The sequence below is a fragment of the Luteolibacter sp. LG18 genome, from assembly GCF_036322585.1.
Taxonomy (GTDB): domain Bacteria; phylum Verrucomicrobiota; class Verrucomicrobiia; order Verrucomicrobiales; family Akkermansiaceae; genus Luteolibacter.
Map to the genome: position 1 here is coordinate 461,191 of NZ_AP024600.1, position 56,695 is coordinate 517,885.

At 64.6% G+C, this 56,695-nt stretch carries 53 protein-coding genes and 2 tRNA genes (1 of these 55 cut by a window edge); 25 read left to right on the top strand and 30 right to left on the bottom strand.

Features of this window, described 5'->3' with window-relative positions; genetic code table 11:
- Positions 1-8: 8 nt before the first annotated feature.
- From rplL to llg_RS01875, 10 genes are all read right to left on the bottom strand, one after another.
- Positions 9-380: a 50S ribosomal protein L7/L12 gene (gene rplL, locus llg_RS01830; RefSeq protein ID WP_345789189.1), complete on the bottom strand. Its 372-nt coding sequence runs from the start codon at positions 378-380 to the stop codon at positions 9-11.
- A 129-nt stretch (positions 381-509) separates the two neighbouring features.
- Complete coding sequence (rplJ, locus tag llg_RS01835; RefSeq protein WP_338287817.1) at positions 510-1,031, bottom strand: 50S ribosomal protein L10; 522 nt, start codon at positions 1,029-1,031, stop codon at positions 510-512.
- A gap of 14 nt (positions 1,032-1,045) precedes the next feature.
- Positions 1,046-1,753 (bottom strand): 50S ribosomal protein L1, encoded by a 708-nt coding sequence (gene rplA / locus llg_RS01840; RefSeq protein WP_338287818.1) that lies wholly within the window; start codon positions 1,751-1,753, stop codon positions 1,046-1,048.
- Positions 1,754-1,842: 89 nt separating this feature from the next.
- Complete coding sequence (gene rplK / locus llg_RS01845) at positions 1,843-2,271, bottom strand: 50S ribosomal protein L11 (protein WP_338287819.1); 429 nt, start codon at positions 2,269-2,271, stop codon at positions 1,843-1,845.
- A gap of 74 nt (positions 2,272-2,345) precedes the next feature.
- Positions 2,346-2,915 carry a transcription termination/antitermination protein NusG gene (gene nusG / locus llg_RS01850; RefSeq protein ID WP_338287820.1) on the bottom strand — a complete coding sequence of 190 codons (570 nt, stop codon included), beginning with the start codon at positions 2,913-2,915 and terminating at the stop codon, positions 2,346-2,348.
- A gap of 52 nt (positions 2,916-2,967) precedes the next feature.
- A complete protein-coding gene (locus tag llg_RS01855; RefSeq protein WP_338287821.1) occupies positions 2,968-3,195 on the bottom strand; it encodes a preprotein translocase subunit SecE in 228 nt (75 codons plus the stop codon).
- A gap of 28 nt (positions 3,196-3,223) precedes the next feature.
- Positions 3,224-3,298: transfer RNA gene (locus llg_RS01860), tRNA-Trp, on the bottom strand.
- 102 nt (positions 3,299-3,400) lie between these two features.
- On the bottom strand, positions 3,401-4,585 hold the full coding sequence (gene tuf / locus llg_RS01865; protein ID WP_338287822.1) for an elongation factor Tu: 1,185 nt from the start codon (positions 4,583-4,585) through the stop codon (positions 3,401-3,403).
- Positions 4,586-4,638: 53 nt separating this feature from the next.
- Positions 4,639-4,713 (bottom strand) — tRNA-Thr (locus llg_RS01870).
- Positions 4,714-4,899: 186 nt separating this feature from the next.
- Complete coding sequence (locus llg_RS01875) at positions 4,900-5,736, bottom strand: TIGR00282 family metallophosphoesterase (RefSeq protein WP_338287823.1); 837 nt, start codon at positions 5,734-5,736, stop codon at positions 4,900-4,902.
- 82 nt (positions 5,737-5,818) lie between these two features.
- On the opposite strand from llg_RS01875, the gene llg_RS01880 reads away from it, so the two are divergent.
- The 3 genes from llg_RS01880 (at position 5,819) to llg_RS01890 (ending at position 8,688) form a co-directional block, all read left to right on the top strand.
- Positions 5,819-7,147, top strand: a complete 1,329-nt coding sequence (locus llg_RS01880; RefSeq protein ID WP_338287824.1) for an N-acetylmuramoyl-L-alanine amidase — start codon at positions 5,819-5,821, stop codon at positions 7,145-7,147.
- A gap of 13 nt (positions 7,148-7,160) precedes the next feature.
- Complete coding sequence (locus llg_RS01885; protein WP_338287825.1) at positions 7,161-7,991, top strand: sugar nucleotide-binding protein; 831 nt, start codon at positions 7,161-7,163, stop codon at positions 7,989-7,991.
- 67 nt (positions 7,992-8,058) lie between these two features.
- Positions 8,059-8,688 (top strand): YiiX/YebB-like N1pC/P60 family cysteine hydrolase, encoded by a 630-nt coding sequence (locus llg_RS01890; protein WP_338287826.1) that lies wholly within the window; start codon positions 8,059-8,061, stop codon positions 8,686-8,688.
- A gap of 24 nt (positions 8,689-8,712) precedes the next feature.
- On the opposite strand, the gene llg_RS01895 is transcribed toward llg_RS01890, so the two are convergent.
- From llg_RS01895 to llg_RS01910, 4 genes are all read right to left on the bottom strand, one after another.
- Positions 8,713-9,498, bottom strand: a complete 786-nt coding sequence (locus llg_RS01895; RefSeq protein WP_338287827.1) for an NlpC/P60 family protein — start codon at positions 9,496-9,498, stop codon at positions 8,713-8,715.
- 80 nt (positions 9,499-9,578) lie between these two features.
- Positions 9,579-10,094 carry a hypothetical protein gene (locus tag llg_RS01900; protein WP_338287828.1) on the bottom strand — a complete coding sequence of 172 codons (516 nt, stop codon included), beginning with the start codon at positions 10,092-10,094 and terminating at the stop codon, positions 9,579-9,581.
- Positions 10,095-10,177: 83 nt separating this feature from the next.
- The gene (locus tag llg_RS01905) at positions 10,178-11,605 is read right to left on the bottom strand and encodes a GTPase/DUF3482 domain-containing protein (protein WP_338287829.1); all 1,428 of its coding nucleotides are present in this window, start codon (positions 11,603-11,605) and stop codon (positions 10,178-10,180) included.
- Positions 11,602-12,975, bottom strand: coding sequence for a DUF2868 domain-containing protein (locus llg_RS01910; protein WP_338287830.1), 1,374 nt, complete (start codon positions 12,973-12,975; stop codon positions 11,602-11,604). The genes llg_RS01905 and llg_RS01910 overlap by 4 nt, the downstream gene beginning before the upstream one ends.
- Before the next feature lie 129 nt (positions 12,976-13,104).
- On the opposite strand from llg_RS01910, the gene metH reads away from it, so the two are divergent.
- The 3 genes from metH to llg_RS01925 all read left to right on the top strand — a co-directional run bounded on the left by metH (position 13,105) and on the right by llg_RS01925 (position 20,959).
- A complete protein-coding gene (metH, locus tag llg_RS01915; RefSeq protein WP_338287831.1) occupies positions 13,105-17,031 on the top strand; it encodes a methionine synthase in 3,927 nt (1,308 codons plus the stop codon).
- 210 nt (positions 17,032-17,241) lie between these two features.
- Positions 17,242-18,201 (top strand): hypothetical protein, encoded by a 960-nt coding sequence (locus llg_RS01920; RefSeq protein WP_338287832.1) that lies wholly within the window; start codon positions 17,242-17,244, stop codon positions 18,199-18,201.
- Between the two features lie 238 nt (positions 18,202-18,439).
- Entirely contained in the window at positions 18,440-20,959 is a 2,520-nt protein-coding gene (locus tag llg_RS01925) for a family 20 glycosylhydrolase (protein WP_338287833.1), read from the top strand.
- A gap of 292 nt (positions 20,960-21,251) precedes the next feature.
- Here the strand turns inward: llg_RS01925 and gpmI are convergent, their stop codons facing one another.
- The gene (gene gpmI, locus llg_RS01930; RefSeq protein ID WP_338287834.1) at positions 21,252-22,790 is read right to left on the bottom strand and encodes a 2,3-bisphosphoglycerate-independent phosphoglycerate mutase; all 1,539 of its coding nucleotides are present in this window, start codon (positions 22,788-22,790) and stop codon (positions 21,252-21,254) included.
- 178 nt (positions 22,791-22,968) lie between these two features.
- Between gpmI and llg_RS01935 the strand changes: the two genes are divergently transcribed.
- Together llg_RS01935 and llg_RS01940 are read left to right on the top strand one after the other, a co-directional pair.
- Positions 22,969-24,411: an enolase C-terminal domain-like protein gene (locus llg_RS01935; RefSeq protein WP_338287835.1), complete on the top strand. Its 1,443-nt coding sequence runs from the start codon at positions 22,969-22,971 to the stop codon at positions 24,409-24,411.
- Positions 24,412-24,466: 55 nt separating this feature from the next.
- On the top strand, positions 24,467-24,760 hold the full coding sequence (locus llg_RS01940; protein WP_338287836.1) for a hypothetical protein: 294 nt from the start codon (positions 24,467-24,469) through the stop codon (positions 24,758-24,760).
- Positions 24,761-25,043: 283 nt separating this feature from the next.
- Here the strand turns inward: llg_RS01940 and llg_RS01945 are convergent, their stop codons facing one another.
- From llg_RS01945 to llg_RS01965, 5 genes are all read right to left on the bottom strand, one after another.
- Positions 25,044-25,997, bottom strand: a complete 954-nt coding sequence (locus llg_RS01945; RefSeq protein WP_338287837.1) for an acetyl-CoA carboxylase carboxyltransferase subunit alpha — start codon at positions 25,995-25,997, stop codon at positions 25,044-25,046.
- 14 nt (positions 25,998-26,011) lie between these two features.
- A complete protein-coding gene (locus llg_RS01950; protein ID WP_338287838.1) occupies positions 26,012-26,944 on the bottom strand; it encodes a LysM peptidoglycan-binding domain-containing protein in 933 nt (310 codons plus the stop codon).
- A gap of 17 nt (positions 26,945-26,961) precedes the next feature.
- On the bottom strand, positions 26,962-27,498 hold the full coding sequence (locus llg_RS01955; protein WP_338287839.1) for a hypothetical protein: 537 nt from the start codon (positions 27,496-27,498) through the stop codon (positions 26,962-26,964).
- A gap of 98 nt (positions 27,499-27,596) precedes the next feature.
- The gene (locus tag llg_RS01960) at positions 27,597-27,839 is read right to left on the bottom strand and encodes an acyl carrier protein (protein WP_338287841.1); all 243 of its coding nucleotides are present in this window, start codon (positions 27,837-27,839) and stop codon (positions 27,597-27,599) included.
- Positions 27,840-27,931: 92 nt separating this feature from the next.
- Positions 27,932-28,771 (bottom strand): hypothetical protein, encoded by an 840-nt coding sequence (locus llg_RS01965; protein ID WP_338287842.1) that lies wholly within the window; start codon positions 28,769-28,771, stop codon positions 27,932-27,934.
- 105 nt (positions 28,772-28,876) lie between these two features.
- Here llg_RS01965 and thiH point away from each other — a divergent pair, with 105 nt between their 5' ends.
- The 6 genes from thiH (at position 28,877) to llg_RS01995 (ending at position 35,836) form a co-directional block, all read left to right on the top strand.
- Entirely contained in the window at positions 28,877-30,034 is a 1,158-nt protein-coding gene (gene thiH, locus llg_RS01970) for a 2-iminoacetate synthase ThiH (RefSeq protein WP_338287843.1), read from the top strand.
- Between the two features lie 9 nt (positions 30,035-30,043).
- Complete coding sequence (gene dprA / locus llg_RS01975) at positions 30,044-31,144, top strand: DNA-processing protein DprA (RefSeq protein ID WP_338287844.1); 1,101 nt, start codon at positions 30,044-30,046, stop codon at positions 31,142-31,144.
- Between the two features lie 95 nt (positions 31,145-31,239).
- The gene (locus llg_RS01980; protein WP_338287845.1) at positions 31,240-31,842 is read left to right on the top strand and encodes a transposase; all 603 of its coding nucleotides are present in this window, start codon (positions 31,240-31,242) and stop codon (positions 31,840-31,842) included.
- A 65-nt stretch (positions 31,843-31,907) separates the two neighbouring features.
- Positions 31,908-32,429 (top strand): hypothetical protein, encoded by a 522-nt coding sequence (locus llg_RS01985; protein ID WP_338287846.1) that lies wholly within the window; start codon positions 31,908-31,910, stop codon positions 32,427-32,429.
- Positions 32,430-32,536: 107 nt separating this feature from the next.
- The gene (topB, locus tag llg_RS01990; RefSeq protein WP_338287847.1) at positions 32,537-35,062 is read left to right on the top strand and encodes a DNA topoisomerase III; all 2,526 of its coding nucleotides are present in this window, start codon (positions 32,537-32,539) and stop codon (positions 35,060-35,062) included.
- Positions 35,063-35,119: 57 nt separating this feature from the next.
- A complete protein-coding gene (locus llg_RS01995; protein WP_338287848.1) occupies positions 35,120-35,836 on the top strand; it encodes a M50 family metallopeptidase in 717 nt (238 codons plus the stop codon).
- A 2-nt stretch (positions 35,837-35,838) separates the two neighbouring features.
- Here llg_RS01995 and llg_RS02000 read toward each other — a convergent pair whose 3' ends face one another.
- Entirely contained in the window at positions 35,839-36,582 is a 744-nt protein-coding gene (locus llg_RS02000; protein ID WP_338287850.1) for a sulfite exporter TauE/SafE family protein, read from the bottom strand.
- Positions 36,583-36,840: 258 nt separating this feature from the next.
- On the opposite strand from llg_RS02000, the gene llg_RS02005 reads away from it, so the two are divergent.
- Positions 36,841-38,124, top strand: coding sequence for an argininosuccinate synthase (locus llg_RS02005; RefSeq protein WP_338287851.1), 1,284 nt, complete (start codon positions 36,841-36,843; stop codon positions 38,122-38,124).
- A 209-nt stretch (positions 38,125-38,333) separates the two neighbouring features.
- Here llg_RS02005 and pheS read toward each other — a convergent pair whose 3' ends face one another.
- From pheS to gatC, 7 genes are all read right to left on the bottom strand, one after another.
- The gene (pheS, locus tag llg_RS02010) at positions 38,334-39,350 is read right to left on the bottom strand and encodes a phenylalanine--tRNA ligase subunit alpha (RefSeq protein ID WP_338287852.1); all 1,017 of its coding nucleotides are present in this window, start codon (positions 39,348-39,350) and stop codon (positions 38,334-38,336) included.
- Positions 39,351-39,418: 68 nt separating this feature from the next.
- Complete coding sequence (locus tag llg_RS02015; RefSeq protein WP_338287853.1) at positions 39,419-40,441, bottom strand: nitric oxide synthase oxygenase; 1,023 nt, start codon at positions 40,439-40,441, stop codon at positions 39,419-39,421.
- A 1-nt stretch (position 40,442) separates the two neighbouring features.
- A complete protein-coding gene (locus llg_RS02020; RefSeq protein WP_338287854.1) occupies positions 40,443-40,946 on the bottom strand; it encodes a YcxB family protein in 504 nt (167 codons plus the stop codon).
- Between the two features lie 120 nt (positions 40,947-41,066).
- Positions 41,067-41,447: a 50S ribosomal protein L20 gene (rplT, locus tag llg_RS02025; RefSeq protein WP_211629858.1), complete on the bottom strand. Its 381-nt coding sequence runs from the start codon at positions 41,445-41,447 to the stop codon at positions 41,067-41,069.
- 138 nt (positions 41,448-41,585) lie between these two features.
- Positions 41,586-41,795: a 50S ribosomal protein L35 gene (gene rpmI / locus llg_RS02030; protein WP_211629859.1), complete on the bottom strand. Its 210-nt coding sequence runs from the start codon at positions 41,793-41,795 to the stop codon at positions 41,586-41,588.
- Positions 41,796-41,986: 191 nt separating this feature from the next.
- Entirely contained in the window at positions 41,987-43,390 is a 1,404-nt protein-coding gene (gatA, locus tag llg_RS02035; RefSeq protein ID WP_338287855.1) for an Asp-tRNA(Asn)/Glu-tRNA(Gln) amidotransferase subunit GatA, read from the bottom strand.
- A gap of 6 nt (positions 43,391-43,396) precedes the next feature.
- Complete coding sequence (gene gatC, locus llg_RS02040) at positions 43,397-43,699, bottom strand: Asp-tRNA(Asn)/Glu-tRNA(Gln) amidotransferase subunit GatC (RefSeq protein ID WP_338287856.1); 303 nt, start codon at positions 43,697-43,699, stop codon at positions 43,397-43,399.
- Between the two features lie 99 nt (positions 43,700-43,798).
- Between gatC and llg_RS02045 the strand changes: the two genes are divergently transcribed.
- From llg_RS02045 to llg_RS02070, 6 genes are all read left to right on the top strand, one after another.
- Entirely contained in the window at positions 43,799-44,908 is a 1,110-nt protein-coding gene (locus llg_RS02045; protein WP_338287857.1) for a redoxin domain-containing protein, read from the top strand.
- A gap of 125 nt (positions 44,909-45,033) precedes the next feature.
- A complete protein-coding gene (locus llg_RS02050; protein ID WP_338287859.1) occupies positions 45,034-46,578 on the top strand; it encodes a glycosyltransferase family 39 protein in 1,545 nt (514 codons plus the stop codon).
- Positions 46,575-47,258 carry a glycosyltransferase family 2 protein gene (locus tag llg_RS02055; protein WP_338287860.1) on the top strand — a complete coding sequence of 228 codons (684 nt, stop codon included), beginning with the start codon at positions 46,575-46,577 and terminating at the stop codon, positions 47,256-47,258. The genes llg_RS02050 and llg_RS02055 overlap by 4 nt, the downstream gene beginning before the upstream one ends.
- Before the next feature lie 5 nt (positions 47,259-47,263).
- Complete coding sequence (locus llg_RS02060) at positions 47,264-47,572, top strand: lipid-A-disaccharide synthase N-terminal domain-containing protein (RefSeq protein WP_338287861.1); 309 nt, start codon at positions 47,264-47,266, stop codon at positions 47,570-47,572.
- Positions 47,569-49,257 (top strand): glycosyltransferase family 39 protein, encoded by a 1,689-nt coding sequence (locus llg_RS02065; RefSeq protein ID WP_338287862.1) that lies wholly within the window; start codon positions 47,569-47,571, stop codon positions 49,255-49,257. The genes llg_RS02060 and llg_RS02065 overlap by 4 nt, the downstream gene beginning before the upstream one ends.
- 5 nt (positions 49,258-49,262) lie before the next feature.
- Positions 49,263-50,639: a phosphatase PAP2 family protein gene (locus tag llg_RS02070; RefSeq protein WP_338287863.1), complete on the top strand. Its 1,377-nt coding sequence runs from the start codon at positions 49,263-49,265 to the stop codon at positions 50,637-50,639.
- Between the two features lie 20 nt (positions 50,640-50,659).
- Here the strand turns inward: llg_RS02070 and llg_RS02075 are convergent, their stop codons facing one another.
- A complete protein-coding gene (locus llg_RS02075) occupies positions 50,660-51,661 on the bottom strand; it encodes an NAD-dependent epimerase/dehydratase family protein (RefSeq protein WP_338287864.1) in 1,002 nt (333 codons plus the stop codon).
- 103 nt (positions 51,662-51,764) lie between these two features.
- Between llg_RS02075 and llg_RS02080 the strand changes: the two genes are divergently transcribed.
- The 3 genes from llg_RS02080 (at position 51,765) to llg_RS02090 (ending at position 54,303) form a co-directional block, all read left to right on the top strand.
- Entirely contained in the window at positions 51,765-52,163 is a 399-nt protein-coding gene (locus tag llg_RS02080; protein ID WP_338287865.1) for a serine/threonine protein phosphatase, read from the top strand.
- A 44-nt stretch (positions 52,164-52,207) separates the two neighbouring features.
- The gene (locus llg_RS02085; protein WP_338287866.1) at positions 52,208-53,014 is read left to right on the top strand and encodes a protein-disulfide reductase DsbD domain-containing protein; all 807 of its coding nucleotides are present in this window, start codon (positions 52,208-52,210) and stop codon (positions 53,012-53,014) included.
- A gap of 98 nt (positions 53,015-53,112) precedes the next feature.
- Positions 53,113-54,303 (top strand): XylR family transcriptional regulator, encoded by a 1,191-nt coding sequence (locus tag llg_RS02090; RefSeq protein ID WP_338287867.1) that lies wholly within the window; start codon positions 53,113-53,115, stop codon positions 54,301-54,303.
- 69 nt (positions 54,304-54,372) lie between these two features.
- On the opposite strand, the gene llg_RS02095 is transcribed toward llg_RS02090, so the two are convergent.
- Complete coding sequence (locus llg_RS02095; protein ID WP_338287868.1) at positions 54,373-55,389, bottom strand: glutamine synthetase beta-grasp domain-containing protein; 1,017 nt, start codon at positions 55,387-55,389, stop codon at positions 54,373-54,375.
- 312 nt (positions 55,390-55,701) lie between these two features.
- Here llg_RS02095 and llg_RS02100 point away from each other — a divergent pair, with 312 nt between their 5' ends.
- A protein-coding gene (locus llg_RS02100) for an HSP90 family protein (RefSeq protein ID WP_338287870.1) crosses the window boundary here: on the top strand, positions 55,702-56,695 show its 5' portion. Its footprint extends 815 nt past the window's final position; only the first 994 of its 1,809 coding nucleotides appear in the window; its start codon is at positions 55,702-55,704; its stop codon lies off the right edge, out of view.

Consider the following 56,695-nt stretch of genomic DNA (forward strand, 5'->3'; position numbering starts at 1 on the left):
ATGTGAACTTACTTGAGTTCGATCTTGGCGCCAGCTTCTTCGAGCTTCTTCTTGGCGGCTTCGGCGGCGTCCTTGGCGACACCTTCGAGCACCTTGGCAGGAGCGCTTTCGACGAGCTTCTTGGCGTCGGCCAGGCCGAGGCCCGGGGACACTTCGCGCACGGCCTTGATGACCGCGATCTTGTTCGCACCACCATCGGTGATGACGACGTCGAATTCGGTCTTCTCTTCGGCAGCTTCGACCGGGCCGGCAGCAGCGGCGACGGCGACAGGAGCGGCGGCGGAAACGCCCCACGCTTCTTCAAGCTTCTTCACCAGGTCGGCGGCTTCCAGGACGGTCAGCTTGCCGAGTTCTTCAACGATTTGTTCGATATTAGCCATTGTGTTTCTCCTTTGCGGTATCGTCGCGCCCGGGGCTCCGGGCATTTCAGAAGGGGCCCCCTTCCGACGAGGAACCATTGTGGGTTCAGGCGGTGGCACGGAGATGCCACCGCCGTCTGTTCAGATTGTTTATTCGGCGGCCGCTTCGGCCGGAGCTTCTTCCGTGGATTCGTCGGAATCCGGGTTGAACTTCGCCTTGATGACGCGGGCGATGCTGGCAGCCGGCTCGAGGATGGTTCCAAGGAGCTGGGACAGGATGGCCTCGCGGGACGGGATGTCGGCGATGTCCTTGAGCTTGTCGGCGGAAAGCACGGCACCGTCGAGGATGCCCACCTTCATTTCCGGCTTCTTGAACTCCTTCTCGAAGTTCTTGATCGCCTTGGCCGCCGCGAAGACTTCGCTGTCACCGGTGACGAACGCGGTCTGGCCGACGAGGCCTTCGGCGATGTCCGGCAGGCCGGCTTCGGCGAGCGCCTTCTTCATGTAGCTGTTCTTCGCCACGAGGCACTTCGCGCCGCCGTCCGAGAGACGGTTGCGGAGCTCGGTGAACTGCTGCACGGTCATGCCGGTGTAATCGATCACGATCACATACGGCGACGCGTTGACCCGGTCGAGCAGTCCGTCGATGATGATTTTCTTATCGGGATTCATGGTCGTTCCGTGGTTTAGGCGGAGGCCTTGGTGTAGGTGGCCGATTCAAGCGGCAGACCCGGCAGCATGGTGGCGGCGAGGGTGGCGCTCTGGATGTAGTTGCCCTTCGCGGAGGCGGGCTTGGCACGGACCACGCTGTCGACGAACGCCTGGGTGTTCTCGATGAGCTGTTCCGGGGAGAAAGAGGACTTGCCGACGGGGCCGGAAACGTTGCCGTTCTTGTCGAGCTTGAAGTCGACGCGACCGGCCTTCACTTCCTTGACGGCCTTCGCGACGTCGTCCGTCACGGTGCCGGTCTTCGGGTTCGGCATGAGGCCGCGGGGACCGAGGACACGGGCGATCTTGCGGACTTCGGTCATCGCGTCCGGCGTGGCGATCGCGGCATCGAAGTCGGTGAAGCCACCCTGGACCTTGGCGATGAGGTCTTCGTAACCCACGAACTCGGCGCCGGCAGCCTTGGCGGCTTCGGCGGCGGCACCCTGGGCGAAGACGGCGACGCGCACGTTCTTACCCGTGCCGTGCGGCAGCGAGACGGAACCGCGGACCATCTGGTCGCTCTTGCGGGGATCCACTCCGAGGTGGAAGGAAATGGTGACGGTGGGGTCGAACTTCGGAGCCGGGAATTTCTTCACGGTGCCGACGGCGTCGGGCAACGAGTAGGACTTGCCGGCTTCGACGAGCGCGACAGCCGAGACGTAGCGTTTGCTGCGGTGTTTGGCCATTGTGGTGTGTGGTTTGCAGTTCGTTCGGATTCCGCTTGTCGGAACCCTCCTGCGGGTGCCGGACGGCTTTCACCGCCCGGCTGAGAGCTTTAGTAGCCTTCGATCTCGAGGCCCATCTGGCGGGCGGTGCCGGCCAGGATGCGGGCGGCGGCTTCCGGGTCCTTGGTGTTGAGGTCCGGCATCTTGATCTTCACGACCTCCATGAGCTTTTCCTTGGAGATCTTGCCGACCTTCTTCTTGTTCGGTTCACCGGAGCCGGAGGCCAGACCGGCCGCCTTCTTGAGAAGGTTGCCTGCCGGGGGCTTCTTGGTGATATAAGAGAAGGTCTTGTCCTTATACACCGAGATCACGACCGGGAGGATGTCACCGGACTGGCTCTGGGTGCTGGCGTTGAAATCCTTGCAGAACGCCATGATGTTGACACCGGCCTGACCGAGGGCGGGACCGACGGGCGGGGACGGATTGGCGGCTCCGGCGGGAATCTGGAGCTTGATGAGTTTGACGACTTCCTTGGCCATGGTGATGAGGAGTTACAGTGCGTTCTTGAGAGGGGTGGAACCGGATGTAAAACCGGTCCGGCACCGGGAGGGCTTCAGGCGCGCTCGACCTGCCAGTATTCGAGTTCAACCGGCGTGCTGCGGCCGAAGATGGTGACCGACACGCGGAGCTTGCCGCGCTCGGGATCGATTTCTTCCACGATGCCGGTCTGGCTCTGGAAGGGACCGTCGGCGACCTTCACGGTGTCACCGACTTCGAAGCTGATGGCGGGGCGGACGTTCTCTTCGCGCTCCTTGATCTGGGCGAGCATGCCTTCCACCTCGCGCGGACGCATCGGGATCGGGCGGTCCTTGGTGCCGGCGAATCCGATCACGCCTTCCATCTCCTTGATGAAGTACCAGGCCTTCTCGACGAGCTGGTTGTCTTCGGTGATGAGGTTCATGTTCACCAGGATGTAACCCGGGAAGAACTTGCGCTTGGTTTCGGTCTTCTTGCCGCGGCGGATCTCGGAGACCATTTCGGTCGGCACGAGGGCGTCGAAAACACAATCACCCAGCTCCTCGGCTTCGGCTTGGCGGAGGATGCGCTCGCGGACCTTGGATTCCTGACCGGAGAGGACGTGGACCACGTACCACTGGTCTTTGGCGGGCGGGATGGCTGGCATTGGAAAGGTGAGAAATGAAAATGGGAAAACTGAAGGGCCCGGCGGGGGCTCTTCAGCGTCCGAAGTTGGTGAGGAAAGTGACGATCTGGACGTGGAGGAAGTCCCAGAACTGAACGAATCCAGCGACAAGGACCATCGCGATCAAAACCACCACGGTGGAATCGATGAGCTCCTTGTATTTTTTAAGGCCCTTGATCTTCGGGTCGGACTCCCACGGCCAGCTTGCCTTGTGGAGTTCGCCTCTGACTTCGCCGATGAAGCTGCCGAGTTTCGAAAGCATGAAGTCGTTTCTTGGGGATTGGGGAAAATGGCACGGCAGGTAGGACTCGAACCTACAACACCCGGTTTTGGAGACCGGTGCTCTACCATTGAACTACTGCCGTGTTGAGGCGACTGCGGGGCAGTCCGGTTTTTAGCCGGAATGCCCCGGAATCCAGCGTTCCAATCCGCGCATGGCGCGCGGAATGGAAGCTCTTCGCGAATGATTAGTCAAGGATATCACCCACGCGGCCGGCGCCGACGGTGCGGCCACCTTCGCGAATGGCGAAGCGCATGGTCTGCTCCATGGCGATCGGGGTGATGAGCTCGACTTCAAGATTGACGTTGTCGCCCGGCATCACCATTTCAACGCCTTCCGGAAGCTTGATGCTGCCGGTCACGTCGGTGGTGCGGAAGTAGAACTGCGGGCGGTAGTTCGAGAAGAACGGGGTGTGACGACCGCCTTCTTCCTTGGACAGGACGTAGATTTCGCCCTTGAACTTGCGGTGCGGCTTCACGGTGCCCGGCTTGGCGATGACCTGGCCACGCTCAAGCTGGTCCTTCTTCAGACCGCGGAGGAGGAGACCGACGTTGTCACCGGCACGACCTTCGTCGAGCAGCTTGCGGAACATTTCGATGTCGGTGACGGTGGTCTTCTGCGTGTCGCGGATACCAACGATTTCGACTTCTTCCATCTTCTTGATGATGCCACGCTCGACACGGCCGGTGCAGACCGTTCCACGACCTTCGATCGAGAACACGTCTTCGATCGGCATGAGGAAGGGCTTGTCGATCGGACGCTCCGGCTCCGGGATGTAGGAGTCGACGGCTTCCATCAGCTTGAGGATGGCTTCCTTATACTTGGCGTCGCCTTCGAGAGCGGCCTTGGCGGAACCCTTCACGACCGGGATGTCATCGCCCGGGAATTCGTAGGTGGAGAGGAGGTCGCGAACTTCCATCTCGACGAGCTCAAGGAGCTCTTCGTCGTCGACGAGGTCAACCTTGTTCATGAACACCACGAGAGCCGGCACGCCGACCTGGCGGGCGAGAAGGATGTGCTCGCGGGTCTGCGGCATCGGGCCGTCAGCGGCGGAAACCACCAGGATACCACCGTCCATCTGGGCGGCGCCGGTGATCATGTTCTTCACATAGTCGGCGTGACCCGGGCAGTCGACGTGCGCGTAGTGGCGGATGTCCGTTTCGTACTCGACGTGAGCGGTGTTGATCGTGATGCCGCGCTCGCGCTCTTCCGGAGCGGCGTCGATGTCGGCATAGTTCTTGGCCTGCGCGAAGCCCTTTTCAGCGAGGGTGTTCGTGATCGCGGCGGTGAGGGTGGTCTTACCGTGGTCAACGTGGCCGATGGTGCCGATATTGACGTGCGGCTTGTTACGCTGGAAGGATTCTTTAGCCATGGTGGTTGGTTGGTTCGCGTGAGAGTTGCTGGATCAAAGCGGCAAAACGCCGCTGGAGCTCGTGGGGGGAATTGAACCCCCGACCTCATCCTTACCAAGGATGCGCTCTACCCCTGAGCTACACGAGCAACTGGCGTTGTCCGCCTCTCCCGCTAGAGGACAAAAATTCCGCGGTCCGCCTCGGTATTGATCCCGAAACTGGCCGCGGAACCGGTGTCGGCCCTGGCGGGGAAAGCGGGCGGAAGTTGAACAAAGCCGCCCACTCTGTCAAAAAAAATATACATGGAAAGAAAATTTCCGCGGACCCTCTGATTTCAAAGGGTTTGGGGAGCCGCCGGAACCGCTGCCGGGGCTTCAACCTCGATCAATTCGGAAACACGGCGCACCGAAATGCATTTTCCGGTCTCCGTTTCCACGTCCACAATCGCCCCGCAAAGCCGCACCGGACCCTTCGCCACCGGAAATCGGGTCGGCAATCCGGTGCGGAAACGCCACACCACGGATTCCACCGAGCGTCCCAGCACCGATTCGTCCGGCCCGCACATGCCCGCATCGGTCAGGAAACCGGTGCCACCGGGGAAAATCCGCTCGTCCGCCGTCTGGACGTGCGTGTGGGTGCCCACCACGAACGACGCCTTGCCATCCAGCAGACGCCCCATTGCGATCTTCTCGCTCGTGGTTTCCGCGTGGATCTCGCAGACGATGACATTCACGCCCTCCGCCCGCAGTCGCTCCACCTCGACCTCCGCGGCCAGGAACGGGTTCTCCAGCGGCGGCTGGATGAAGGAACGCCCCTGCACCAGCAGCACGCCCACCTTGCCCTTCGCGGTTTCCAGCACCACCGAACCGCCACCGGGCGTGCCCTCGGGGTAGTTCAGCGGACGCAGCAGGCGCGGTTCGGTCGGGAAATAGTCCACGATTTCCGGCTGATCCCAGACATGGTCGCCGGTCGTCACCACCGCGGCGCCGGCGCGGAGCAGGTCGATGGTGATGCGCGGGGTGATGCCGCGGCCACCGGCGGCGTTTTCACCGTTGACGATGATGAAATCGACACCTTCTTCCTCGCGGAAACGGGCCAGTTGCCCGATGACAGCCTTGCGGCCCGGTTCGCCGACGACATCGCCCAGAAACAAGATACGGAGAGAGGACATGATGCGGAAAATCGTAAATGGCCCTGTGGCCAACCCGCTGAACTAACCACGCCCGACCCGCCACCGACAACCGAATTCCCCCATGTCGCTCTGCTCCAAAGCCCTGGCACTCTTCCTCGCCGGCCTCCTCGGCCTCGGCGGCTGGCTCGCCTTCCGCCAGCCGGACCTCCGGCTCGCCCTGGCCTCCGTGGAAACGGGCGACACCGCCCCGGAACCACCGCAGCCACCCGCCCGCAAGCCCACCGGCCCGCTCGGCAGCGCCCCGGACTGGACCACCCTCGATGCCTATCAGGAGACCATCACCCGCGGCGATTTCGAGCACCTGCTGACCGACATCTTCACCACCGGCGATGGCTGGCGGAACTACATCACCCTTGCCGACCACGAGGCGACCATCGCCGCCGATGGCCCGAATGGCGGTCTCCAGTTCCACCTCCGTTTCGCCCCCGCCGGCACCTCGCCCACCGTGCCCCGCCACTGGCGCACCGCCCGCGAACTCCCACCCGCCCCGCCCGAGCGACCGCTGGAGGGCCTCCGCATCGCCATCGATCCCGGCCACATCGGCGGCGCATGGGCGAAGATGGAGGAGCGCTGGTTCGCCATCGGCAGCGCCCCGCCGGTCTGCGAGGGCGACCTCACCCTCGCCGTCGCCCGCTTGCTGAAGCCACAGCTCGAATCGCTCGGCGCCACCGTCACCCTGGTCCGGAACAACACCGAGCCGCTCACCACCCTACGCCCGGAAACCCTGCTCGCCGAGGCCGCCGCCACCGCCCCGGCCGGCGCCGATCTCCACAAGACCGCCGAGCGCTTGTTCTACCGCACCGCCGAAATCCGCGCCCGCGCCGACCTCGTCAACCACACCCTCAAGCCCGATCTGGTCCTCTGCTTGCACTTCAATGCCGAGGCCTGGGGCAATGCCCTCAGCCCTTCCCTCGCCGATCATTCCCACTGCCACCTGCTGCTCAATGGTGGCTACGTCGACGAGGAAATCGCCCTCGCCGACCAGCGTTACGAGATGCTCCGCAAGCTACTCCAGCGCACCCACGCCGAGGAAGCCGCCATCGGAGCGGATGTCGCCGCGTCCTTCTACTCCGCCACCGGCCTGCCGCCCTACACCTACAATCCCCTCGCGAAGAACGCCCGCATGGTCGATGGCAACCCCTACCTGTGGGCCCGCAACCTGCTCGCCAACCGCCTCTACGATTGCCCCGTGATCTTCATGGAGCCCTACGTGATGAACTCCCGCCACGACTACGCCCGCATCCAGGCCGGCGATTATGAAGGCACCCGCGAGATCGACGGCAAACAGGAACCCTCCATCCTCCGCGAATACGCCGGAGCCGTCGCCGAAGGATTGAAGCGACACTACAGCAAGATCCGCCAAGGCCCGCCCTTGATCCCCGAACACTAAACGCCGCTCCTTTTTGAAACTCCTCCTCTGCGGCCACGGCTACCTTGGCCAGGCCATCTCCCGCGAGTTCCTCGCCGCCGGTTGGGACGTCGCCGCCACCTCGCTCTCCGGAGGCGAAGGCACCTTGTCCTGCGATCTCTCCAACGCGGTCTCCGTCGCCGCCTTGGCCGACATTCAACCGGACTTCGTCGTCCACTGCGCCGCCTCCGGCCGCGGCGGCCCCGAGGCCTACCGCGCCGTCTATCTCGATGGCTGCCGCCACCTCATCGCCACCTTCCCCGGCATCCCGCTGCTCTTCACCTCCAGCACTTCCGTCTACTCCCAGATCGATGGCTCGGAAGTCACCGAAGACAGCCCCGCCGAACCCGACCGCGAAACCGGCCGCATCCTCCGCAAAACCGAAGACCTCGTCCTTTCGTCCGGCGGCCTCATCACCCGCCTCGCCGGCATCTACGGCCCCTCCCGTAGCGTGATCCTGAAAAAGTTCCTCACCGGTGAAGCCGTCATCGAGGAAGACGGTCGACGCTACCTCAACCAGATCCACCGCGACGACGCCGCCCGCGCCATCCTCCACCTTCTTTCCTCTTCCTCTCAACTCTCCACCCTCAACTCTCAACTCCTCTTCAACCTCTCCGATTCCACCCCCCTCACCCAGCTCGAAGCCTACACCGCGCTGGCCCGCACCTTCGACAAGCCCCTCCCCCCCTCCGGCCCCCGCGACCTCAACCGCAAGCGCGGCTGGACCCACAAGCGCGTCTCGAACGCCAAACTCCGCGCCACCGGCTGGGAACCGCTCTACCCGTCCTTCCTCGACGCCGTCCGGTCCGTCGCCCCCACGCTTTAGCGCGCTCCGTTCGAGAGCTTCTCGAACCCCTTTGACATCCTCTCCTGTGCCCACCAGATTGGAGAGCATGAGAAAACTCCTCGCCCTGCTGTGCCTCTGTCTCGGCCTTCAGACCGCAGGCGCGGACACACCGAAAAAGACCCAGGCTACCTACGAGCCCCAGGAAGGCGACATCGTCTTCCAATCCCTTCCCAACGCCTGGGGCATGGATCTCGTGGACGCCATCGAGGGCTCCACCGGCTCCCCCTACTCGCATTGCGCGATGGTCTTCCAGAAGGACGGCGAATGGCGGGTGATCGAAGCCATCGGCCCGGTGCAGGAAATTCCGCTCGCCCAATGGATCGCCCGCGGACGCGGTAAAAAGGTCTGGGCCTACCGTCTCGCCGACGACCAGAAGCAGCACATCCCCGCCACCCTGAAAGCGATGCGTCAGGACCTCGGCAAGCCCTACGATCCGCATTACCGTTTCGATGACCAGGCGATCTATTGCTCCGAACTGATCTGGCGCGGCTGGAAGGCAGCCACCGGCAAGGGCCTCGGTACGACCGTGAAACTCGGCGATCTCCACTGGCAACCCTACCGCAAGGTGATCGAACGCATCGAAGGCACCACCACCATTCCCGTGGACCGGGAAATGATCACGCCCCGCGATCTCGCCGCGGCCAAAGAGCTGAAGCAGGTCTACCCCTCACCGTGAGCATCGTAGCTGAAAGCTCCGCTTTCAGAATGTAGGGGAAAGCTCCAGCTTTCCCTCTTCGGGGGAGCATATCGCCCGGCCTGCCCCGCCACCGCCAACGGAGCCGGTGGACACCATTCGAAAGCGGCGACACACCACCGGCGCATCGAACCACGGATTGGATGCCTTCACCGGATCTTCGATCACCACCTTCCCCGCTCCGGGATCCGCCGAGATCCACGAGCCACCGCCGAAGTAAACCATCACGTGCCGCCCATCCCGGGTGATCGCCAGATCTCCCGGCATCAAGCCCGCAGCTTTCACCGTCCGCACGGTGCCGCTGATCCCAAGCGGCCGCGTCAACCCGCGATAGCCCTCTCCCAGCGCTTTCGCGCTCGCGTCATGCCACCACTGGTCGGCCCATTCACGGAAGGCCGCGCCATTGCCGTGACGCCATCCCTGCCGGAGCAACGCGTCCCGCATCGCCCGCCGCGGCAACCCGGAGCAATCAATGCCGCTCCGCCCCTCTCCGCCCCACAGATAGCGGACTCCCTCGTAACGCTTCATCGCGGCGATGTAGTCCTCCCGCAGTTCCGCCCTGCCCACCGGACGTGATGGCAAGAAAAAGGGAATGGTGACCAACGCCGGAAGAACCCACGTCAGCCACCCCCATTTCGAACGCCGAGCAAACCACAGCAACGCGCCCCATACTCCCAAACACGCGAGAGGTAAACCGAAGCGGAGCGCGCCGTCATGATACGGCCACACCATCAGGGCGACCAGTGCGGCTAACAAACCGATGAAAAGCAGGCGGCGGAGCCTCGGAAGCATCTCCGCTTCTGCAATACCCCGGACGGCACCGCCACCTCCATCCACGGCTTCACCGCGATTTCACCCGACCTTCACGAACCTCAACGGGATCGCGAATCGCGATGCTTCTCCACCCACGCTTTCTCCACCCGGTCGCAAACCGGACAAACCTGTATCAGATGTTCCGCAAGGAGAGGCTGGCAAACCGGATGGCCCGTGCCCGCATTGGGAAATCGCACCTCCGCGACCCGCTCGTAGTTCAACGGCAGCGAGGCATGATCCACTCCCTCCCGCATCGCCATCGACTGCAGCAGCCGATGGTGGACGCGGCAAAGAGCTGCATCATAGATCAAGCTCCGCCCGGCTGAAACCCGGAGCAACTCCGAGTAGGGATACAAATCGGTCGGCCCACTGGATGTCTCCGAAAGCCGGAAGTGATAGGACTTACGGGAATCCAATTTCAAGCACTTCCAGTCTTCCCGCCGAATGCTCACCGGTACCGCCCGCTCCATGCGGTAGCCTTCAATGAACAGAAGCTTGTTGTCCTCGGATGACTCGATCTTCGGTTTACCGGAGACCTCGATCTGCACCGTCCTTTTCTCCGGCGGAACAGGCAACTTGGAAGGCGCGCACGAAGACAGCCACGATAGGCAAACCGCGCACAAAACAACCGGGAATCGAATCATCACGGACGATAGCCCTAGCAGACGTCGAGCAGGTTGACAACGACCCCATACACCTCCGGCTCCAACCCGCGATCCGGAGCCCCCTTCAGACACGACGTGAACCATTTCTGAAGCACCGCCCGCTTCTCGGACGCCATCGCCCTCACCCGGCTCTCACCAGCACCGGCCTCCACCATCTCCACATCCCTCCGGCCATGCGCCCGACCGACAATGCCGTGGTAACGCAGCAGCATCGAATCCAGCAGCACCCACGGGAAATTCGGACTCGCGGGCGGACCGACCACCAGATTCCGGCCATCGCCTCCGGCCAGCTTGATACCGCCGAATTTCACCTTCAGCTCCGGCAAGCTGCCGCCTTTGAAAAACGCCGCGAGCCCCCCACCCAGCGCACCGATCACCGTGCCCGCGCCGAGACTGTGAATGCCCACCCCGAGATCAAACGCCGCGCCGGCGGCACCGCCCGCGATGGCTCCGGCCGCCGCGAGCTGGGCACGCCCGAGCCCCCATTTCCGCCAAGTTTCCTCGGTCGCCAGATCGAGTCCCGTGTGCCGCGCGGGATCCGCATCGATCCGCAGCAGATGGTGGCGATAGAGCTTGAGCAGTCGCCCCACGCACTCGTTCTCGATCCCCGCGAGCTTCTTGAAATAACGGTCCGTCATCTCCGCGCGCTTGCGCTCCCGCCGCGCGGGCAACCCTTCGTCCTTCTCGTCGAGCGGTTCGTGGACACGCAGCAGCAGGGCCGCCTCGAGGAAATCCACGATCGCCTCCGCCGCTAGCTCGCGGCGCTCCTGCCACTCGTTCTCCATCTTCCCGAGCACCCGCCGGATCGCGTCACCGTGGCGCTCATCGATCTGGAGCAGGGATTCGAGCAATCGACGACGTTCCTCGTAGCGGGCCGAATGGGCGTCGAAGGTGCGGACCAGGTTGAACGTCGCGCCGAGCTGCTCGCGCCACGCGCTTTCCTGTCCGGCGGGAATTTCGCCCTGTGGATTGAGCAGCGCGAGACGCGGTCGCCCCGTCCAGCGCAGGATCTCCATTTCCGCGAGAAAGGCATCCCGCAGCGGATTGCACGGATCGACGACATAAAGCACGCCCGCCCCGGCCATCACCGGCTCCAGCAGGCGCACCTCGTCGGGAAACCGCGCACCGCACTCCGCGACGAAACGCTGCACGTGCACCGGGCCCGGCGTTCCATCACCCGCCAGCCGCTGGATCTCGCGCATCGCCTCCACCGGCTGCTGGAAGCCCGGCGTATCGAGGAAACGCACCAGCTCCTCATCGTGGTACACCACCGGCAGCACCTGCACGCGGGTCGTTTCCCCCGGCGTGGCGCTCACCCGGAGCACCTCGTTGTCATCCACCTCCAGCAGAGTCGCGAGGGTCGCGGTCTTGCCGGCATTGACCCGGCCAACCACCGCGAACGATGGCACCTCTTGGCTCACGCCGCACCTCCTTCCGCGAACACGAGTTCCACTTCCGAGCCCTTCAGTCCATCGACGAAACCCTCCCACGTCCGCCGCTCGTCCGCCTCCGGAGCCCGGATCGCTCCCTCGGGAGCCGCATTGCCGACGAACAAAATCACCCGCCGCCCTTCCTTCACCACGCCCACCCGCGTCAGCAGCGCCTCGATCTGCCGCGGCGACAGCGCCCAGCCCTCCACCAGCAGCACGATCGCCGCCTCGGCGCGCGCCAGCGCCTCACGGGCCGCCGCCTCGCTGTCGGCATCGAGCACCCCGGTGCGCTCCCATGCCACCGGATTGACCCGCAGCTTCTGGAGCAGCAGCGGCCGCAGCCGCTCCTTCGAAAATCCCGCACCGCCCACATCGATCACCAGCGCGCCATCGGTCGGCCGGTTGCGGATCTCCTCGCGCTGGTCCGTGGCAAACCATTCCCGCCACGCCGCGCGATGATGCTTCGATTGGAACGCCACCGCCTTCAGCGCCCGCCCTTCCTGCCAACGGCACACCGCCCGCAGGATCCAGCGCGGCCCCATGCCCCACACCACCAGCGACCACAGCAGAAACCGCCACCACTCCGGCGGCCCCGGAGCCAGCTTGCCCACCTCGCCGGGTTCCCAACGGGTCGCGTCGAGGGTCATCGACCCCGGCACCGCGATCGGATCGAGCACCTGCCACGGCGCGGAAAGGATGTGGGTCACCTGCCACAGCACCGCCCGCATCGTGGACTCGGTGGTGGTCTCCCAGAAAAAGCCGATGTTCCGGAACAGGATCAGCCCGGCGAGCGCCGCCAGCGCCCCGAGATTGAACGCCACCCCCGCCGTCTGCACCGCGCGGGCCAGCCGCCACAGCAGCGCCTTCCGCGCCGCACCCTCCTCCATCAGCCGGTACCACCACTCCGCCTCCCGCTCCCCGGAAAACCGCCGCGCCAGGGCCCCGACCCACCCTTGGATCTGCGAAAACGCCTCTCCCGCCCGCCGATGGAAAATCCACGCCAGCAGCGCGCCGAGCAGCACCAACCACTGCGTTCCCAGCACCAGCGCCAGGAACAGCCCGACATTGATGCCGCCGCGGTCGCGTTCCCACAGCCCCAGGACCGTGGAACCGCCAACCAGCGCCATTACCACCGCCAAGCCAAAGGTCACGCCACGCAGCGCCCCGAAAAATTTCCGCCCCGGCCCGCGCGATCCGGCCTCGCGGCGGCTTTCGAGCCACCGTCGCCACACCACCCGCCGGTCCGGTCCGTCCGCCAGCAGCGCACGCTTTTCCTCCTCCCCCGGGCCTGCGGACGAGGAGCCCATGGCCTGCTCGAAATCGATCAGGTCCACCAGATTCCACCGCCCGTTGCGCTCCATCGGCACTAACAGACCGCATTTTCGGAAAAGTGACAATGCCCGGCCATCGCGCCCTTCACGCATCAACGAATCCGGATATGACGATTTGACTCTTGCGAGCCGGGTCAACCCTCCTACATTGCCCCGCCCATGGCCATCATCGATCCCACCGCCGAACTCCGCCGCGCGATGCAGAACCGCATCCTCGTCCTCGATGGCGCGATGGGCACGACGATCCGCGGCTACGGCCTGAACGAGGAGCAGGCCCGCGGCGACCGCTTCGCGAAGAACGACAAGGACCTGCTGAACAACGGCGACATCCTCTCGATCACCCGCCCGGACGTCATCGCGGACATCCACAAGCGCTTCTACGAGGCGGGCTCGGACATCTGCGAAACCAACACCTTCTCGGCCACCGGCATCGCGCAGAGCGAGTTCTTCGTGGAGGACCCGCGCGAGCACGGCGGCCGCAAGGACCCCGAGTTCTTCCAGAAGATCCTCGAAAACTCGTTCCTCAACGACCTGGCGTGGGAAATGAACGTCGAGTCCGTGAAGCTGTGCCGCAAGTGGGCGGACAACATCGGCTCGGACACCGGCCGCAAGCGCTACGTCGCCGGAGCCATCGGGCCGCTCACCGTTTCGCTGAACATTTCCCCCGATGCCGATGACGCTGGTTTCCGCGTGGTCACCTTCGACCAGGTGAAGGCCGCCTACACCCACCAGATCCGCGCCCTGATCGAAGGCGGCGCGGACATCCTGATGGTGGAAACCATCTTCGACTCGCTCAATGCCAAGGCCGCACTGGTCGCGGCTCAGGAGATCTTCGAAAAGGACGGCATCCACCTGCCGCTGATCGTCTCCGCCGCCGTCGGCCGCGGTGGCGAAACGATGATCTCCGGCCAAACCGGCGAAGCCCTCTGGAACGCGGTGGCCAATGTGAAGCCGCTGGCCGTGGGCCTGAACTGCTCGCTCGGCCCGGACCTGATGCGCCCGTTCCTGGAGGAACTCTCCGCGAAATCGAGCGCCGCCATTTCCTGCTACCCGAACGCCGGCCTGCCGAACCCGCTGGCCGCGACCGGCTTCGACCTGGAACCCGGCGACATGGGCCGCTGGCTCGATGAGTTCGCCGGAGCGGGCCTGCTCAACATGGCCGGCGGCTGCTGCGGCAACACGCCGGAACACGTCGCCGCCATCGCCAAGGCCGTCGAACGCCACGCCCCGCGCGAGTTGGCCGAGCCGAAGCCCGCCCTGCGCCTCTCCGGCTCCCAGCCGTTCACCGCGGACGAGAGCACCGGTTTCCTGATGATCGGCGAACGCACCAACGTCGCCGGTTCGCCGCGCTTCGCCAAGCTGGTCCGCGAGGGCAACCTTGAGGAAGCCGTCGCCGTGGCCCGCCAGCAGGTGGAGAGCGGCGCGAACATCATCGACATCTGCTTCGACGACGGCCTGATCGACGGCAAGGCGATGATGGAGCGTTTCCTCAACCTCGTCGCCGCCGAGCCCGACATCGCCAAGGTGCCGATCATGGTGGACTCCTCGAAGTGGGAAATCCTCGAGCAGGGCCTCAAGGGCCTGCAGGGCAAGGGCATCGTCAACTCGATCTCGCTGAAGGAAGGCGAGGAGGTCTTCAAGCATCACGCCCGCACGATCCTGAAATACGGCGCGGCGGCGGTGGTGATGGCCTTCGACGAGCAGGGCCAGGCCGCCACCTACGAGGAAAAGATCCGCATCTGCGAGCGCGCCTACCGCATCCTCGTCGATGAGGTCGGCTTCGCGGGCGACGACATCATTTTCGACCCGAACATCCTCACCGTCGGCACCGGCATCGAGGAGCACAACAACTACGCCGTCGACTTCATCAACGCCACCCGCTGGATCAAGGAGAACCTCCCCGGCGCGCGCGTATCCGGCGGCGTCTCGAACATCTCGTTCTCCTTCCGCGGCAACAACCCGGTGCGCGAGGCGATGCACGCCGCCTTCCTCTACCACGCCGGCAAGGCGGGGATGGACATGGGCATCGTCAACGCCGGCATGCTGGAGGTCTACGACGAGGTCCCGAAGGAGATGCTCGAGCACGTCGAGGACGTGCTGCTCAACCGCCGCCCGGACGCCACCGAGCGGATGCTGGAGTTCGCCGAGCAGTTCAAGGGCAAGGGCGGAGCTAAGAAGATCGAGGAGGATCTGTCGTGGCGCGAGACCACCGTCGAGAAACGCCTGGAGCACGCGCTGCTCAAGGGCATCGACAAGTTCGTGGACGAGGACACCGCCGAGGCGCTGGAGAAATACGGCAAGCCGCTGAGCGTGATCGAAGGCCCGCTGATGGACGGCATGAGCGTGGTCGGCGACCTCTTCGGCGCGGGCAAGATGTTCCTGCCGCAGGTGGTGAAGTCCGCCCGCGTGATGAAGAAGTCGGTGGCCTATTTGAACCCCTTCATGGAGGCAGAGAAGGTCGAGATGCTGGCCGATGACATCGCCCGCATCAAAGCCGAGCACCCGGATCTCTCCGACGAGGAAGTTCTGTACCGCGCCGAGCGTGCGCGTTCCGCCGGACGTTTCCTGATCGCCACGGTGAAGGGCGACGTCCATGACATCGGCAAGAACATCGTCGGCGTGGTGCTCGCCTGCAACGGCTACGAGGTCACCGACATGGGCGTGATGGTCCCGTGCGACAAGATCCTCGACAAAGCCGTCGAGATCGGCGCGGACGTGATCGGCCTCTCCGGCCTGATCACCCCCTCGCTCGATGAGATGATCCACGTCGCGAAGGAAATGGAGAAGCGCGGCTTCGGCGAGCGCGGCATCCCGCTGCTCATCGGCGGTGCCACCACCAGCCCGGCCCACACCGCCATCAAGATCGCCCACCACTACAGCGCGCCCGTCGTCCACGTGCTCGATGCCTCGCGCTCGGTGCCGGTGACCACCGCCCTGCTATCCGAGGACCAGCGCGCGCCCTTCGTCGCCGAGAACACGGCGAAGCATGAGAAGCTGCGCAAGCAATACGCCGATGGCCCGAAGAAGGCCGTCATTTCACTGGCCCAGGCCCGTGCCAATGCCCGCCAGACCGATTGGGCCACCGTCGACATCGCCACGCCGTCGTTCACCGGCACCCGCCGTTTCGAGACCCGCGCCGATGCCCCCTTCATCTGCCAGCAGCCCGGCGACTACGAGGCGGGCTTTGCGACCGACGAGACCATCCCGCTCTCGCTGCGCGAGCTGGTGAACTACATCGACTGGACGCCGTTCTTCCACTCATGGGAACTGCGCGGCGTGTGGAAATACGACGAGAAGCGCTTCCAGTCCTCGAATCCCGAGGTGGTGGAGCAGGCCCACAAGCTCCACGCCGATGCCCTGGAACTGCTGGAGCGCATCATCACCGAGCAGCGTTTCACCGCCCGCGGCGAGTTCGGCTTCTTCCCGGCGAACGCGGAGGGCGATGACATCATCGTCTGGAACGACGCCACCCGCACCACCGAGCGCACGCGTTTCCACTCCCTGCGCCAGCAGATCAAGAAGGACACCGGCAAACCGAACGAAGCCCTCGGCGACTATGTCGCCCCCGTTGGCTTGCGCGAGGACTTCACCGGCGCGTTCGTCGTCGGCATCCACGGTGCGGAGGAATTCGCCGCCAGCTTCGATGCCGCCCACGATCCCTACCAGTCGATCATGACCAAGGCGATCGCCGACCGTTTCGCGGAAGCCTTCGCCGAACTCCTCCACCACCGCGCCCGCGTGGCGTGGGGCTATGAGAAACCGGGCGACTTCACCAACGAGCAGCTCATCAAGGAGAACTACCGCGGCATCCGCCCGGCCCCGGGCTACCCCGCCCAGCCGGACCACACCGAAAAGCCGCCGCTGTTCGAACTCCTCAATGCCGAGGAGATCACCGGCGTCAGCCTCACCGAAAGCTGCGCCATGCACCCCGGCGCGGCGGTCTGCGGCCTCTACTTCTCGCACCCGGAAAGCCACTACTTCATGATCTCCGAGTTGCAGCAGGACCAGATCCACGACTACGCCGCCCGCAAGGGCATGAGCGTGGAGGAGGTAGAGAAATGGCTCTCGCCGTGGATGGGTTACTAAGTCGCACAAAAGCTCCCGAAACCCCGGCCCAGCACGATCCGGAACGTAGCCGCGCTCGGGAGAGCGTGGGCGGGGCGGACGCACCCAGGCCCGTGCATCTCCAGTCCTTCCGCACGGAAACCACCGGAGGGTGACGCCCTGCTAGCCGGGGCGGGCAAACTCCCGGAATCCCTTGAATGGAATTCCCTCCCGGTGCGTCCAAGCCCTCCCGTGAAAACCCTCCTTTGCTCCCTGGCCCTCGTTCTCCTCCAGAACCGTGCCTCCGCCAGCCATGCCGCGGCCATCCTCTGGACCTCCATGAAGGCGGATTTTCCACAGGGCTCCCTGAACCTGGAGTTCACCCAAGCCAAGCCGGGATGGCACCTCAAGTCCCTCGAAGCGAAATCCCCGACTGGCGAGGTGACCCGGCTGGACCAGACCACGCTGGAAACGATCGGTACGATCACGAACCATCAGCTCTATGAATTCGGATCCGCGGAAGACCCCGGACTGGTCCTGATGCTGGACTTCCGGGCCAAGCACGGCACCGGCGACCAGTCCGTGCTGCTTTGGTACTACTGGCATGGTAAATCCCCGGGAACGGAACTTTATCACTGCGACACCTCCGGCGACGATCCCCGGTGGGTAAAAGCGAAATCCACTGGAGAACTGGAGCTGAACCCGGTGCCCACCGGTGATCCCAGCACGTTTTTCACCATCCCCGCCCGCTGCAGCCATGTGGTGTTGCGCGCGGAGCCGGAGAAGATCGCGCTCGAGGCCCGGACGGAAGGGGAGGCTCTGGCCTCGCTGACGGGCTCCAGCGGAGACCGCCATTTCACCGTGCCCGCGGCCGCCCTCAAGGGCATTCGCCGACCGGACCTGCTTTCGTTCGAGGCACTCATCCACCGTGATTCGCCGAACGATGTGGAACCGCGAATCGCGCCCGCGTTTGCACTCGTCTTCAACCATGGAACCGGGGTGACCTACCCCGCCTCCACGGACAAGGATTCCAGCAGCTCGGAGTCGGAACCCTTGACCGTTTTACCACGGTGCTCCTTCCAGGGCCTCTTCACCCCGGACATGCTGGAACGCTCGCGCACGGAGCCACTCGCCACCCGGGACAATTGCTTGGAATACTACATGGGGCCGGATGGCCGGGAGATCCTCCGTGGAGCCCATAACCAGTGGTGACAGAGGACGGCAAATCCATGACCGTGGAGGAAGTCGAGAAATGGCTCTCGCCGTGGATGGGCTATTGAACAAGCCCCTATTGCCCATGGGACGTATAGGTCCTATACCTCCCATGGGCCCTATAAGACCTATGGTCGCGGCCTCCAAAAAACCGGTCCGCTCAACCAACCAGCACACGAGCCGAAATATTTGAAAGAACAGGGACGTTCAAAGAGAGTTTCCTTCTGTCTTTGCTCTTATGTTGCGTTCCATTTCTCCAATCGTGCTGTGCGGCGTCGCCGCGGTCGCCCACGCCCAGGTCCCTCTTCCGGCCGACGTGCAGGCCGCCAGCGGCAAATTCACGCTGAAGGCGGACGACGCCATCCAGACCAACTCGCCCGCCGCGGCCAAGGAGGCCGAAAAATTCGCCGCCGGGCTGCGGACCTCCACCGGCCTGCCCCTCACCGTCGGCACCGCCCAGGCCCGCATCCGCGTCGGCATCGATGAATCGGTGCGGGCCACCGGCGGCGACGAAGGCTACCGCCTCAATGTCACCCCGGAGCAGGTCCAGCTCACCGCCGCCACCGCCGAAGGCATCTTCCACGGCCTCCAGACGCTGCGCCAGCTCCTCCCGCCCGCCGCGTTCTCCACGCAAAAGGTCAGCGGCACCGAGTGGTCCATCGGCGCGGTGAAAATCGACGACCGCCCGCGCTTCGGCTGGCGCGGCTTCATGCTCGACGAATCCCGCCACTTCTTCGGCATGGACTACGTGAAGCACCTCCTCGACGCGATGGCGGCGCGGAAAATGAACGTCTTCCACTGGCACCTCTCCGACGACGATGGCTGGCGCATCGAGATCAAGTCGTGGCCGAAGCTCACCGAGGTCGGTGCCTGGCGCGGCACCGAGTGCGCGCTGCCGAACACCCGCGAGGGCGAAACCCACAAGCGCTACGGCGGCTTCTACACCCAGGAGCAGATCAAGGAGATCGTCGCCTACGCCGCGGAGCGCCACATCGACATCATGCCGGAGCTGGACATGCCCGGCCACTGCCTCGCCGTGACCACCGCCTACCCGGAAACCCTTCCGGGCACCGGCGACGACAGCGTGTCCGTGCAGGGCGTGAAGGCCAACGTGCTCTCCCCCGCCCGCGAGGGGAACTACAAGATGGTGGACGACATCATCCGCGAGGTCGCCACGCTGTTCCCCTTCCAGTTCATCCACGTCGGCGGCGACGAGGTGAACCACAACGCGTGGTCGAAGGACCCCGCGATCAAGGCGCTGATGGAAAAAGAGAACCTCAAGGGCCTCGGCGCGGTGCAGAATTACTTCACCCGCCGTCTGGAAACCATCATCAGCAAGCACCAGCGCCGCATGGTCGGCTGGAACGAAATCCTCGGCGGCGGCAACCTGCGGCCGGACACCACCGTGATGGCCTGGACCGGCACCGGCCCGGGATTCGAGGCAGCCAAGAAGGGCCACCCCGTCATCATGGCCCCGGGACCGTACTGCTACTTCGACATGGGCTACGGCGGCCCCGATGAACCGAAGACCCACTGGTGGGCCGGCAACATCGAAACCTCGAAGACCTACTCCTTCGACCCCACCTCGGGCGGCAACCTCACCCCCGACCAGCAGGCGCTGGTGCAAGGCGCTCACGGCGCGCTGTGGACCGAGTTCGTGACCGATGGCACGGGCGCCGACTACCGCATCTTCCCGCGCCTCAACGCCCTGGCGGAGGTCGCCTGGACCCCTCAGGAAAAGCGGAACTGGGACGATTTCACCCGTCGCTTCGGAGACGACCTGGAGCGCCTCCACTACCAGGGCATCGCCTTCCGCGTGCCGCCGCCAACCGCCCTCTGGAAGCAGGGCAAGGCCAAGCTGGTGCCGCCCTTCCCCGGCGCGGACATGCGTTTCACCACCGATGGCAGCAAGCCGACCGCCGATTCGCCGCGCTACGAATCCGTGATCTCCATCGCGGACCCGAACAAACTGCGCTACATCACCGTCTTCCGCGGCCGCACCAGCCCGGCCAAGAATGGGGCCGAGCGCGAGGGTTTCGCGAAGTGGTCGCCGGAAAACATCACCGCGGATTGGAAGCCCGTCGATTTCGACGCCTCCGCCGCTGTGACCGCGGATGGCATCCACCGCGCCCTCTTCCAGTTCAACAGCGGCGGCAAGAAGCTCGTGATCCGCAAGGTCGAGCTGCTGCGCGATGGCAAGGTGATCGCCACCGACGCCCACGACGGCGAAAGCGGCGGCAAGGCCGTGAACAACAGCTACCGCCTCCCGGTCACCGGCCACCGCAGCGGCGCGAAATACACGCTGCGCGCCGAGATCAAGGGCGACGGCGGCAATGACTCCCGCGGCGGCATCTCGCTCGACCGCGCCGAGGGCCTTGAGCCGGAAATGACGGTCGCCGCCAGCGCGGACGGTTACCAGGAACACACCGCCGCCTCGCTGGTGACTTGGAACCCAGGCTCCTACTTCTGGTCGAACCGCCCGCTGAAGGACGGCGACACCGTGACCTTCACCTTCGCCAAACCGCAGGTGCTGCGCCATGTCGAGCTGCCCACCGGCGAAGCCTCCGGCACCAAGGACCAGATCCAGAACGCGGTCCTGGAAGTCTCCAACGACGGCAAAACCTTCAAGAAGGTGGCCGACTACGGCTACGGCAGCGCCAAGGCCGATCTCGACGGCAAGCCGGTCCTCGCCATCCGCCTCCGCGCCACCGGCACCCACGCCGGCTGGTGCATGGTTCGCCTGCCGCAGTTGCGCTAACCCCATCCTCAGTCCCGCAGGGACGACGTAACTTAGCCGGTGGCGCAAGCCACCGGTAGACGAACCGTGGGAAACAAGTCCCGGTAGGGACGACGCTGCCTGCGCTCGCCACCGTAATCCACCGGTTCGGATGTTTGGGAACCGCGGCCCTCTTCAACTCCGGAATCGGCTCGCCGCACCGAACTCCATCAATCTCCGTTGCGTCGTCCCTACCGGGGCTGAAGAAGACATCCTCATCACGCAAAACGGCCGCATCCCCTCGGGGACGCGGCCGTTCGCATTCAAATGTGAATCACTTCTTCACCAGCAGACTGGAGCCGGTCATTTCCGCCGGCTTCGCCACCCCCAGCATCTCCAGCAGCGTCGGAGCCATGTCGGCGAGGATGCCGTCCTTCACCTGATACTGGTCCGCGTCCTCCGCCACGTAGATCGCGTGGACGAGGTTGGTGGTGTGGGCGGTGTGCGGGGAGCCATCCGGATTCCGCATGTACTCGCAGTTGCCGTGGTCCGCGGTGAGCAGCAGCTTGCCACCCAGCGACAAGGTCTTCTCGACGATCGCCTGCACGCTGGCGTCGATCACCTCGCAGGCCTTGATCGCGGCTTCCACCACGCCGGTGTGACCGACCATGTCCGGGTTCGCGAAATTGAGGATCACCAGATCGTAGTCCGGCAGCTTCTCCAGCACGATGCGGGTAACCTCCGGCGCGCTCATCTGCGGCTTGAAGTCATAGGTCGGCACATCCTTCGGGGACGGCACGATCGCGCGCTCCTCGCCCTCGAACGGCAGCTCCGCGCCACCGTTGAAGAAGTAGGTCACGTGCGGATACTTCTCGGTTTCCGCGATGCGGAGCTGGTTCTTGCCCGCCTTGGAAACCGTCTCGCCGAGCACCATCGCCATCGACTGGGAACCGAAGATCACCGGCACGCCGTAGGTCTCGTCATACTCGGTGAGCGTGACGAAATGCACCTTCGGCACGTGGCCGCGGTCGAAGCCGGCGAAGTCCGGGCGCAGGAACGCCTCGGAAAGCTGGCGGGCGCGGTCGGCGCGGAAATTGAAAAACAGGATCACGTCGCCATCGCGGATGATGTCCTCGTTCGGCTTCGTGAACACCATGCCGGGCAGGAACTCGTCGGTCTTGTCCTGGCGGTACCAATCGGCCACCGCCTCGCTGGCCAGCACGTGGCGCTCCTCGCCCGTGCCGCGCACGATCGCGTCCCAGGCCAGCTTGGTGCGCTCCCAGCGCTTGTCGCGGTCCATCGCGAAATAGCGGCCGGTCACCGTCACGATGCGGGCGCCCACCGGGCTCACTTCATCTTCCAGCTTCGAAAGGTAGGCTTCACCACCGGTCGGCGAGGTGTCGCGGCCATCGGTGATGGCGTGGATCGCGATGTCCTTCACGCCCGCCGCACCGGCGAGTTTCACCATCGCGATGAGTTGCTCGAGGTGGCTGTGCACACCGCCGTCCGACACCAGACCGATGAAATGCAGGCGGCTGCCCTTGGCCTTCTCCAGCGCCTCGGCGAACACCGGGTTGGAACCCAGCGTGTTCTCCTCGATCGCCTTGTTGATGCGGGTGAGGTCCTGATAGACGATCCGGCCCGCGCCGAGGTTGAGGTGACCCACCTCGGAGTTCCCCATCTGGCCGGCCGGCAGGCCGACATCCAGACCAGAGGCGCTCACGAGGCCCTTCGGATACTGCTCCAGCATCACGTCGTGGAACGGGGTGTTCGCGAGCAACGTCGCGTTGCCGTCGCGCTTCGCCGTTTCTTTCCCTCCGGGGTTCACACCCCAGCCGTCACGAATGATGAGAACCACCGGTTTCTTGGCCATGATGCCGGGCGTTTAGCGTCCCCGGCCCCGGGCGTCCAGCGCGGGAAAGCCCGGAGAGCAAGATTCGCTGCATCCTGCACTCGATCCACAATGTTTGATTTTGTGGCAATTTTTGGATATTCACCCGTTTGGATCGCGTATTTCCAGATGCCCATTGGAACCACCCTCTGACTTCCTCATGTCTCCCTCTTGGTCCCGCCGCCATTTCCTGAAGTCCGCCGCCTTGCTGCCACTCGCCAGCCAGGCGTCGGCCGCTCCCGCCATCGTGACCGGAAAACCCTCCACCGGCCTCCGGATCGAAGAGGTGAAAATGGCCTTCGAGGATTTCAACTACCGGGTGCCCTACAAATTCGGCGGCACCGCGGTGGACCGCGTCACCCTGCTCAACGTCACCGCGCGAGTCTCCAATGCCGCGGGTAAATCCGTCACCGGCTTCGGCTCGATGCCGATGGGCAATGTCTGGTCGTTCCCCTCCAGCACGATGTCCTACGACACCACGCTCAATGCGATGCGGACGCTGGCCAAGCGGATCGAGAAAATCACCGGAGGCTTCCAGGACACCGCCCACCCGATCGAGATCAATTTCCTCCTCGAACCCGAATACCTGAAGGCCGCCGCCGAGGTCTCCCGCGAACTCGCGCTGCCCACCCCGATTCCGAAGCTCTGCACCCAAGTCACCGCCAGCGCCTTCGATGCCGCCCTGCACGATGCCTTCGGCAAACTCCTCGGCCTGAATTGCTACCAGACCTATTCCACCGAGCTGATCGGTCACGATCTCTCGCGCTACCTGAACGCGGACTTCAAAGGCGAATCGCTCGCCAGCTACGTCACCCCCACCCCGCGGGACTGGGTGTGGCTGTTCCACTCCGTCGGCGGCCTCGACGCCGTCACTCCCGGCGAACTCAAGGACCGGCTCCATGACGGCCTCCCGGAAACCCTCGGCGAATGGATCCAGCGCGACGGACTCCAGCGCATCAAGATCAAGCTCCAGGGCGAGAACCTGGAATGGGACATCGCCCGCACCGTGGCGATCGACCGGGTGGCCCGCGAAACCCGCCCGGACGTGGAATGGAAATACTGCTGCGACTTCAACGAGCACTGCCCGAACGTCGACTACCTGTTGGAATACCTCCGCAAGGTGAAGGAGCAGGCCCCGCAGGGATTCGAGAGCATCCTCTACCTGGAGCAACCCACCAAGCGCGACCTGAAGGCCGACCGCCAGAACCTCATGCACGAGGCCGCCAAGCTGCGTCCCGTGGTAATCGATGAATCCCTCACCGATCTGGACAATCTCCTGCTCGCCCGCGAAATGGGCTACACCGGTGCCTGCCTGAAAGCCTGCAAGGGCCAGTCCCACGCCCTGCTGATGGCCGCCGCGGGCAAGAAATACGACATGTTCCTGTGCGTGCAGGATCTCACCTGCCCCGGCGCCTCCCTCATCCAGTCCGCCGGAATCGCCTCCCACGTCCCGGGGCTCTCCACCATCGAGAGCAACGCCCGCGAATACGTCCCCTCCGCCAATGCCGCGTGGACCGCGAAATTCCCCGGCCTCTTCGACACCCGCGACGGCAAGCTCGCCACCAAACAACTCACCGGCCCGGGCCTCGGCGCGGTGCCATGAATCGGATGCCGCCGAGTTTCATTCCCAAGCGTCCGCCGCCGTGCAGACTGCCTCCATGAACGACGACCTCCTGCCGGAACTCCTCGCCGCCGTGGAACAGCAGCTCACTTCGCCCCAGACGAAATACGTCGCGAAAACCCTCGACCGCCTGCTGAAACTCGGCGTGCCCGACTCCGAGGCCAAGGAGCAGATCGCCCTCTGTCTCGGCCAGGAAATGGACGCCGCCTACCGCAAACGGCGCGGCTTCGATGAGAAGTCCTATAAAGGACTGCTGGATGAGTTGCCGGTGGCGGCAGATGAAGAAGAGGAAAACGAAGAGTCGGTCGACGATTCTCCTTCAGTCGAATAAAAGGCCCGTTGCTCCGATCTCTCTTCAGCCACGGAGTGGCGGCAGATCGTAGCCGTGGGTTTCAACCCACGGGAAATGGCTCTCTTGCTATCGGAGTCGCGGAGCGACGATTGATGACGCGGAAGAACCATCCGCCGGATATCACGTGTCCGCCTTTCAATCGTCGCTCCGCGACTCCATTCATCATCGGCATTTCGCCCGTGGGTTGAAACCCACGGCTACGATCTGCCGCCACTCCGTGGCTAAGGGACAACGTCGAGGCTCGACGATAGTTGGCTGGAGCTCACTTCCCCTGCCAGTCGCCGAAGGCGCGGAACTTCGCGTAGCGACGGTCGAGAAGCACGTCCACCGGCAGCTTCGCCAGCTCGTCGAGGTGCTTGAGCACCACCGCCTGGAAATTCGTGGCCGTGGCCTTGTGGTCGTGATGGGCGCCGCCGGTGGGCTCCGGGATCACGTCGTCGATCAGGGCCAGCTTCTTGAGGTCCGGGGCGGAAAGTTTCATCGCCTCGGCCGCCTCAGGAGCGTGCTTGCGGTGCTTCCAGAGGATCGCGGCGCAGCCTTCCGGGCTGATCACCGAATAGTAGGCGTTCTCCATCATCAGCACGCGGTCGGCCACACCGATGCCGAGGGCACCGCCGGAACCACCCTCGCCGAGGACCACGGCGATCACCGGGACCTTCAGCAGCATCATTTCACGGAGATTGTAGGCGATCGCCTCGGCGATGTTCCGCTCCTCCGCGCCGATGCCCGGGAACGCGCCGGGGGTGTCGATCAGGGCGATCACCGGCAGGCCGAATTTTTCCGCCAGCTTCATCAGGCGCAGCGACTTGCGGTAGCCTTCCGGGTGGGCGCTGCCGAAGTTGCGCTTGAGGTTTTCCTTGGTGTCGCGGCCCTTCTGGTGCCCCAGCACCACCACGCGCTTGCCGCCGATGCGGGCAAAGCCGCCGGGCATCGAGAGATCGTCGCCGATGTGGCGGTCTCCATGGAGCTCGGAGAAATCGGTGAAGGCCAGCGAGACGTAGTCGAGCATGAAGGGGCGGTTCGTGTGGCGGGCGATCTGGACGCGCTGCCACGGCGTGAGGTTTTCGTAGATCGACCGGCGCGTGTCGGCGAGCTTGCCCTCCATCGTCTCAATTTCCGCCGACATGTCGATATTCTGTGACGCTGCCTTCGTGCGAAGTTTCTCGAGTTCGCGTTCGAGTTCGGCGACGGGCTTTTCGAATTCCAGGAGCTGCATGGGCGTGAGGGAGGCTAGCGGGTGGCGGGGCGGATTTCCACATCATTCCCGACCCGGGTCAGGATGTAGAGTTCCTCCATGTCGGAGGGCTTCAGGTAGAGGCCCCGGGGAATGGCGGCGTCCTTGTCGGTGCCGCCGGCGAGCGGACGAATCTGGAGATTGATCTTCGCCAGACGGATGATTTTCTCGGACTGGCGGTAGCCCTTGTTGCCGGGGGCCAGCTTCTTGCCGTCCAGATAGGCGGACATCGAGTCGATGGTGGTCTTCTGGGCCGCCATGTTCGAGGGGATCTGGACGTGGATGAGCGGGTAGTCCTTCACGAACTTCGCCAGCGGCGGCTGCCCCTCCTTCTGCTCCAGCTTCCACAGCGAAAGGATCTTCTTCTGCGGCTCGATCAGAATCCGGTAATCCAGCGGCATCACAATCAGGTCGTCGCCCGGGTGCAGGCCGCCGAAGTCGGTCAGGCCGTTGAGCATCATGATGCAGTCCAGCGAGCACTTGGTCGCGGCGGAGATCTTCATGAAGGAGTCCCCCTTCTTCACATCGTAGGTCACCTTGTTCTCCTTGAAATCCAGGGACAGGATTTCATCCAGGTTGATCTCGCCGACGATCCGGCGGGCATCGGCGGCGGAGGCGGAGGACGGATAGACATTGACCACGGACTCCAGCTTCTCCCGGGCCTCCGGGATATTTCCCATGGCCACCAGCTCCACGGCCTTCTGATAGGCCACCTCGCCGGGCTCGACGTCCGGCATGTCCGCGGAATCGAGCATCTTGCTGACGTCGCTGTCCGGCCCCTTCGGCACCACGTCCGTGGGATTCGGGACGTACTTGGAGAAGAACGGTAGCGGCTTCACCGTGATGTGGTAGACCAACCCACCGGTGAGACCGAGCACGCCAAGCACGGCGAGCGCGGCGAGCAATTTGATGAAGGTCCAGATCCGCATGGCGTGTCGCGGGGCGATCAGAGCAAGCCCCGGCGCTTGAAGTCAAACGCGTTGATGGCCTGCGAGCGCAGAATCATCTCGAAGGAGAATTTGAAAAGCGAAACCTCCCAGGCGTCGTCGACGCCCTCGATGACGGCACGGGCGGGATTCCCCGTCCGGCGGATGTCCTCCAGCACGCGGTCGCGGACGGCCTCGATCGAGTCGTGGACGATCTCCTCGGTGACCTGGCTGCGGCGGAATTGGAAACCGTATTGCAGGAAGGCGAGGTCCTTCCCCTCGGCGCGGAGCTTCTCCATCATCGCGTCGAGCCGCTTGCGGGCATTGTCGTTGAAGCCCTCCAGCTCGATCTCCCGGTAGGCTTCGGGACGCATGATCCGCGGCCGCATCGCCTCCAGGTGGCCGGTGCGGATCCGCACCTCACCGGCGCGGTCCATCAACTCGCTGAGGAGCTGGAACTCGAAGCGCGTCTCCCCGAACGTGTCGATCCGCCGGTCCGGCTCGCGCAGGACGCGGGTCGTCTCGATGGCATACTGGATGTCGTCCGGTGAGTGCATGGGCGGCGCAACCTCGGGCGTTCCGCGCGGATTGCAATGAAAAGGGCGAACTCCACCCGGGAGTCCGCCCTTTTGGAAAGTGCGTCAGACGGGGACGATCAACCCTGCTGGGCGGTGACGTAGGTCACAACGTCGCCCACGGACTGGAGCTTCTCGGCTTCTTCGTCCGGAACTTCGATTTCGAACTCTTCTTCGAAAGCCATCACGAGCTCGACGGTATCGAGCGAATCGGCACCGAGATCCTCGATGAACTTGGCTTCAAGGGTCACCTGGTCGGCGCTCACACCGAGCTGGTCGACGATGATGTCCTTCACGCGGTCTTCAATGCTTTTGTCAGACATGTGCTGCTTGGTTGGTAGTTGACGTTGGGGCTGCTTAACGACGGGGGCCGGGGTTGGCAACCTCGAAAAGCCGCGGGGGTCTCCGGGCGATTTCAGTCGGTTCCGCTGGCGGAGTCAACCTCTCCCGAGGCGACCGGCGCGTACTCGATGACTTCTCCGGAAAAGCGCGCGCGCAGGTGCTGCATCAGGCGTTCCGCTGGCTCACCCTGCTCTTTTTTGAATCCACCGTAGGTCAGGCCGTCGATGCGGACCCGGCCGGAACCGGCAGGACCGGCGTAATCGACGAACGCGAGCCCCTTGCCCTCCCATTTCCGGAGGTCCAGGCGCTTCAGGTCTGCGAAGGGGATATGCCTGCCATCCGCGGTGTGGAGGGATTCGCCATCCACCGTGATGCTGCGTCCAACAGTGCGGATGAGGTAAAAGGCGGAGACGGCGGCGAGCGCGGAGAAAACCCAGAACACCACCCACTGCTCGCGGATCTTGCCCGCCTCGTGCGGTTCGTGCGGCGGAATGGCGTCCATCTTCCACGCCGTCCAGTTCTTCGAGTAGTCCTCCCACAGCCGCTGCCACTGGGGATTGGACTTCATCAATTCGGCGTCGCGGAGGGGTTCCGGCCACTTCATTCCGGGCTGGACCTCCGGCGGCAGCACCGATCCGTCCTGCGGCTTGTCCTTCCAGGTGAAATCCACCTCCTGGGCCTCGGCGTATTTCCGCCACTCGCCCGGAGTCAGGCCCTGGCCCTTGGATTTGAACTCCTGGTCCGCCTTGATGAAGGCGGCGCGGAGATAATACGAGGCGTTCTGGCGGCGATAGCCAATGGTGCCGTCCTTGTAGAACAGGAAGGCGAACACGCCGAACATGACGAGCATCACCACCGCTCTCAGGAGGAACCACGGCGTCGGCTTGCAGATGATCTTTTCGGGCTGGGTCATCGGATCGCGGGCAGAAAACCCGTGATCGGGGAAATTGGCAAGTCCGCTCGGGAGGCGCATCCGCCTTTGACGTGCCGCCCCCGGGGGGGCATGGTGCCCCCGGCCATGGGCTTTTCCGAACGTTTTCCCGAACTCCTCGAGCGACCGACCCCGCTGATGCGCCGGTTCGCGGACATGATCGAGCCCGTCTCCGACGCCGTGCTCGAGCAAATGGCGCGCCGCAGCCAGGTGCTGACACGCCGCCATTTCGGCCGGACCATGCGCCTGTTCGCCCCGCTCTACGTCTCGAACGAGTGCGTGAACAACTGCTCCTACTGCGGCTTTTCCCGGGACAATCCGATCCTCCGCACCACCCTGACCATCGATCAGGTCGTCCGTGAGGCCAAGCACCTCCACGGCCTCGGCTTCCGCAATGTCCTGCTGGTGGCCGGCGAGCACCCGAAATTCGTCTCCGAGGGCTACCTCCAGGCCTGCCTGGACGCCCTCAAGCCCTTCATCCCCACCCTCGCGCTGGAAATCGGTCCGATGGAGGACGACCAGTACTCCGAAGTCGTCCAGCACGGGGCCGAGGGGCTGGTGGTCTATCAGGAAACCTACCACCGCGAGACCTACCAGAAGCTCCACACCGCCGGACCGAAGAAGAACTTCGACTGGCGGCTGGACTGCCCGGAGCGCGCCTACGCGGGCGGCTTCCGCCGGATTGGCATCGGCGCGCTGTTCGGGCTGGCCGACTGGAAATTCGAGGCCCTCGCCCTGGCCGCCCACCTCGAGCACCTCTACAAGCACTGTTGGAAAGCCAATTTCACCATCGCCTTCCCACGGATGCGCCCCTACGCCGGGAACTACGAGTACCAGACCGATGACCGCCTGCTGCTTGGCGACCGCCAGTTGGTCCAACTCATGACCGTTTTCCGGCAGCTTTTCCCGCAGGTCGGCATCGTCGTTTCCACCCGCGAGGCCCCCGCCTTCCGCGACGCCGTCGCCGGGCTCGGCACCACCCACATGTCCGCCGGGGCCCGCACCGAACCGGGCGGCTACACCGGTGCCGGCCATGACGACGTCCACCTGACCGTCAAAGGCCGCCGCGTGGAGCTGGAGCGCAAGAGCGGTTGCGAAAAGGCCACCGAGCAATTCCAGATCCACGACAACCGCACTCCATCCGAGGTCGCCACGGCATTGCGCTCCCAGGGGCTGGACCCGGTCTGGAAGGATTGGGACGAGTCGATTCTTTCCGCTCCACAAGAGGCCCTCGCCACGGTCTAACGTTCCGCGATGACCGATACCGAAGCCCTCGTCGCCCTGAACCTCCTGCCGAAGATCGGCCCGGTGCGGGTGCGGCGGTTGCTGGAATTTTTCGGCACCCCTGCGGCCATCCTCGGCGCGCCGAAGGACAAGCTGGTCCGCGTCGACGGCATCGGCGAGGAAACCTCCTCCATCCTCCACCGCTGGCAGGATCACGCCGATCCGGTGGCGGAAATCGCGGAGGCGAAGCAGCGCGGCATCTCCATCGTCACCCAGGACGCCCCCGATTACCCGGCCCCGCTGCAGGAGGCCTACGATCCGCCGCTGCTCCTCTACGTGTGGGGGAAAATCGAAGACCGCGACCGCCACGCCATCGGCATCGTCGGTTCCCGCCGCGCCACCCCCTACGGGCGGAACGTGACGAAGAAGCTCTCGTTCCAGCTCGCCGGCGCCGGATTCACCATCGTCTCCGGGCTGGCCCGCGGCATCGACACCACCGCCCATGAGGGCGCGCTGGCGGCGCAGGGCCGCACCATCGCCGTGATCGGCTCGGGCCTCGCCAAGCTCTATCCACCGGAAAACCTCGGCCTCGCCGAGAAAATCGCCGATGGCAACGGGGCCGTCGTTTCCGAATTCCCGCTCCACACCTCCCCGGACCGCCAGACCTTCCCGATGCGGAACCGGATCGTCGCCGCGTGGTCAAAGGCCGTACTGGTCACCGAGTGCCCGTCCCGTTCCGGCTCCCTGATCACCGCCAATCTCGCCTCTGAATACGGGAAAACCATCTACGCCGTGCCCGGTTCGATCGATTCCCCGATGTCGATGGGCTGCCACGAGCTGATCCGGGACGGAGCCACCCTCGTCTTCGATGGCGGCCAGATCCTCGACGATCTCGGCGGCCTGTCCTTCAACCGAGCTCCCGCCCGCCAGGAACCCACGCCCGCCGACCTCCCGCCGCTGCCGGAGGAGGAAGCCCGGGTCTTCGCCGTGATCCGCCACGAGGACCAGCCGGTGGACCGCATCATCGACGCCTCCGGCCTGCCCGCCCCGGTGGTCACCGCCACCCTGATGAAGCTGGAAATGAAGCGTCTGGTACGCTGCCTGCCGGGATTCCGGTATAGCCTGCGATGACGTTACCCCGGGACAATCCCCACAAGGGATGGCACTCCCGCGGCTATCTCCCCCATCTCGATGCCCCCGGGGAAATCCAAGCGATCACGTTCCGCTTGGCAGATGCCCTTCCAGCCGAAGTCGTGCAGCGGTGGAAACAAGAGCTTGAACACGAACAAGCCTCACTGGGACCGCGAGCGTCCCGGCTCGCTCTGGAAAAGCAGCGAAGCGAAGCTTCGGAAGACCAGAAGCCATGCGAGTCGGGACACTCGCGATCCCAGCCCGGCTTCTCCGCGGAAAAAATCCTCCGGGAACGGATCGCACGCTATGAAGATGCCGGGCACGGAGCCTGTCTGCTTCAGGGCGAATCCGCCGAAATTGTCCAAAACGCCCTGCTCCATCACGACGCCCAGCGTTACCGGCTCTTGGAATGGTGCATCATGCCAAACCATGTCCATGTCATGATCCACACGATTCCCGGCATGCCGCTCGGGAAAATCGTGGCGACTTGGAAAACCTTCTCGGCCCGGGCCATCAATGCCCGCCTTTCCCGCGACGGCCAGCTTTGGGCCAAGGACTACCACGACCGATACATCCGGGACAACGACCATGCGGCCCTGGCCCGCGCCTACATCCGAAACAATCCCGTCAAAGCGGGTTTGTGCTCCGAGCCGGACGAATGGCCTTGGGGCAGCAGTTGGCGGGCTTCCGGAGAATGAAACCAAACCTTAACGACTCCTTCCACCCAATGCCCGACCCCCATTCCCGATTTGAACGCGGAGTCATGACCTCCGCGGGGGTGGTGCTCGCGGCTCTGGGTGCCTTTCTCTGGATGGTCGGAGCCCTGGTAACCCTGGGCATCTATCTGGGACTGGTGTTTTCCAGACACAAGGAAGGCCACGAGGAAGCCTGGATCCTGGCTTTCGGCGTCTTCGGCGGCGCGGTGATCCTGCAGGCCGTGGGTTCGGCGATGGTGTTTTTCTGCGAGTCCGACGCCGTGGCAAATCCCTTGCCAGTGCCCACCCAATTGCTGCCAGCCTGGTGGTTCGCGCGTTTCATGAAGCGGCTGGTAGTAATCCTGGGCATTCCGGCCGCCTGCGGATTCCTGAAATACGGTTTCCAACTCGATCCATCCGCTCTGAGCCATGGCCTGCTGCTGGCGGCCTCGATCTTCGGACACCGCCATTTCAGCCATCGGGTGGAGGAATTGACCCCGCCCTATCCGCCCTCCCGAAAGCCCCGGCCCATCCACCGCGGCACCTCGCTGGAGCCCCCAAATGAGGGCGATTCGGACGATCCCGCTTGATTTTTCCTCCCTACGGGAGGGGGAAGTCCGCTTGCAAATCCCCTTGCCAAGCACGTTGATCCCCGTCTAGTCCCTCATCCCGCCGACCTTACGGCAAATTTTCCGCCATGGGCAAAACTCTCATCATCGCCGAGAAACCGAGTGTCATGACCGACCTCAGCCGGGCGCTGGCCAAGCCGCTCGGGAAGTTCGACAAGCACGGTTCCGGGCGAGACGTCTTTTTCGAAAACGACAACGCCGTCATCACCTCCGCCGTCGGCCATCTGGTCGAGTTGCGGATGCCGATGGGCCCGAATGGCAAGAAACTGCCATGGAAGTTCGACGTGCTGCCCGCGATCCCGGACCGCTTCGAACTCGATCCGATCCCGGATTCCGAAGCCCGCCTCAAGCAGGTGCTGAAGCTGGCGAAGCGCAAGGACGTCGACAACATCGTCAACGCCTGCGACGCCGGCCGCGAGGGCGAGCTGATTTTCCGCTACATCATGGACATCGGCGGCGTCAAAAAGCCGGTCCAGCGGCTATGGATGCAGTCGATGACCAATGACTCGATCATCGCCGCGTGGGACAAACTCCGCAGCGACGAGGAAATGCAGCCGCTGGCGGATGCCGCGAAGTGCCGCTCCGAGTCCGACTGGCTTGTGGGCCTCAATTCCACCCGCGCCCTGACCTGTTTCCGCTCCCGCCACGGTGGCTTCAATATCACCGCCGCCGGTCGCGTCCAAACGCCGACGCTGGCCATCCTCGCTTCCCGCGAGGCTGAGATCCAAGCCTTCAAACCCTCGCCCTACTGGGAAGTCATCGCGTCCTTCCAGATCGCCAACGGCGACTACGAGGGCAAGTGGACCGAGGAAGGCTGGAAGAAGGACGAAACCAATCCCCACGGCCGCGCCGACCGCCTGTGGACCGCGGAGCTGGCCCAGACCATACGCGACCGCTGCGACGGCAAGACCGGCCGCATCGAGGAAGAGAAAAAGGCGCAGTCCCAGATCGCGCCGCAGCTCTACGACCTCACCACCCTCCAGCGCGAGGCCCCGTTCTCCGCGAAGCAGACGCTCTCGATCGCCCAGGCGCTCTACGAGAAGCACAAGATGATCACCTACCCGCGAACCGACTCGCGCTACCTGCCGGAGGACTACACCGGCGCCGTGCGCGAGACGATGGGGGACGTGGCCGCCAGCGACCTGCCGCAGGCCGACTACGCCCGCGCCGTGCTGGAAGGGAAGGATGAGAACGGCCCGCGCCTCGTGAAGAGCCGCCGCGTGTTCGACAGCAAGAAGGTCTCCGACCACTTTGCCATCATTCCGACCGGCAAGTTCGCCAAGCTCTCCGACGCCGAGCAGAAGCTTTACGACATGATCGTGAAGCGCTTCATCGCCGTCTTCTACCCCTCCGCCGAATACGAGGTCACCAAGCGCGCGACCAAGATCGAGCACGGCGACCTCACCGACACCTTCCGCACCGAAGGCCGCGTGCTGATCAAGCCCGGCTGGCTGGAAGTCTACGGCCGCCGCCCGGGCGTCGCCTCCGGCAAGGACGAACTCGTGGCCGCGAAGCCCGGTGAATCCGCGCTGGCCGAGGAGGTCCGCGTCGAGTCGCTCGAAACCAAGCCCCCGGCCCGCTACACCGAATCCACCCTGCTCTCCGCCATGGAAGGCGCGGGCAAGCTCGTCGACGACGAAGCGCTGCGCGAGGCCATGTCCGAGCGCGGTCTCGGCACCCCGGCCACCCGCGCCGCGATCATCGAAGGGCTCATCGCCCAGAAATACATGGCCCGCGATGGCCGTGAGCTGCACGTCACCCCGAATGGCATGCGCCTGATCGAGATCGTCCAGGAAATGGGCATCAAGGGGCTCTCCTCGCCATCCCTCACCGGTGACTGGGAATTCAAGCTCCGCCAGATGGAGCACGGCCTACTCAAGCGCGAGGAGTTCATGAACGAGATCATGTCCTACACCCAGGAGATCGTGGCGAAAGCCCGTCACCTGGCGGACGAGATCAAGAACAAGCCCTTCCCGGATCTCGACGTGGCTTGCCCGAAGTGCGGGGCCAAGCCGCTGAAGCAGACCGACGCCACCTACGAATGCCGCGAACTGGATTGCGGCTTCAAGGCGAAGAAGCACATCGCCGGCCGCACCCTCACTGAGGAGGAGGCGAAGATCCTCTTCTCCACCAAGTTCCTGCCGAAGATCGACGGCTTTAAATCGAAGTTCAACAAGCCCTTCGAGGCGGCTCTGGAGCTCGACGACAAGTTCAAGGTGAACTTCGTCTTCGAGAAGTCCGACGCCGACGAACCGGCCGAACTCAGCGAGGAGCAGGTCATCGGCTCGTTGACTCTGCCGGACGGCCGCACCACCAAGGTCTACGAAGCCGAGAAGGCCTGGCACCTGCCCGAAATCGTCACCAAAAAGGACGCGAACGGCATCCGCATCGGCCGCACCATTCTCCAGCGCCCGATCACCCGGGAGGAGGTCCTGCTGCTGCTCAGCCAGGGCAAGACCGGCCTGCTGCGCGGCTTCGTCTCCAACCGGACCAAGCGCAAGTTCGACGCGATGCTCACCTTCGAGGCGGACACCGGCAAGATCGGGTTCGAGTTCGAACCGCGGGCCAAGAAAACCGCGAAGACTGAATCCTGATCCGGTTTCGCTGACAGGGTGCCGGACCACCGGCCCCTTCCATCCCTGTATTGCTCCATGTTCCGCTTCACCCTGTTCGGCGTTCCGGTTGAGATCCAACCTTGGTTCTGGGTCGGAACCGCCATCTTCGGCGGCGGGATCGGCGCGAGAACACCCGCACAGATCCTCGACGTCTTGATTTTCATGATCGTGGCCGCCATCTCGGTGCTCGTGCATGAATTCGGGCATGCGCTGGTGGGCCGCCGTGTGGGTGGAGGTTCCGCCTCGATCTCCCTCCATGCCTTCGGCGGACTGGCCTTCAGCCAGGGCGGCCGCTTCACCCGCATGGGCCACTTCTGGCGCGTGGCCGCCGGTCCCGGAGCGGGCTTCAGCCTTTTCCTCCTGACCGCCCTAGCGCTAATCGTAGCCTTCGGATTCCAGAGCGGCACCAATCTCATCGTCTACCTCACGTTCCATCAGTTCCCTGATTTTCTTTCACCCTCGGCAATCGCATTCGCGAAGGCTGAAACCCGGGTCGAGGTGGTCCACCAGTTCCTCCGGATCAATTTCTGGTGGAGCCTGATCAACCTCGCACCCGTGCTGCCTCTCGATGGCGGACGCATCACCGACCTCTTTGTCACCCCTCAGCGCCGTGTCTATCAGATCGGGCTGGTGGCGGGCATCGCCGTGGCGGCATTTGGCTGGTTTGGCTTCCGCAGCACCCTGATGGCCCTGATGTTCGGCTATTTCGCCTATCAGAACTATCAGATGATGAACCAGGTGCGCTGGCGCTGATTTCACCAGAACAGCAACCGGATCCCGGCGATAGTCGAGAAACCGACGACCATCCACTCGAAGGCACGCTGCGGCACCAGCCGGATCAGGCGGCGGCCGCCGAACACGCCGATCGCCACGGCGGGCACCAGCTTGGCGTTCTCCAGCAGGCTTTCCGTGGTGATCGTCGCGAGCTGGGCATTGAGCGGCACCTTGATCAGGTTCACCAGCAGGAAGAACCGCGCGCCGGTGCCGATGAGCTCCATTTTGGGCACCCGCCGCGCCAGCAGGTAGAGCTGGATCACCGGCCCCGCGGCATTCGCCAGCATCGTGGAAAATCCGCCCGCGAGCCCCGCGAAGGTGCCGCAGCCGCGGGAATGCGCCCAGCGGTCGTAGACCTCCGGGCTCAGGCGGCGGGACGATTGCACCGCCACCATGGCCAGGATGGACACGCCGATCGCCCGGCGGAGCTGATGGTCATCCATGTGATGGAGCACCACGCAGCCGATCAGCAGGCCGACCAAGGTCGGCAGCAGCAGCCCCCACACCGGCTTCCACGAACCGTGCTTCCGGAACGCCGGATAGGCCATCAGGTCCGCGGCGATCAGCAGCGGCAGCGCGAGGCCCACCGAGTTCTTCGCCTCGTAAAGCTCCGCGAACAGCACCACCGACACGAGCGAGATGCCGCTGAACCCGGATTTCGACAGCCCGATGCACAGCGCCGCCACAACGGCGAGGACATATCCAGCGGGCGAAAGGTGGGGCACGCCCGGTTCCTAACCCGTCGGCCGCTCATTCCAAGCGCCAAGGAACCATTTGCAGTCCACGCGACAAAAATTCCAACCGCAGATGGACAGGATGAACGCAGATGAATCCAATCATGGAACATTTCGGACGGTCGCCTTTCATGCCATCCCCTCTTCCATCGGTGTTCATCCTGTCGATCCGTGGTTGAAAAATCTTCCATCGGGAAATCCGCCACTACGCTTGCACCCCCGCGCCCGGCGTGATTTTCTCCCGCCGCCATGAAAATCGTCGTCGCGTATTCCGGAGGTCTCGACACCTCCGTCCTGCTCAAGTGGCTCAAGGAGAAGTACAACGCCGAGATCATCGCCTACTGTGCCGACGTCGGCCAGGCGGATGAACTCGACGGCCTTGAGGAAAAAGCCCTCACCACCGGGGCGTCGAAGTATTACCTCGGCGATCTGAAGGAAGACTTCGCCCGCGACTACATCTTCCCGATGATCCAGGCCGGTGCGATCTACGAAGGCCGCTACCTGCTCGGCACCTCGATCGCCCGCCCGTGCATCGCCAAGGGCATGCTGGAAGTCGCCCTCAAGGAAGGCGCCGACGCCATCGCCCACGGCGCCACCGGCAAGGGCAACGACCAGGTCCGTTTCGAACTTTCCGCCGCCTCGCTGGCCCCGAACGTGAAGTGCATCGCCCCGTGGCGCGACGCCTCCTTCCGCGAGGAATTCCCGGGCCGCGCCGAGATGATCGCCTATGCCGAAACCCACGGCATCCCGATCAAGGCTTCCATGAAGAAGCCCTACTCGATGGACCGCAACCTCCTCCACATCTCCTTCGAGGCCGGCATGCTCGAAGACCCGTGGTATGACGCCACCACCGAGGCGGACCGCGAGATGTACGTGCTCTCCGTTTCCCCGGAGGAAGCCCCGGATGCCCCGGAATACGTCGAGATCCTCTTCGACAAGGGCAACGCCGTGGGCCTCAAGCACGACAACCTCGCCGCCCTCATCGCCGAACTCGGCGACGTGAAGGTGGAAGGCACCAAGGACGGCTACACCCTGCTCACCCCCTACGGCGTGATGCGCGTGCTCAACCTCCTCGGCGGCCGCAACGGCGTGGGCCGCGTCGACATCGTGGAAAACCGCTTCGTGGGCATGAAGTCCCGCGGCGTCTACGAAACCCCGGGCGGCACCATCCTCCTCGCCGCGCACCGCGACCTGGAAGCCCTCACCGTGGACCGCGAGGCGATGTTCATCCGCGACGGCCTGATCCCGAAATACGCGCAGCTCGTCTACAACGGCTTCTGGTTCGCCCCGGAGCGCGAGGCCATCCAGGCGCTCGTCACCGAGACCCAGAAGACGGTCTCCGGCGAAGTGCGCGTGAAGCTCTACAAGGGCAACGTCATGAACGCCGGCCGCAAGTCCCCGCACAGCCTCTACTCCGAAGCCGTCGCCACCATGGAAGGCGGCCAGGAAGCGGCTTACAACCAGGACGACGCGACGGGCTTCATCGCCCTGAACGCCCTGCGCCTCAAGGCCAGCGCCCGCCAGGTGAAGTAAGCCACCGGCCACCAACACCCTCTAGCAAAAGAGCGCGGGTCATCCCGCGCTCTTTTTGTATCCGGATGTAGCTGAAAGCTCCGCTTCCAGAATGTAGGGGGAAGCTCCAGCTTCCCTCTTTGGGATTGGACGTCGTTTGGCCCAACCGCCACCGCCAACAGAGCTGGCGGCGACGATTCGAAAGCGGAGCTTTCGACTACAACGCACCCTCAAGCGAACTGCTTGAGGAAACGCGCGTCGTTCTCGATCAGCAGGCGGATGTCCTTGATGCCCCAGCGGATCATTGCCAAGCGGTCGAGGCCCATGCCGAAGGCGAAGCCGGTGACCTTCGCGGGATCGAAGGCATCGTCCTTCCGCGCCTTGCTGATCGCCTCGAACACGGCCGGATCGACCATGCCGCAGCCCGCGACCTCGATCCAACGCGGGGCCTGCCCCTTGGCGTGGAGCTTCACGTCGATCTCGAAGCTCGGCTCGGTGAAGGGGAAGAAGTGCGGGCGGAAACGCACCTCCGTCTCCGTGCCGAACAGCTCGCGGAAGAAGTATTCCAGCGTGCCCTTGAGATCCGGCAGCGAGACATCCTCGGCCACGTACAGGCCTTCGAGCTGGTTGAAGACGGACAGGTGGGTAGCGTCGATCTCGTCGCGGCGGTAGGCCGAGCCGGGCGCGATGATGCGCACCGGCGGCTTCTGGCCCTCCATGGTGCGGACCTGCACGCTGGAGGTGTGGGTGCGCAGCAGCTTGCCCGAGTCGAAATAGAAGGTGTCCTTCTCGTTGCGCGCCGGGTGATCGGCGGGCGTGTTGAGGGCGTCGAAGCAGTGGAACTCGTCCTCGATCTCCGGCCCCTCGGCGAGGGCGAAGCCCATCCGGCGCAGGATGCCGATCGCCTGGTCGCGCAGGATCGTGAGCGGGTGCAGCGAACCGGCGTTCACCGCGCGGCCCGGCAGGGTGATGTCGATTCCGGCCAGCGCGGCGCGATCGGCGGCTTCGCGGACGGCGAGCTGCTTTTCCTCCAGCGCGGTGGTGATGGCGGAGCGGGCGGCATTCAGGAGCTGGCCGACGGCGGCCTTGTCCTCCTTCGGCACGTCCTTGATGCCGGCGGCGGCCAGCGTCAGCGTGCCCTTCTTGCCGAGGACGGCGACGCGGGCATCGTCGAGCGAACGCTCGTCGGCAGCGGCGGAAATGGCGGCGAGGGCCTCGGCCTGGATGGAATCGATTTGCTCCTTCATGTGCGAAAACGGACGCCGGGATAGCGGGAACCGGCGGCGACGTCAAAGCCAGTTCCCAAGGAATGTCCCTACTCCCAGCCAGTTTGCTCCACAAACGCCGGGCCCGGCTGGTCGCCGTCGTAATAGCGGTGGAACACCGGGCAGGCGGAGCCGGACATCGGCGGCACCAGCCACGACCAATCGCCCGGCACCTTCCGCCCGCACTCCGATTCCTTCTGGAGGTGCTGCATGAACTGGAGCGAGGCGGTGTGGTGGTCGACGATGGTCACCCCGGCCTCGCGGAACGAATGCAGCACGGCGGTGTTCAGCTCCACCAGCGCCCGGTCCTTCCACAGCATCCGCCGCAGAGAACGATCCAGCCCCATCCGGTCGGCGATGACCGGCAGCAGGTTGTAGCGCTTCTCGTCCCCGAAATTACGCGACCCGATCTCGGTGCCCATGTAATAGCCGCTGAACGGACAGGCCGGATACCGGAACCCCTCCCCCTCCAGCGCCATGTCCGAGATCACCGGCACCGCGTGCCAGCACAGCCCGAGATCCGCGAACCACGGCAGATCCGGATGACTGATCTCCACCTCCATCACCGCGTCCGGCGGCAGCTCATACCATTTCGGCGCCTGCCCCGGCATCTCGATCACCAGCGGCAGGACGTCGAAACGCCCCGGCTCGTCCGGCGGCTGCCAGCCCAGCTCGATCACCCGGCGCGTGAACGCCGCCTGCTCGGGATCACCCAGCACGCTACCATCCCCGGACTCATAGCCCGCATAGCGGACGAACTGGCGGTTCCAGATCCGGATCCCACGCTCCCCCGCTTCCGCGGCGGCAAATACCGTGGCAGCGGAACGGATGCGCCCGCCATTCGTCGAAAACCGCAGATGATGGACGCAGGCCTCGAACACCTCGTCCGCCGTGCGGGCCTCCCGGGCATCGAGAACCTCCAGCGTGTTCCAGAACAAGCGGCCGATGCAGCGGGCATTGTTCCGCCAAGCGACCTTCGCCATGACGGTGAGCTCCTCCTGTGTCTGCGCGGCCTGCATGTCCGCGGCGAACGTGCCCGGGATTTCGCAACCGTCCAGCGTGGAGACGAACAACTCAGGCAGGCGTTCCCATCTTCGACCGGAGAATCTCGATCGACGCTTGGAAATCGGCTTCTGCCGCGAAGGCGTGCCTCGGAAGCAGGAAACACACGGCCCCGGTTTGATAAATCGCGATCAGATCGTCCCCCACCCGCCATTTGAGCAGATCGGACCATGCCTGCGCCAAATATCCCTGTTCACTGGTCCACTTCAGCCCCTCTTCGCCCAGTTCGATCTCATAGGGCATCTGGAGCTGCTTGCGCACACGATAAGCCTTCTTCATTTGGGACGGCCCGCGAACGAAAGCCGCCCAAGCAAAAAGCCCCATCAGCCCAACGATCAACCATCGAGTCACATCCACGACCTCCCCGCGAGCAAGCTCCACGAAGTTGTAGATCGCCATTCCCAAACCGTTGATCGCCACAAACATCATCATGAGACGAAACGTGCGGTTGCCCCGTAGAGCCAGCCAGTATGCCGACATGTAATCCTTCTCCGTCAGCTGCACCCGGATCTTCATGACGCCTGATCTATCCAGAAGCTCTCAAGCTGCCAAGGATACTCCGCCCATCAAGCCCCAACAAAAAACCGCCGCTTGGCGAACCAAGCGGCGGTTTTGGGAAACGAATTCGTTTCAGGCTCAGGCAGCGGCTTTCGAAGCCTTGGCTTCGAGGGCCTTCTTGACCTGCGCGACGATCGCCGAGAAAGCGGCGGCGTCGTTGATCGCGAGATCCGAGAGGATCTTGCGGTCGGCTTCGATACCGGCGGCCTTGAGGCCTTCGATGAAGCGGGAGTAGGTGATTCCTTCGTTGCGGACGGCAGCGTTGATACGTGCGGTCCACAGGCGGCGGAACTGACCCTTGCGCTTCTTACGGTCGCGGTATTCGTAGGTCATCGCCTTCCGCACGGCATCCTTGGCGTAGCGGAAAAGCTTCGAGCGGAATCCGCGGAAGCCCTTCGCACGCTGCAGGGTGCGCTTGCGGCGCTTGCGGCTGGCCGGGGAATTGGTGGCGCGTGGCATGTGTTGTGTCTCTTGAGCGGGTCGTTGTTTACTTACCTCCTACAGTCTCACCTGCTCGTGCTTCCCTTGCGGGACCAGGCTGTATGGAGGCCACCCGAAACGCGGGTGGGGGCGTGGTTGCGTCGGACGACGAGGGGATCAGGCGAAGGGAAGATTTTCCTTCACACGCTTGTGGTCTGCATCACAAACAACAACGGCCTTGCTCAGCGAGCGCTTCCGTTTGCGGCTCTTGCACTGAAGCAAGTGGCGCTTTCCTTGTTTGCGGCGCAGGATCTTCCCGGTGCCCGTCACCTTGAATCGTTTGGCGACGGCCTTTCGGGTCTTTGCTTTTCCTCCAATCCTTGGCATGGGGCGGGCAGACTAGGAATCCGCGGCCCCTTGGCAAGGGAAAAGTGGCTGTTTCACAGCAGATTTAAGAATCCAGAGCCCAGCGAGGCGGTTTGGGGAACCCCTTCCCGCCAAAAGGCACCCGGAGTCCCGCCTCTTGTCTGGACTCTGGGGTCTGGATTCTTGTGTCTGCCGCGAAGCGGCCCAGCGGCCTATTCCGCCGCCTTGGCGATCTGAAGCAGCTTCGCCTCCCCGAAATGCGGACCCAAGATCTGGAGGCCGACGGGGAGTTCCGTGCCGGTATCCGAAGTGATGGTGCCGGCCGGGACCGAGATCCCGCAGATGCCCGCGAGGTTCGTGGAGAGGGTGAAGATATCCGAGAGATACTCGTGGAGCGGGTCGTTCGCGAATTCGCCGAGCTTCCGGGCGGCGGAAGGGGCCACCGGCGAGAGGATGGCGTCCACTTTCTGGAAGGCTTCCTCGAAATCGCGGCGGATCAGGGTGCGGACCTGCTGGGCGCGCTTGTAATAAGCCTCGCTGTAGCCGGAGGAGAGCACGTAGGTGCCGAGGATGATGCGGCGCTTCACCTCCGGGCCGAAGCCTTCCTCGCGGGAGCGGCGGTAGAGTTCGTCAAGATCGGCGGGGTCCTTGGCCCGGTGGCCGTAGCGGACGCCATCGAAGCGGGAAAGGTTCGAGGACGCCTCAGCCGGGGCGATGACGTAGTAAGTCGCCACGGCATATTCGGTGTGCGGCAGGGAGATTTCCACCAGCTCGGCTCCGGCGGCGGCCAGCTTTTCGGCGGCGGCCATCACCCGGGCGCGGACCTGCGGGTCGATGCCATCGCCGAAGTATTCCTTCGGGAGACCGAGTTTCATGCCCTTCACCCCGTCGTGCAGGGTAGCGAGGTAATCCGGCACCGGCAGGTCCAGCGAGGTGGAATCGAGCGGGTCGTAACCGGCGATCGCCTGGAGGACGAGCGCGGCGTCTTCCACCGTGTTCGTGATCGGGCCGATCTGGTCGAGGGACGAGGCGAAGGCCACCAGACCGTAGCGGGACACGCGGCCGTAGGACGGCTTCAGGCCCACCACCCCGCAGTGCGAGGCGGGCTGGCGGATCGAGCCACCGGTGTCCGAGCCGAGCGCGGCAAAGGCGGAGCCAGCGGCCACCGAAGCGGCGGAACCACCGGACGAACCGCCCGGCACGCGATCGAGATCGCGCGGGTTGCGGGTCGTCTGGAGCGCGGAGTTCTCCGTGGAGGAGCCCATCGCGAACTCATCCATGTTCAGGCGGCCGAACGGGATCGCCCCGGCGGCGCGGAGCTTCTTGATCACCGTGGCGTCGTAGGGAGAAACGTAGTTCTCCGAGAGGAACTTCGAGCCGCAGGTGCAGGGCTGGCCGATGACGTTCAGGTTGTCCTTGATCGCGATCGGGATGCCACCGAGCGGCAGCGAGAGGTCGGCCGCGGCCGCCTCGGCCTTGGCGGCCGCCAGGTCGTAGGACAGGTAGGCGCCCACCTGCGCATCGCTGGCGGAGATTTTCGCGGCGAGGTCGTCGAGGAGCGCTTCCGGGGTGGTGGCACCGCTGCGGAGCTGTTCGCGGAGGGAAAGGAGGGACATGGCGGATCAGGCTTCGGCGATGACTTTCGGAACGCGGATCTGGTGCTGGGCCTGCTCCGGGGCGTTCTGGAGCATGGCCTCGCGCGACAGGCTTTCGTGCGGGACGTCGTCGCGCATGCGGTCGAACACCGGGGCCGGGTAGGACGTCGGCTCGATGCCGGAGACATCCAGCTTCGAAATCGTGTCCACGTAGCCGAGGATATCCTCGAGCTGGCCCTTGAACGTGGCGATCTCCTCGTCGTTCAGTTCCAAGCGGGCGAGGGTGGCGATGTTCCGCAGGGCGCGGTCATCGATGTGCGTGTTCGACATGGCCGGGAGAGTCCAAAGCCGGGCCGGACGTGGCAAGACTCAACCGCCGCGAAGATGAGGGATTGCGCCCCGCGGGAATGACCCTCTAGGTTCCCACCCATGCACCCTTCGCGCTGGCTTCCGCTTGTCACCATCGTCCTCGCCGCCCCGGCCCACGCCGGCAGCCCGGCGGACGCGGCCCGCATCCGGAAGGAGTTCACGCTGCTGAACGAGCGCTGGGAACTCCAGATCAAGGCCGCCCCGGACGCAGCCGCCCAGCAGGAGCTCCTGAAAAAGCGCCCGGACGCCCAAGCCGCCGCCACGGAAATGTGGAACTGCCTGCGCCCGTCCCTCGCCGAGGACTGGACGCTGGAACCCGGTGCCTGGCTGTTGCGCATCGCCGCGGCCCAGGCCGGGAAACCCTCCGCCACCCCGGGTGCCCCGAAGGCACCGCTCGCCGAGGCCGCCACGAAAATCCGCGAGGCGGTGGAGAAATACCACCTCCGCAGCCCGAAGCTGGCCCCGATGTGCCTTTCCCTCGTCGGCGGCCAGGACCCTGGCGCGCTCTCGTTACTTCAGAAAATCGAGGCCCAAAACCCGGACCCGAAGGTCCAGGGCGTGGCCGCGCTGGGCCAGGCGATGATCCTCAAGGGCATCGGCGACGATGGCGACGCCATGAAGAAGCGCCTGACCCTGCTCCGGAAGGCGATCATCAATGCTGGCGACCAGGAAGTGGAGGGAGTGTCCATCTCCCACCTCGCCGAGGACGAGCTCTACATCATCCTTCACCTCAGCAAAGGCCGCGAAGCCCCCGACCTGGCCGGCACCGGCACCGGCGGGCAGCAGATGAAGCTCTCCGACTACAAGGGCAAGGTCGTGGTCCTGCTGTTCTGGAACACCACCAGCCTCGCCGATCCGGACCAGTTCTTCGACATCGCCGACAGCCTTCAGAAGAAATTCGCGGGCAAGCCGGTGGCGCTGGTGGGCGTGAACAACGACCCCCGCACCACCCTCCGCGCGATGGAGGTCCAGAAGGACACCCGCGTGGACTGGCCGAATTTTTCCGACCCCGAGAACAAGCTCGGCAACGAGTACCGTGTGGGCACCCGTCCGCTGGCTTACGTCCTGGGCAAGGACCGCTCGATCCAGTATTTCGGCGCGCCCGGTTCGTTCGTCGAACTGGCGGTCGATGCCCTGCTGTCGGAAAGCAAGCCCGCCGCGGGCAAGTGACCCCCAAACCGCGGAAGATTACAGTTCTGTAATCCTGGGCCGCTCCGGAAGTTTGACTGTGACATTTCCGTCGCGCGCTCTCCATTGTCCGCGCGGAAACGAAACCGCCAGCTTCTGGCCCGCCTTTGCCAGCTCCACTCTCCACACAATCGTCAGGCAATCCGGATGCCAACCCGCCGGAAGGCACCGCCAGTTGGGACCGGCGGGCGATCGTTTTCCTCCTCGTCCTAACAGCCCTGCGGCTCGTGATCCACGCATGCGGCGTGGTGGGTGTGCTCGGCGATGAAGCCTACTACTGGGAGTGGGGCAACCACCTCGCGGCGGGGTATTACAGCAAGCCGCCGCTGATCGGCTGGATCATGGGCCTGCTGCGGTTGGCCGGGCTGGACACGCCCTTCGGCCTCAAGACCACGGCCAACCTCCTCTCCACCCTCTCGCTGGGCGGCCTCTATCTTTTCACCCGCCAGTGGTTCGGTGCCCGCACCGCATGGTGGACCCTGGCCACCGCGGGACTTTCGGCAGGCAGCCTGATGCTGGGCTCGTTCCTCACCATCGACTCGCCGCTCGTGGCCACTTGGTCGGTTGCCCTGGCCGCGGGTTCCAGCCTGCTGCGGAACGGCCCGCGCCCCGCGAACGTGATCACGCTCACGCTGGCACTCGGAATCGGCATGCTCGGGAAGCAGATGATGATGCTGTTCCCGGTGCTCCTCTTCATCGCCGCTTGGCGTCTCAAAGTCCCGCGCCGGACCTGGCAGGCCGCCATCGCCTGCTCGCTACTGTCCTTCCTCGCGCTCACCCCGCCGGTGCTCTGGAACGCCCACCACGACTGGGTCACCTTCAAACACACCGGCCACCATTTCGAGGGCGCGCCGGTGACGCCCGCAGCGATCGGCAAGCGGCTGCTGGAATACATCGGCAGCCAGTTCATGGCGGCCGGCCCGCTGGCGCTCGCCCTGGCCTTTGCCGCGCTCCGCAACCGGGAAACCCGCCACCGCTACCGCGTCCCGCTCATTTTCGGAACCATCGGCTGGACCGTGTGCCTGCTCATGAATGTCCGGCAGGAGGTCAACCCGAACTGGCCCGCCGTCTACCTGTTCTCCTGGCTGCCAGCCGGGATCGCCTGGGCCATGGACCGCAAGCCGGTCTTGGCGAGGGCCGCCCTGTGGATCAACGCCGGGGTCACCGCCGTGGCGCTCGCCGCGGTCCTTTTCCCCTCGGTCTGGAACAAAGGCGACAAGAAGTTCTGGTTCGGCTGGGACACCTTGGCTCGCGAGGTGGATGCCCTCCAGCCTCCCACCGCGCCCGGGGAGAAACCGCTCCTGATCGTGGCGGGCAGCCGCTTCACCGCCGCCCAGGTGGCGTTCCTGTGCCCACGCCGCCCCGAGCTGCACACCTGGTACTACGGCCGGGACTTCATCCCCGGCACCACCAAGCAGCGCGGCGTGACCAGCCAGTTCGACCTGTGGCCCGGCCCGGCCTGCCCGGTGACGCGCCCGTTCGTCGTGCTGGTGGATGAAAACCTCCCGCTGCCCGAAGGCCTGCGGAGCGCCCTCGTCAACCCGGCCCCGCCGAAAAAAGTGCACGTCCAGTTCGGCAAGAAGAACGGAGCCAATTTCAACCTGATCCGGGCCGAGGGACTCACCTCCTGGCCCCCGCCCCCATTCGAATGAACGCCAAGCTCAGCATCGTCGTCCCCTTCTACAACGAGGAGGAAACCGTCGCCGACGTCGTCGCGGAAATCCTCCGCGCGGTCCCCGGCGCGGAAGTCATCGCCGTGGATGACGGCAGCAAGGACCGGACCTGGGAGATCCTTTCCGCCATCCCCGGCATCCGCGCCATGCGCTTCCCGCAGAACCGCGGCCAATCCGCCGCAATGTACGCGGGCATGCGCCAGACCACCCGTGAGATCGTCGCCCTGATGGACGGCGATGGCCAGAACGACCCCGCCGACTTTCCGAAACTCGTCGAGGCGCTTGAGCAGGGAGCCGACGTCGCCTGCGGCTACCGTGCCCACCGCCAGGACACCGCCAGCCGCCGTTACGCCTCGAAGATCGCGAACAAGATCCGCCGCGCCTTCCTGCACGACGGTGTGCGGGACACCGGCTGCTCGCTCAAGGCCTTCCGCCGCGAGGCCGTGGACCACCTCATCCCGTTCAACGGCATGCATCGCTACATTCCCGCCCAGCTCCTGCGCGCGGGCATGAAGATCGTCGAGCTGCCCGTGAACCACCGCGGCCGCATGGCCGGCACTTCGAAATACACCAACTGGGACCGTGCCCTGCGCGGCATCCACGACCTGATCGGCGTGTCCTGGTTGCTGAAACGCAAGGTCAACATCCGCTTCGATTGAACGCCATGATGAGGGAAACCCTTTTCGAATTCGACATCTACAAGGCTCACGTCGTCGTGAACCTGTGGAAGATCATCGGCTGGACCGGAGCCGCGCTCTTCGGCCTGCGCTGGATCCCGCAGTTCTTCGCCACCCGCAAGGCGAAACAGGTGACCATGCCGCGCGTCTTCTGGGTGATGTCCGTGACCGGCAGCATCTGCCTGCTCGGTTACTTCATCGGCTACCGCGCCGACTCGGTGGGCGTGCTATCCAACCTCTTCCCGACCTTCGTCGCGCTCTACAACCTCTCCCACGACCTGCGGAAGCGGCCATGACGGAAACGCGCGACAGATCCCTGCGTTTCATGCTGCCCGCGGTGGTCGCGCTGGCCATGCTGGGCCTCGTCGCTGGCATCTTCACGCTGCCGATCCTCGATCGCGACGAGCCGCGCTTCGGCCACGCCGCGCTGGAGATGATGCGCCGCGGGGATTTCACCGTGCCGTGGTTCAACGATCTGCCGCGCCTCGCGAAACCGCCGCTCAGCTACTGGTGGATGATCGCGAACGTGAAGCTCTTCGGCGCCAGCGAATGGGCCGTGCGGCTCCACTCCGCCCTCGCCGCCTGTGGGGTGGCAGGCGTGCTGGCTTCGTTCGGCAAGCGCCTGACCGGCCGCTGGCAACCCGGGCTGCTGACCGCCGGAGCCTGGCTCACCGCGCTCCAGACCGGCATGCAAGGCCGCGTGTGCACCGCGGACATGGTGCTGGTGCTGGCGGTCACTCTCGCCATGCGGGCCCTGTGGGAACTGCTTTACCCGGCCCCCAGCGCGGGCCGTGGCTGGTGGTGGGCATTCTGGCTTTCGATGGCCGCGGGCTTCCTCGCCAAGGGCCCGGTCGCTTGGGCGGTGCCGCTTCTCGCGGGGTTGATCCACGCTTGGCGGTCCCGGAAGGATCCCGGTTCGACGCGGAAACCACCCCACCTCGCCGCAGGCATCCTGCTGTGCCTGGCCCTGTGCGCGGCCTGGGGCATCCCCGCCCTGATCGCCACCCATGGCCGATTTTTCAGCGAAGGCGTGGGCCACGACATCGTGGAACGTGGCACCACCTCCCTCAATGGACGGCTCTATCTGCCGGGGGTCTTTTATCTGGTCACCATCCCGATCTCGCTGCTGCCGTGGACACCGCTGCTACCCGCCGCGCTCCGCCGGTTCCGGGAAGCGACTCCGGAGGCACGGTTCCTGAGCGCATGGTTGCTCGCGCCGTTCCTGATCTTTTCCTTCTACGCCACCCAGCTCCCGCACTACGTGCTGCCGGGCCTGCCCGCGTTCTTCCTGCTGGCCCTCTGCCGTCCGGCCACCACCCGGCCCCATCCGGCTTGGACGTTCCTTTCCGCAGCGCTGCCGCTGCTCGGCGCGGGTCTGGCCCTCACACCGGCCCTGAAAATGCCCGACCTGCCGACCTTGGCCGATCCACGAGCAGCGCTCGTCTACATCGCCGGGTTCTTCTTCTGCCTCGGCATCGCCTCGCTGCTCGTCGGCCGGAACCGCCCGATGGCGGCGATCGCGCTGGTGGCCCTCGCCGGTTTCCTCACCCTGCCCGGCGGCCGGGTTTTCACCCGCATGAATCCCACCGTGCTCGCGGTGGACGGAATCGACCGCCAGACCCCGTCCAAGCCGATCGGAGTCGGCTACACCGAGCCCAGCCTGGTGTGGTGCAGCGACCGGATCTGGCGCTTCGCCTCCGGCTGGAAAGATGCCGCGGACACCTCTTCCTGGCGCGTGGTCCAACTCCGGTCGTGGGATGCCAGCGCGAAAAACTACCAAGCCCTGATCTCGGGCAAACTGCCTGAAACTCCGTCCCGCGATTTCCGCCCGAAGCTGGCGGAGGCCGGCGTGGGCGATGAACTGGCCCACGCCCGCGTGATCCACGCGTGGAACCTGGCCACCTCGAACTGGGTGGAACTCGCCGTGATCCCGCCCGCAACCGCCCCGGTCACCGCCACCACGGACACGGCCGCCAACTGATCTCCATGAACGATTCCTCCACACACCCCCCCCCTCCGTCCTGGTGCCGCCTGCTGGTCGCACCCGTCGTCGTCGGACTGGTGGCCATGGCGTGGTTGTCGTGGAGCGGACTGGACCTGAAATTCCAATCCATGGCCTTCGATTTCGACCTGCGCCGTTGGACATACGGTGAGGACGATCTCTGGCTCTGGCTCTTCCAATACGGCCCGCTGCCGATGCTGGCGATGGGTTTCACGGCGCTGTTCACCCTGCTGGCGGGCTTCGCCTTTCCGAAGCTCGCCCGCTTCATGAAGCCCGCGCTGTTCCTGATCCTCACCATCGTGATCTCCAGCGGCCTGATCACGAATGTCATCCTCAAGGATACCTGGGGCCGCCCGAGACCCTCGCAGGTGGAGGGCTTCGGACTGATGACGGATGTGCCGGGGCTTCCCTACCGACCTCCATTTTCCCCGGCCTTTGGCCAGGACGGCAAGTCCTTCCCCTGCGGCCACGCCACCACTGGTTTCGGCCTGGCGGCCATCGGTTTCGTGCTGCTGCGGCGTCGCCCCCGGCTGGCCACCGCGGTGTTCGCGGCCACCTACGGCTACGGAGTCCTCATTGGCATCGCCCGCATGACACAAGGCGGTCATTTCGCCACCGATGTGATCGCCTCCGCGCTGATCTGCCACGTCACCCAATCGGTGCTCTACCGCGTGATGCGGCTCCATGAGCATCCCGAATGGGCTTACCGCCCCGGGCGCTCCCGCTGGGGCATGGCCGCCGGCATCGGCGTGCCGGTGATGGGCGCGGCCGCCTTTGGAGCGATGCTGGCCACGCCCTATCGCGACGCCGTCCAGATCGCCCCCGAGACACTGGCCAAGAACGACCGGGACGCCACCGCGATGAAGATCGAAACCTTCGGGAACGTGCACATCGATCTCGGTGAAGCCACCCAATGCCACGGCACCACCAAGGGATTCGGATTGCCGAAAAGCCGCGTGAAATACGCGCTCCAGACCCGCGGCTCCGTGACCCGCTTCTTCCAAATCGAGCGCGGCTGGTTCACCGAACTCAGCCAGGAACTGGTCGTCACCGTCCCGGCGAAACCCGGCATGACCGTGGACCTTTCCGCCCCGGAGCGCGCCGCGATCTGGGACATCGATCTGACCCGTGCCACCGCCGGCCTGAATCAATCCTGGGTGCTCCACGACGGCCCCGGCACCCACCCGGTCATCCACGTGAACGAGGACTCCCCGGTGGTGATCCAGCGCGCGAGCGCTCTCACCCCGAACCCCGTGATGCTGTTCCAAGGCCCGGGAGCCGGTGCCATCCACGTCACCGTGAACGGCCCCGTCGACCCCGAGGTGCGTGTCCGCCCCCGCGAGGTGGCCTCGACTCCCTGATCGGGGAAACCAGGGCAGGCTCAGACGGCCCCCGACAAGGCGGGAACAGCGGTCTGCCCCTCCTCGCGCCCATACCAGTCCGCGAATTTCCGGATGCCATCGGTGAACGACCAGCGCGGGCTGTAGCCGAAGCGCTCGCGCGCATAGCTGATGTCCGCATGCGTCGTCTCCATGTCACAGGCACGCGGCGGCAGCTCGACGATCCTCGCCTTCTGCCCGAAGGCATCGGCGATCTCCTCGATCATCCGCTTGAGCGAAATCGTGCGGCCCGAGCCGAGGTTCACCACCTCGAAGGGCACCGGTTCCGCGTCCACGATCCGCAGCAATCCATCCACGAGATCCTCGATGAAGGTGTAGTCCCGCAGCGAGCTGCCATCTCCGAACATCGTGATCTCCTGGCCCTGCGTCATGAGTTTCGCGAACTTGTGGATCGCGAGATCCGGACGCTGGCGGGGACCGTAAACGGTGAAGAAACGCAGGCAGGTGGTCTGGATGCCGTGAAGGTGGGAATACACCGCACACAGGTGTTCCCCAGCCACCTTGGTGGCGGCGTAGGGGCTGAGCGTGCGGCTGATGGCCAGGGATTCCCGGAAAGGAGGCTCCTGCCCCGCGCCGTACACCGAGGAACTGGAGGCGAACAACAGGCGCGTCACCCCGGCCTTACGGCAGGCTTCCAGGATGTTGAGCGTGCCGTTGACGTTGGTCTCCACATAAGTCGCCGGTTGCTCGATCGAGGGCCGCACCCCAGCGAGCGCGGCGAGGTGAATAACCTGATCGAACTTTCCATCGGCCACGATCCGGTCCATCGTGGCGGCGTCGCGGATATCCGCCTCAATCATGGTCACGCTCTCCGGAAACCCCGCGACAGTCGCGCGCTTGATGGCCGGATCGTAAAACGAATCGAACACATCCACGCCCGTCACCAGCCAGCCGGCGGCGGCCAGAGCCTCCACCAGATGCCCGCCAATGAATCCCGCGGCACCCGTCACCATCACCCGTCCTCGCGGAACTGCGTTCATCATGGAGTTGTCTCGGCGGCCCGGTTTCCGGTCACGATTTGAATTATTACAATTTCGATAGAAACTCAAGGCGGCGCCCGCGCGTTCCGCCTTCCACCCCACCCGCATGAAGCAGCTCAAAGATGGCATCCGCTCGACCGTCCGGATCGATTTCCAAGGACACGTCCACAAGCGGCTCCGCGGCACCGGCGCCGCCGAACGATACGCCACCGAAGTCGCCGTCCTGAAGGTGCTGGAGGAACGCGGCTGCCCCTACGTGCCGCGCCTGGTGGAAGAACACCCCGAGGAATTCTACTTCGTCTCCACGAACTGCGGCCGCATCGCCGACCAGATCCGCAAGGAGCGCGCCGACGAGCTTTTCGCCGACCTGGAACGCGACTACGGCATCCGCCACCTCGACGCGGAGCCGCGCAACGTGACCTACTCCGACAAGCTCGGCCGCTTCTGCCTGATCGATTTCGAGCTGGCCGAGATCCTGCCCGATCCGAGGGCGGCTCAAGCGTGACGATGCTTGCAAGTTTTCCCGCTCCCCACCGTTCTTTTCCGCCCATGCGTGTCGCCCTTTCCTGCCTTGTGGCCCTCACCGGCTTTTCCGCCGCGCTCAGCGCCGAGGAGGCGACCAAGGGCGTCGACGTCGCCCTGGTGTCCGAAGTCGCCACGGTGACCGCTGCGAAGCCGTTCACAGTCGCCCTGAAGGTCCACCATCACCCGAAGTTCCACACGTATTGGAAGAACTCCGGCGTCGTCGGGGTGCCCATCAAACTGAAATGGCAGCTCCCGGAGGGATTCACCGCAGGTCCGATCCAGTGGCCCACACCGGAGCGGGTGATGATGGCGAAATATCCCGCCCATGGCTACGAGCGGGACATCCTGCTGCTCGTCGAAATCACCCCGCCCGCCGTGGTGCCGGAGAAGGTGGAGCTGAAAGCCGAGGCCTCGTGGATGGCCTGTGCCGACGGCTGTTATCCGGGGAACAAAATCCTCACCCTCGATTTCCCCGCCACCGCGCAGACGGCCGAGATTGCCAAGGCCCGCGCCGAGCTTCCCCAGCCGCTGCAAGGGTGGACCGCCACCCTCGAATCCGCGAAGGACGCCGCCGAGATCCGGGTGAAGTTCACCCGCGCCAGCGGCAACGACGCCCAACCCGGCACGCTCTATTTCTTCTCCAGCGACGAACAGATCTCGTCCGATCCGCCCCAGAAGATCGAGCCGCTGGCCGACGGTTTCCGGCTGATCGCCCCGCGCTCCGAATACAGCCCGAAGAACAAGGCCAGCCTCCCCGGCGTGCTCGTCGGCGAGAAGCCGCTCGCACCGGGCGCAGGCACCGCGGCGACGGTGGAACCCGCTTACCCGTAAGCGAAAACTGACAGGCATTTGGCCAGCCGTTTTGGGCAAATTGGCAATCGAAAGGATTTTATGGCATTTTGCCAAAAAATCCCTGAAGCTGCCCCATCATGCTTGATGACGTGTCGCTCCCCCGGCGCTTCCGCGTTGGCGTCCGCCTGCCGGAATGGTCCACGGGATTCAGTTTCCGGATCTTCGCCGGACTGACGGATTTCCAGCGCCAGAACGCACCGTTCCAATTGTTCTTCAATCAACCGAGCGGCGGCGACCTGCCCGCCACGGTGATCGATGAGACGTGGGATGGCGACGGGCTGATCGTCTTCCGCTACACCGCCGAGGAGGGACGGGCATGGAAAGCACGCGGCATCTCCGTGGTGAATCTCAGCGCGGAAATCCCGGAGGGAGGCCCGGTGTTTCCAAGGGTCACGCTGGACAATGCCAAGGTCGGCGCGATGGCCGCCGATCACCTGGCCGCACTCGGGCTGCGCGACTTCTGCTACATCCACGAATCCACCCGCCGTTATTCGGAGGCACGCTGGAAGGGTTTCGAAGAAGCCGTAAAGGCCGCGGGTGGCCGCAGCCACCGCATCGACATCCCTGTCTCCGCCTTCCCGGAGGACATCCGCGTCCGGCGTATCCGGGAAACCATGCGCGGCCCGCTCTCCAAGCTCCCCCGCCCCTGCGGCATCTTCACCAAGGACGACATCGCCGCGGTCTGGACCATCACCGCCCTCGCCGAACTGGGCATCCGTTGCCCCGAGGAAATGCCGGTGCTCGGCGTGGATGATGACATCGTCTTCTGCCACACCACCCAGCCGCCGCTCAGCAGCATCTCCTACCCCGGCCGCCACATCGGCTTCGAAGCCGCTAAGCTCCTCCATCGCATGCTATCGGGAGAGGTCCCCAAAGGCACCGACCATCACCAGGCCATCGCCCCAGCCGGGGTCGTTTCCCGTGAATCGACCCGCCACGTGATTCTCAAGGACCCGGTGGTCACCAAGGCCCTGGCCGTGATCCGCCGCGAGGTGCCGCGGACCAACATCCAGGTCGCGGAAGTGGCACGGCTGTGCGGCGTCTCCCGCGAACTCCTGCGTCAACGCTTCCAGGACCAGCTCCAATACAGCCCGAAGGACGAGATCAAGCGGCTGCGGCTGCGCCATCTCATCGAGGTCCTGACCACCACCGACTGGACGCTGGAAGCCATCGCCGAAAACTGCGGCTACTCCGGCGCGGAGGAAATCTGCCGCTTCATCAAGCGCAACACCGGCAAGACCACCGGCGAGATCCGGAAGGCGGTCTAGCCACCCACAAAAAAACGGCCGCCCGCGCGAGCGGACGACCGTTCTTGAAGCAATAAAGACGCGTCAATCTCAGGCGGTCGGAACTTCCGAGATCGTCTTGAGAACGCGGCCGGCGATCGCGTACGGGTCGCCCTGGGAGTTCGGACGGCGGTCTTCGAGGTAACCCTTGTAGCCGTTGTTCACGAAGCTGTGCGGGATACGGATCGAGGCACCGCGGTCGGCCACGCCGTAGGAGAACTTGTCGATGGACTGGGTCTCGTGCAGGCCGGTGAGGCGGAGGTGGTTGTCCGGACCGTAGACGGCGATGTGCTCGTCGCGGTTCTTGTCGAAGGCAGCCATGAGCTTCTCGAAGTACTCCTTGCCGCCGACTTCACGCATGTGCTCGGTGGAGAAGTTGCAGTGCATGCCGGAACCGTTCCAGTCGCCCTTGATCGGCTTGCAATGGAACTCGACGTCGAGGCCGTAGGATTCGCAAAGGCGGAGGAGGATGTAGCGGGCCACCCAGATTTCGTCGGCGGCGCGCTTGGAGCCCTTGCCGAAGATCTGGAATTCCCACTGGCCCTTCGCCACTTCGGCGTTGATGCCTTCGTGGTTGATGCCAGCGTCCAAGCAGAGGTCGAGGTGCTCCTCGACGATCTGGCGGGCGACGTCACCGACGTTCTTGAAGCCGACGCCGGTGTAGTACTCACCCTGCGGAGCCGGGTAGCCTTCCTTCGGGAAACCGAGGGGCTTGCCGTTCTCATAGAGGAAATATTCCTGCTCGAAGCCGAACCAGGTGCCCACGTCGTCGAGGATGGTGGCGCGGGTGTTGGACGGGTGCGGGGTGACGCCGTCCGGCATCATGACTTCGCACATCACGAGGGCACCATTGATGCGGGTGCTGTCCGGGTAGATGGCGACCGGCTTGAGCACGCAGTCCGAGCTGCGGCCTTCGGCCTGCTGGGTGGAGGAACCGTCGAAGCCCCAGTTCGGAAGCTGCTCGAGGGTCGGGAAGGATTCGAACTCCTTGATCTGGGTCTTGCTACGAAGGTTCGGAACGGGGGTGTAGCCGTCGAGCCAGATATACTCCAATTTGAACTTGGGCATCGATGTGGTGGTTGTTGTTTGCGGATTCGCGGATGATTCGAGGGCGCGTTAGACCTCACGGACCATCGCGCCCACGGGCGGCTAAAAAGCAATTCCCGGGCCAATCCGCAACTGAATCCTGATTTTTTCGGGCATGTGGAAGACGTGACCTGCGGATTTCCACCGCTAGTCCGGCCACCATAAGGACAGGAGAAGCGGGCCGGAGGAAAGGAGGAGGAGTTCCGTAACCCCTTTATTTCGCATCGATGGTTCATCGATACGGACTGGAATAGAGTTGTTCGAAGCGACGTTCCCAAAGCAAAATCCGCCTGCATGGCGGCTTCTCCTCAACAGCGTTTCCAAGTGGATCTCGCCGGGATTCTCAGCGTCCTTTCCGAGCACCTTTACAGCACGCCGACAGTGGCGTTTCGCGAACTGCTCCAGAACAGCACGGACGCAATCTCAGCCCGAACCTCGCTGCAACCGGCCCACCGGGGAGCGATCACCATCGAATGGATCGACGACAAGGAATCGCCCACGCTGGTGGTCGAGGACAACGGAATCGGCCTGACGGAGGACGAGGTGCACCTTTTCCTCGCCACCATCGGGGGCTCCTCGAAGCGGACCGGAAAACAGGGCGACCGGGAGAAGTTCATCGGGCAGTTTGGGATCGGCCTGCTCTCGTGCTTCGTGCTCAGCGATGAAATCGTGCTGATCACGCGCTCCGCAGCCGACGAAGATGCTCCCGCGGTTGAATGGCGGGGACGCGGCGACGGCACCTACCACGTGCGGGCGCTTGAAACCAAACACCCCGCCGGCACCCGTTTGTATCTAAAGATCAAGGCATCGCAGACCAAACTTTGCTCACCGCGCATGCTCAAGGACTGGTTCTCGCACTACGGCGAATACCTTCCGATCTCCATCGAACTGCACGCGGGCGGTCAGTCCGGTCGCATCACGAATACCGAAGCGCCCTGGGACAACGGCGGCCTGCCCGCCATGAATCAGAAGGCGATGTGGGAAGCCGGAACCGGCTATTTTGGATCGGAGTTCATCGACATGGTCCCGATCTCCTCCGCAAAAGGCGGCTTGGCCGGGGTGGCGTTCATTTCCGTGCAGTCCCGGAGCCTCCATTCGAAGCCGCGGCACCGCCTCTACCTGAAGGGCATGCTGCTTTCCGACCACACGGAGGGCATTGTGCCTGACTGGGCGGTGTTCGTGAACGTCCTGGCCAACACCACCAAGCTCCAACCGACGGCCTCGCGCGAGTCCCTTATGGAGGGCCCGGCCTTGGACGACACCCGGGAGGAAATCGGGGACTGCATCC

What these genes read in the sequence shown, in the direction of transcription:
- rplL (WP_345789189.1), bottom strand. Translation starts at nt 380, where the DNA reads ATGGCTAATATCGAACAAATCGTTGAAGAACTCGGCAAGCTGACCGTC.
- rplJ (WP_338287817.1), bottom strand. Translation starts at nt 1,031, where the DNA reads ATGAATCCCGATAAGAAAATCATCATCGACGGACTGCTCGACCGGGTC.
- rplA (WP_338287818.1), bottom strand. Translation starts at nt 1,753, where the DNA reads ATGGCCAAACACCGCAGCAAACGCTACGTCTCGGCTGTCGCGCTCGTC.
- rplK (WP_338287819.1), bottom strand. Translation starts at nt 2,271, where the DNA reads ATGGCCAAGGAAGTCGTCAAACTCATCAAGCTCCAGATTCCCGCCGGA.
- nusG (WP_338287820.1), bottom strand. Translation starts at nt 2,915, where the DNA reads ATGCCAGCCATCCCGCCCGCCAAAGACCAGTGGTACGTGGTCCACGTC.
- llg_RS01855 (WP_338287821.1), bottom strand. Translation starts at nt 3,195, where the DNA reads ATGCTTTCGAAACTCGGCAGCTTCATCGGCGAAGTCAGAGGCGAACTC.
- tuf (WP_338287822.1), bottom strand. Translation starts at nt 4,585, where the DNA reads ATGGCTAAAGAATCCTTCCAGCGTAACAAGCCGCACGTCAATATCGGC.
- llg_RS01875 (WP_338287823.1), bottom strand. Translation starts at nt 5,736, where the DNA reads ATGTCCTCTCTCCGTATCTTGTTTCTGGGCGATGTCGTCGGCGAACCG.
- llg_RS01880 (WP_338287824.1), top strand. Translation starts at nt 5,819, where the DNA reads ATGTCGCTCTGCTCCAAAGCCCTGGCACTCTTCCTCGCCGGCCTCCTC.
- llg_RS01890 (WP_338287826.1), top strand. Translation starts at nt 8,059, where the DNA reads ATGAGAAAACTCCTCGCCCTGCTGTGCCTCTGTCTCGGCCTTCAGACC.
- llg_RS01895 (WP_338287827.1), bottom strand. Translation starts at nt 9,498, where the DNA reads ATGCTTCCGAGGCTCCGCCGCCTGCTTTTCATCGGTTTGTTAGCCGCA.
- llg_RS01910 (WP_338287830.1), bottom strand. Translation starts at nt 12,975, where the DNA reads ATGGAGCGCAACGGGCGGTGGAATCTGGTGGACCTGATCGATTTCGAG.
- metH (WP_338287831.1), top strand. Translation starts at nt 13,105, where the DNA reads ATGGCCATCATCGATCCCACCGCCGAACTCCGCCGCGCGATGCAGAAC.
- llg_RS01925 (WP_338287833.1), top strand. Translation starts at nt 18,440, where the DNA reads ATGTTGCGTTCCATTTCTCCAATCGTGCTGTGCGGCGTCGCCGCGGTC.
- gpmI (WP_338287834.1), bottom strand. Translation starts at nt 22,790, where the DNA reads ATGGCCAAGAAACCGGTGGTTCTCATCATTCGTGACGGCTGGGGTGTG.
- llg_RS01935 (WP_338287835.1), top strand. Translation starts at nt 22,969, where the DNA reads ATGTCTCCCTCTTGGTCCCGCCGCCATTTCCTGAAGTCCGCCGCCTTG.
- llg_RS01940 (WP_338287836.1), top strand. Translation starts at nt 24,467, where the DNA reads ATGAACGACGACCTCCTGCCGGAACTCCTCGCCGCCGTGGAACAGCAG.
- llg_RS01945 (WP_338287837.1), bottom strand. Translation starts at nt 25,997, where the DNA reads ATGCAGCTCCTGGAATTCGAAAAGCCCGTCGCCGAACTCGAACGCGAA.
- llg_RS01950 (WP_338287838.1), bottom strand. Translation starts at nt 26,944, where the DNA reads ATGCGGATCTGGACCTTCATCAAATTGCTCGCCGCGCTCGCCGTGCTT.
- llg_RS01955 (WP_338287839.1), bottom strand. Translation starts at nt 27,498, where the DNA reads ATGCACTCACCGGACGACATCCAGTATGCCATCGAGACGACCCGCGTC.
- llg_RS01960 (WP_338287841.1), bottom strand. Translation starts at nt 27,839, where the DNA reads ATGTCTGACAAAAGCATTGAAGACCGCGTGAAGGACATCATCGTCGAC.
- llg_RS01965 (WP_338287842.1), bottom strand. Translation starts at nt 28,771, where the DNA reads ATGACCCAGCCCGAAAAGATCATCTGCAAGCCGACGCCGTGGTTCCTC.
- thiH (WP_338287843.1), top strand. Translation starts at nt 28,877, where the DNA reads ATGGGCTTTTCCGAACGTTTTCCCGAACTCCTCGAGCGACCGACCCCG.
- dprA (WP_338287844.1), top strand. Translation starts at nt 30,044, where the DNA reads ATGACCGATACCGAAGCCCTCGTCGCCCTGAACCTCCTGCCGAAGATC.
- llg_RS01985 (WP_338287846.1), top strand. Translation starts at nt 31,908, where the DNA reads ATGACCTCCGCGGGGGTGGTGCTCGCGGCTCTGGGTGCCTTTCTCTGG.
- topB (WP_338287847.1), top strand. Translation starts at nt 32,537, where the DNA reads ATGGGCAAAACTCTCATCATCGCCGAGAAACCGAGTGTCATGACCGAC.
- llg_RS01995 (WP_338287848.1), top strand. Translation starts at nt 35,120, where the DNA reads ATGTTCCGCTTCACCCTGTTCGGCGTTCCGGTTGAGATCCAACCTTGG.
- llg_RS02005 (WP_338287851.1), top strand. Translation starts at nt 36,841, where the DNA reads ATGAAAATCGTCGTCGCGTATTCCGGAGGTCTCGACACCTCCGTCCTG.
- pheS (WP_338287852.1), bottom strand. Translation starts at nt 39,350, where the DNA reads ATGAAGGAGCAAATCGATTCCATCCAGGCCGAGGCCCTCGCCGCCATT.
- llg_RS02020 (WP_338287854.1), bottom strand. Translation starts at nt 40,946, where the DNA reads ATGAAGATCCGGGTGCAGCTGACGGAGAAGGATTACATGTCGGCATAC.
- rplT (WP_211629858.1), bottom strand. Translation starts at nt 41,447, where the DNA reads ATGCCACGCGCCACCAATTCCCCGGCCAGCCGCAAGCGCCGCAAGCGC.
- rpmI (WP_211629859.1), bottom strand. Translation starts at nt 41,795, where the DNA reads ATGCCAAGGATTGGAGGAAAAGCAAAGACCCGAAAGGCCGTCGCCAAA.
- gatA (WP_338287855.1), bottom strand. Translation starts at nt 43,390, where the DNA reads ATGTCCCTCCTTTCCCTCCGCGAACAGCTCCGCAGCGGTGCCACCACC.
- gatC (WP_338287856.1), bottom strand. Translation starts at nt 43,699, where the DNA reads ATGTCGAACACGCACATCGATGACCGCGCCCTGCGGAACATCGCCACC.
- llg_RS02045 (WP_338287857.1), top strand. Translation starts at nt 43,799, where the DNA reads ATGCACCCTTCGCGCTGGCTTCCGCTTGTCACCATCGTCCTCGCCGCC.
- llg_RS02055 (WP_338287860.1), top strand. Translation starts at nt 46,575, where the DNA reads ATGAACGCCAAGCTCAGCATCGTCGTCCCCTTCTACAACGAGGAGGAA.
- llg_RS02060 (WP_338287861.1), top strand. Translation starts at nt 47,264, where the DNA reads ATGATGAGGGAAACCCTTTTCGAATTCGACATCTACAAGGCTCACGTC.
- llg_RS02065 (WP_338287862.1), top strand. Translation starts at nt 47,569, where the DNA reads ATGACGGAAACGCGCGACAGATCCCTGCGTTTCATGCTGCCCGCGGTG.
- llg_RS02070 (WP_338287863.1), top strand. Translation starts at nt 49,263, where the DNA reads ATGAACGATTCCTCCACACACCCCCCCCCTCCGTCCTGGTGCCGCCTG.
- llg_RS02075 (WP_338287864.1), bottom strand. Translation starts at nt 51,661, where the DNA reads ATGATGAACGCAGTTCCGCGAGGACGGGTGATGGTGACGGGTGCCGCG.
- llg_RS02080 (WP_338287865.1), top strand. Translation starts at nt 51,765, where the DNA reads ATGAAGCAGCTCAAAGATGGCATCCGCTCGACCGTCCGGATCGATTTC.
- llg_RS02085 (WP_338287866.1), top strand. Translation starts at nt 52,208, where the DNA reads ATGCGTGTCGCCCTTTCCTGCCTTGTGGCCCTCACCGGCTTTTCCGCC.
- llg_RS02090 (WP_338287867.1), top strand. Translation starts at nt 53,113, where the DNA reads ATGCTTGATGACGTGTCGCTCCCCCGGCGCTTCCGCGTTGGCGTCCGC.
- llg_RS02095 (WP_338287868.1), bottom strand. Translation starts at nt 55,389, where the DNA reads ATGCCCAAGTTCAAATTGGAGTATATCTGGCTCGACGGCTACACCCCC.